The 57671-nt window shown below is 45.3% G+C and carries 48 protein-coding genes and 2 pseudogenes (2 of these 50 cut by a window edge); 31 read left to right on the plus strand and 19 right to left on the minus strand.

Annotated features, from left to right (window positions below; all coding sequences use genetic code 11):
* Together NO559_RS11940 and NO559_RS11945 are read left to right on the plus strand one after the other, a co-directional pair.
* Positions 1-1047: the 3' portion of an ABC transporter permease gene (locus NO559_RS11940; RefSeq protein ID WP_258332075.1), read on the plus strand. The gene continues 78 nt to the left of window position 1, outside the view; the window shows 1047 of its 1125 coding nt (coding positions 79-1125); its start codon lies beyond the left edge, outside the window; it ends in the stop codon at positions 1045-1047.
* 52 nt (positions 1048-1099) lie between these two features.
* Positions 1100-1636 (plus strand): YbhB/YbcL family Raf kinase inhibitor-like protein, encoded by a 537-nt coding sequence (locus NO559_RS11945; RefSeq protein ID WP_258332076.1) that lies wholly within the window; start codon positions 1100-1102, stop codon positions 1634-1636.
* Positions 1637-1752: 116 nt separating this feature from the next.
* On the opposite strand, the gene NO559_RS11950 is transcribed toward NO559_RS11945, so the two are convergent.
* The gene (locus NO559_RS11950) at positions 1753-2289 is read right to left on the minus strand and encodes a DinB family protein (RefSeq protein WP_258332077.1); all 537 of its coding nucleotides are present in this window, start codon (positions 2287-2289) and stop codon (positions 1753-1755) included.
* Positions 2290-4803: 2514 nt separating this feature from the next.
* Between NO559_RS11950 and NO559_RS11955 the strand changes: the two are divergent.
* Together NO559_RS11955 and NO559_RS11960 are read left to right on the plus strand one after the other, a co-directional pair.
* Positions 4804-5265: pseudogene (locus tag NO559_RS11955) on the plus strand (DNA recombination/repair protein RecA); the annotation flags it as partial.
* Between the two features lie 36 nt (positions 5266-5301).
* Positions 5302-5862, plus strand: a complete 561-nt coding sequence (locus NO559_RS11960; RefSeq protein WP_258332078.1) for a regulatory protein RecX — start codon at positions 5302-5304, stop codon at positions 5860-5862.
* 245 nt (positions 5863-6107) lie between these two features.
* On the opposite strand, the gene NO559_RS11965 is transcribed toward NO559_RS11960, so the two are convergent.
* Positions 6108-6890, minus strand: a complete 783-nt coding sequence (locus tag NO559_RS11965; RefSeq protein ID WP_258332079.1) for a DUF5020 family protein — start codon at positions 6888-6890, stop codon at positions 6108-6110.
* 451 nt (positions 6891-7341) lie between these two features.
* Here NO559_RS11965 and NO559_RS11970 point away from each other — a divergent pair, with 451 nt between their 5' ends.
* The 8 genes from NO559_RS11970 (at position 7342) to NO559_RS12005 (ending at position 16875) form a co-directional block, all read left to right on the plus strand.
* Positions 7342-8277, plus strand: coding sequence for a LysR family transcriptional regulator (locus NO559_RS11970; protein WP_258332080.1), 936 nt, complete (start codon positions 7342-7344; stop codon positions 8275-8277).
* Between the two features lie 277 nt (positions 8278-8554).
* A complete protein-coding gene (locus NO559_RS11975) occupies positions 8555-9709 on the plus strand; it encodes a spermidine/putrescine ABC transporter substrate-binding protein (protein WP_258332081.1) in 1155 nt (384 codons plus the stop codon).
* 93 nt (positions 9710-9802) lie between these two features.
* The gene (locus NO559_RS11980) at positions 9803-10651 is read left to right on the plus strand and encodes an ABC transporter permease (RefSeq protein WP_258332082.1); all 849 of its coding nucleotides are present in this window, start codon (positions 9803-9805) and stop codon (positions 10649-10651) included.
* Positions 10652-11452, plus strand: coding sequence for an ABC transporter permease (locus NO559_RS11985; RefSeq protein ID WP_258332083.1), 801 nt, complete (start codon positions 10652-10654; stop codon positions 11450-11452).
* 23 nt (positions 11453-11475) lie between these two features.
* The gene (locus NO559_RS11990; protein ID WP_258332084.1) at positions 11476-12564 is read left to right on the plus strand and encodes an ABC transporter ATP-binding protein; all 1089 of its coding nucleotides are present in this window, start codon (positions 11476-11478) and stop codon (positions 12562-12564) included.
* Between the two features lie 441 nt (positions 12565-13005).
* Positions 13006-14214 carry a M24 family metallopeptidase gene (locus NO559_RS11995; protein WP_258332085.1) on the plus strand — a complete coding sequence of 403 codons (1209 nt, stop codon included), beginning with the start codon at positions 13006-13008 and terminating at the stop codon, positions 14212-14214.
* A gap of 172 nt (positions 14215-14386) precedes the next feature.
* The gene (locus NO559_RS12000) at positions 14387-16024 is read left to right on the plus strand and encodes a BCCT family transporter (protein ID WP_258332086.1); all 1638 of its coding nucleotides are present in this window, start codon (positions 14387-14389) and stop codon (positions 16022-16024) included.
* A gap of 80 nt (positions 16025-16104) precedes the next feature.
* The gene (locus tag NO559_RS12005) at positions 16105-16875 is read left to right on the plus strand and encodes a creatininase (protein ID WP_258332087.1); all 771 of its coding nucleotides are present in this window, start codon (positions 16105-16107) and stop codon (positions 16873-16875) included.
* 108 nt (positions 16876-16983) lie between these two features.
* Here the strand turns inward: NO559_RS12005 and NO559_RS12010 are convergent, their stop codons facing one another.
* Complete coding sequence (locus NO559_RS12010) at positions 16984-17844, minus strand: LysR substrate-binding domain-containing protein (protein WP_258332088.1); 861 nt, start codon at positions 17842-17844, stop codon at positions 16984-16986.
* A 71-nt stretch (positions 17845-17915) separates the two neighbouring features.
* The gene (locus NO559_RS12015; protein ID WP_258332089.1) at positions 17916-18962 is read right to left on the minus strand and encodes a GlxA family transcriptional regulator; all 1047 of its coding nucleotides are present in this window, start codon (positions 18960-18962) and stop codon (positions 17916-17918) included.
* 376 nt (positions 18963-19338) lie between these two features.
* Between NO559_RS12015 and glyA the strand changes: the two genes are divergently transcribed.
* The 9 genes from glyA to NO559_RS12065 all read left to right on the plus strand — a co-directional run bounded on the left by glyA (position 19339) and on the right by NO559_RS12065 (position 28898).
* Complete coding sequence (gene glyA, locus NO559_RS12020) at positions 19339-20619, plus strand: serine hydroxymethyltransferase (protein ID WP_258332090.1); 1281 nt, start codon at positions 19339-19341, stop codon at positions 20617-20619.
* A 44-nt stretch (positions 20620-20663) separates the two neighbouring features.
* Positions 20664-22046, plus strand: a complete 1383-nt coding sequence (locus NO559_RS12025) for an L-serine ammonia-lyase (RefSeq protein WP_258332091.1) — start codon at positions 20664-20666, stop codon at positions 22044-22046.
* Positions 22047-22109: 63 nt separating this feature from the next.
* Positions 22110-23363 (plus strand): sarcosine oxidase subunit beta family protein, encoded by a 1254-nt coding sequence (locus NO559_RS12030; RefSeq protein ID WP_258332092.1) that lies wholly within the window; start codon positions 22110-22112, stop codon positions 23361-23363.
* A gap of 15 nt (positions 23364-23378) precedes the next feature.
* Positions 23379-23690 (plus strand): sarcosine oxidase subunit delta, encoded by a 312-nt coding sequence (locus NO559_RS12035; RefSeq protein ID WP_258332093.1) that lies wholly within the window; start codon positions 23379-23381, stop codon positions 23688-23690.
* Positions 23687-26710, plus strand: a complete 3024-nt coding sequence (locus NO559_RS12040; RefSeq protein WP_258332094.1) for a sarcosine oxidase subunit alpha — start codon at positions 23687-23689, stop codon at positions 26708-26710. Before NO559_RS12035 ends, NO559_RS12040 begins: the two co-directional genes overlap by 4 nt.
* A complete protein-coding gene (locus NO559_RS12045) occupies positions 26703-27392 on the plus strand; it encodes a sarcosine oxidase subunit gamma (protein WP_258332095.1) in 690 nt (229 codons plus the stop codon). The genes NO559_RS12040 and NO559_RS12045 overlap by 8 nt, the downstream gene beginning before the upstream one ends.
* Positions 27393-27571: 179 nt before the next feature.
* Positions 27572-27880: a metalloregulator ArsR/SmtB family transcription factor gene (locus NO559_RS12050; protein WP_258332096.1), complete on the plus strand. Its 309-nt coding sequence runs from the start codon at positions 27572-27574 to the stop codon at positions 27878-27880.
* Positions 27881-27900: 20 nt separating this feature from the next.
* Positions 27901-28443 (plus strand): rhodanese-like domain-containing protein, encoded by a 543-nt coding sequence (locus tag NO559_RS17000; protein WP_309149073.1) that lies wholly within the window; start codon positions 27901-27903, stop codon positions 28441-28443.
* A gap of 26 nt (positions 28444-28469) precedes the next feature.
* Entirely contained in the window at positions 28470-28898 is a 429-nt protein-coding gene (locus tag NO559_RS12065) for a hypothetical protein (RefSeq protein ID WP_258332097.1), read from the plus strand.
* Here NO559_RS12065 and NO559_RS12070 read toward each other — a convergent pair.
* Positions 28890-29516: a hypothetical protein gene (locus NO559_RS12070; protein ID WP_258332098.1), complete on the minus strand. Its 627-nt coding sequence runs from the start codon at positions 29514-29516 to the stop codon at positions 28890-28892. The genes NO559_RS12065 and NO559_RS12070 overlap by 9 nt on opposite strands.
* Positions 29517-29539: 23 nt before the next feature.
* The gene (locus NO559_RS12075; RefSeq protein ID WP_258332099.1) at positions 29540-30427 is read right to left on the minus strand and encodes a helix-turn-helix transcriptional regulator; all 888 of its coding nucleotides are present in this window, start codon (positions 30425-30427) and stop codon (positions 29540-29542) included.
* 506 nt (positions 30428-30933) lie between these two features.
* Here NO559_RS12075 and NO559_RS12080 point away from each other — a divergent pair.
* Positions 30934-32343, plus strand: coding sequence for an aspartate aminotransferase family protein (locus NO559_RS12080; RefSeq protein ID WP_258332100.1), 1410 nt, complete (start codon positions 30934-30936; stop codon positions 32341-32343).
* 116 nt (positions 32344-32459) lie between these two features.
* Here NO559_RS12080 and cydB read toward each other — a convergent pair whose 3' ends face one another.
* From cydB to NO559_RS12095, 3 genes are all read right to left on the minus strand, one after another.
* Positions 32460-33458 (minus strand): cytochrome d ubiquinol oxidase subunit II, encoded by a 999-nt coding sequence (cydB, locus tag NO559_RS12085; RefSeq protein ID WP_258332101.1) that lies wholly within the window; start codon positions 33456-33458, stop codon positions 32460-32462.
* Positions 33451-34815 carry a cytochrome ubiquinol oxidase subunit I gene (locus NO559_RS12090; protein WP_258332102.1) on the minus strand — a complete coding sequence of 455 codons (1365 nt, stop codon included), beginning with the start codon at positions 34813-34815 and terminating at the stop codon, positions 33451-33453. Before NO559_RS12090 ends, cydB begins: the two co-directional genes overlap by 8 nt.
* Before the next feature lie 72 nt (positions 34816-34887).
* Positions 34888-35442 carry a GbsR/MarR family transcriptional regulator gene (locus tag NO559_RS12095; RefSeq protein WP_258332103.1) on the minus strand — a complete coding sequence of 185 codons (555 nt, stop codon included), beginning with the start codon at positions 35440-35442 and terminating at the stop codon, positions 34888-34890.
* A gap of 240 nt (positions 35443-35682) precedes the next feature.
* Here NO559_RS12095 and NO559_RS12100 point away from each other — a divergent pair, with 240 nt between their 5' ends.
* Positions 35683-36468, plus strand: a complete 786-nt coding sequence (locus NO559_RS12100; RefSeq protein ID WP_258332104.1) for a DUF3014 domain-containing protein — start codon at positions 35683-35685, stop codon at positions 36466-36468.
* A gap of 39 nt (positions 36469-36507) precedes the next feature.
* Here NO559_RS12100 and NO559_RS12105 read toward each other — a convergent pair whose 3' ends face one another.
* Genes NO559_RS12105 through NO559_RS12115 form a run of 3 tightly spaced genes read right to left on the minus strand, consistent with a single transcriptional unit; the run spans position 36508 to position 39493 of the window.
* Positions 36508-37383 carry a CoA ester lyase gene (locus NO559_RS12105; protein WP_258332105.1) on the minus strand — a complete coding sequence of 292 codons (876 nt, stop codon included), beginning with the start codon at positions 37381-37383 and terminating at the stop codon, positions 36508-36510.
* Complete coding sequence (locus tag NO559_RS12110; RefSeq protein ID WP_258332106.1) at positions 37373-38230, minus strand: acyl-CoA dehydrogenase; 858 nt, start codon at positions 38228-38230, stop codon at positions 37373-37375. Before NO559_RS12110 ends, NO559_RS12105 begins: the two co-directional genes overlap by 11 nt.
* A gap of 51 nt (positions 38231-38281) precedes the next feature.
* Positions 38282-39493, minus strand: coding sequence for a CoA transferase (locus NO559_RS12115; RefSeq protein ID WP_258332107.1), 1212 nt, complete (start codon positions 39491-39493; stop codon positions 38282-38284).
* A 623-nt stretch (positions 39494-40116) separates the two neighbouring features.
* On the opposite strand from NO559_RS12115, the gene NO559_RS12120 reads away from it, so the two are divergent.
* The 4 genes from NO559_RS12120 to ccrA are packed head-to-tail and all read left to right on the plus strand — an operon-like array spanning position 40117 to position 46205.
* Complete coding sequence (locus NO559_RS12120; protein WP_258332108.1) at positions 40117-41811, plus strand: acyl-CoA dehydrogenase family protein; 1695 nt, start codon at positions 40117-40119, stop codon at positions 41809-41811.
* Between the two features lie 44 nt (positions 41812-41855).
* Positions 41856-43874 (plus strand): protein meaA, encoded by a 2019-nt coding sequence (locus NO559_RS12125; protein WP_258332109.1) that lies wholly within the window; start codon positions 41856-41858, stop codon positions 43872-43874.
* 6 nt (positions 43875-43880) lie between these two features.
* Complete coding sequence (locus tag NO559_RS12130; RefSeq protein ID WP_258332110.1) at positions 43881-44918, plus strand: ArgK/MeaB family GTPase; 1038 nt, start codon at positions 43881-43883, stop codon at positions 44916-44918.
* Between the two features lie 39 nt (positions 44919-44957).
* On the plus strand, positions 44958-46205 hold the full coding sequence (ccrA, locus tag NO559_RS12135; RefSeq protein ID WP_258332111.1) for a crotonyl-CoA carboxylase/reductase: 1248 nt from the start codon (positions 44958-44960) through the stop codon (positions 46203-46205).
* Between the two features lie 216 nt (positions 46206-46421).
* On the opposite strand, the gene NO559_RS12140 is transcribed toward ccrA, so the two are convergent.
* The 3 genes from NO559_RS12140 to gcvT form a co-directional block, all read right to left on the minus strand.
* On the minus strand, positions 46422-46721 hold the full coding sequence (locus NO559_RS12140; protein WP_258332112.1) for a hypothetical protein: 300 nt from the start codon (positions 46719-46721) through the stop codon (positions 46422-46424).
* A gap of 919 nt (positions 46722-47640) precedes the next feature.
* Positions 47641-50535 (minus strand): aminomethyl-transferring glycine dehydrogenase, encoded by a 2895-nt coding sequence (gene gcvP, locus NO559_RS12145; protein ID WP_258332113.1) that lies wholly within the window; start codon positions 50533-50535, stop codon positions 47641-47643.
* 85 nt (positions 50536-50620) lie between these two features.
* On the minus strand, positions 50621-51760 hold the full coding sequence (gene gcvT / locus NO559_RS12150; RefSeq protein ID WP_258332114.1) for a glycine cleavage system aminomethyltransferase GcvT: 1140 nt from the start codon (positions 51758-51760) through the stop codon (positions 50621-50623).
* Between the two features lie 159 nt (positions 51761-51919).
* Here gcvT and NO559_RS12155 point away from each other — a divergent pair, with 159 nt between their 5' ends.
* Positions 51920-52789, plus strand: a complete 870-nt coding sequence (locus NO559_RS12155; protein WP_258332115.1) for a LysR family transcriptional regulator — start codon at positions 51920-51922, stop codon at positions 52787-52789.
* A gap of 52 nt (positions 52790-52841) precedes the next feature.
* On the opposite strand, the gene NO559_RS12160 is transcribed toward NO559_RS12155, so the two are convergent.
* On the minus strand, positions 52842-53414 hold the full coding sequence (locus NO559_RS12160) for an NADPH-dependent FMN reductase (protein WP_258332116.1): 573 nt from the start codon (positions 53412-53414) through the stop codon (positions 52842-52844).
* A gap of 104 nt (positions 53415-53518) precedes the next feature.
* On the opposite strand from NO559_RS12160, the gene NO559_RS12165 reads away from it, so the two are divergent.
* The gene (locus NO559_RS12165) at positions 53519-54439 is read left to right on the plus strand and encodes a LysR family transcriptional regulator (protein WP_258332117.1); all 921 of its coding nucleotides are present in this window, start codon (positions 53519-53521) and stop codon (positions 54437-54439) included.
* A 224-nt stretch (positions 54440-54663) separates the two neighbouring features.
* On the opposite strand, the pseudogene NO559_RS17005 reads toward NO559_RS12165, so the two are convergent.
* A pseudogene (locus NO559_RS17005) lies at positions 54664-54894 on the minus strand (VF530 family DNA-binding protein); the annotation flags it as partial.
* A gap of 138 nt (positions 54895-55032) precedes the next feature.
* On the opposite strand from NO559_RS17005, the gene NO559_RS12175 reads away from it, so the two are divergent.
* Complete coding sequence (locus tag NO559_RS12175) at positions 55033-55365, plus strand: PBPRA1643 family SWIM/SEC-C metal-binding motif protein (RefSeq protein WP_258332119.1); 333 nt, start codon at positions 55033-55035, stop codon at positions 55363-55365.
* A gap of 20 nt (positions 55366-55385) precedes the next feature.
* Here the strand turns inward: NO559_RS12175 and NO559_RS12180 are convergent, their stop codons facing one another.
* Positions 55386-55862: an Lrp/AsnC family transcriptional regulator gene (locus NO559_RS12180; protein ID WP_258332120.1), complete on the minus strand. Its 477-nt coding sequence runs from the start codon at positions 55860-55862 to the stop codon at positions 55386-55388.
* Positions 55863-55907: 45 nt separating this feature from the next.
* Positions 55908-56336: an Lrp/AsnC family transcriptional regulator gene (locus tag NO559_RS12185; protein WP_258332121.1), complete on the minus strand. Its 429-nt coding sequence runs from the start codon at positions 56334-56336 to the stop codon at positions 55908-55910.
* A 506-nt stretch (positions 56337-56842) separates the two neighbouring features.
* Between NO559_RS12185 and nhaC the strand changes: the two genes are divergently transcribed.
* Positions 56843-57671, plus strand: the 5' portion of a protein-coding gene (gene nhaC, locus NO559_RS12190; protein ID WP_258332122.1) for a Na+/H+ antiporter NhaC. The gene runs 680 nt beyond the window's last position; 829 of the gene's 1509 nt are visible here — the first part of the coding sequence; the start codon lies at positions 56843-56845; its stop codon lies off the right edge, out of view.

The following is a 57671-nucleotide window of genomic DNA, read 5'->3' on the forward strand; positions in this document are numbered from 1 at the left end:
TATTGGGGTCTGGATATAACGAAAATGCAGTTCCATATTGCAAGTGTTCCTGTAAAGCAGCGTGTTGATATAGCTCTTCTGATTTTTAGTTCGGTTTTAATTATGATACAAGATTTCAGTTTGTTGCTGATTGTATTCATGATTTCCTCCCTCGCATACCATATTGCACACTACCATTATGAGAGAAGTAGTCAGATCTTATTGGAGCAATACAGTGTTAGTAGCTCAGTTTCTTTGGGGGCGATAAGCAGATTGGCGTACCCGGTTTGGTGGATACCAGTACTTAATTGGAATTATATCCGTATTATGACAGCCATACTTGTTATTCATTATCTTTATAGGATCACAGAGTTTAGTGTTGACGAAATAGCTCATGGTGCACCAATAATACTAGACTTATTTCAAGGTTTGTTACGTCCAGATTTAACTCATTTATATGATGCAGTTTACATTTATGCTAGACAAACAATCGAGGTTGCATTACTTGGTACATTTATTGGTTTTTTTATCGCGATCCCATTAAGTATGCTTTGCGCTGATAATCTTATTAAGAAAGGTATTTTGGGTGCGGCTGTATATTATACGGTGCGGATGCTAGTAACTGTCATAAGGGCATTACCAACGTTTTTACTTGGTCTAATATTTGTAGCGATGGTGGGGTTAGGCCCTTTTCCAGGAGTGCTAGCAATCAGTATTTTCTCTGCTGGGATAATGGTTAAATTATTTTCTGAAACTTTTGAATCTTTACCTACAGAGATGGCAGGTGTTGTTAAACGTTGCGGAGGTAATTGGGTAAACGTAATTTATTATCACTATATTCCAAAAGCAGCTCCATTGATTGTGGCGCAAACACTATATTGCATGGAGATTAATATTCATAGTGCAACGGTTTTGGGATTAATTGGTGCAGAGGGAATAGGTTTGCCAATACATGAGTATCTGTCTGCTATGGCATTTTCCATCGCATCAGCGTATATATTGGTTACTGTCATTATGACTGTGTTAACGGATTACCTATCGGTTTATTTAAGGTCGAAGATATCATAATAGTTTTAAGGCTAATCAAACTAGGCCGATAGGATTTTTTTGAGGGGAATAAATGAAAATTAAATTTATGGTTATATTCTTATTTTCAGGTTGCGCTTTTGCAGATGGATTAGTTTTAGAGAGTAATGACCTAAAGGGGCAGTTGAATATTAAGCAGGTGCTATCAGGCTTCGGTTGTAACGGTGGAAATATATCCCCTCATCTCAGATGGGATAAGCCGCCTGAAGGAACAAAGAGCTTTGCTATAACTGTTTATGATAAGGACGCGCCGACTGGGAGTGGCTTTTGGCATTGGATTATGTTTGATATCCCCCATACTGTACTTGAGATTCCAGCTGCTACTGGAGGTAATGCTAAGAACAAAATGCTAAACGGAGCTATTCAAAGTACTACAAGTTTTGGAACAAAAGGTTATGGTGGTGCTTGTCCGCCTGTTGGCGACAGTCCCCATCAATATTTATTCACGGTATATGCATTGTCTGTACAAAAACTTGGGCTAGATGAGAGTGCTACCCCAGAACTCGTCGGTTACAGTCTTGAAGAAAATGTATTAGAGAAGGCATCTATTGTTACTTATTTGAGACGGTGATAAACGCGTAATCCTATGCATGGGTATTGTTTTAATTGAAGGGTGCTTAGTCTTCTTAATGTGATAATCTATAATGTATGCAGCGTGTTATGTATTGGTAAGTTTTTAACGCGTGATTAATTTTCATTGGGAATTATCGCTAAAAGATCAGTTGTGCCAACGCTAATACCTTCTTGCGACAAAAGAGTTGTTACCTGACCTCTGTGATGTGTTTGGTGGTTGAAAAAATGTAAAAGAAGATAAGAAAACTGCTTAGTGATCTCTGCTCCTTTCGAGTTTGTATAGGTGAAATTTTTACTTAATAAGGGGTAATAAAGCTTACCCATTAGCTCAATGATTTCGCAGTCGATTATCTGTCGATGCAGATAGAGTTCGAAGATGTCATAATAGAGAATGTCATCGAGATTTTTAGGTTTTGGGAGTTGTTTTGTATGGAGTAGTAAGTCGTTTGGTAATTCAGTCTGAGAAAAGCGATTTAACCAAATTAAGTCCGCAACTAATATATGGTTTAATGTACCTATAATTGACCCGAAGAAAGCACCACGATCTTTAGATAGTTCTGCGTTTTCCAATTTGGAAGCAGAGTCATACACTTTTTTATTCAGCTGCTGGTTATACTCAGCAAGTAGTAGAAATTGGTGTTCTAGTATCATGGAATAATCTACCTGGTTATAAAATAAAGGCATGTCAATTTGCGGTGTGGCTTCTGTTTTATGGCCTGTAGTCTAAGGTCAGTTCGGCCAATTGACGTGCAAGTCCATGAGCTGGTATTTCTCATGTTTTAGCAACATATTAATACTATCAGTTCACAAGGCGTTAAGAAATGGCTTTTCATTATCCGTTTGACTGGATTTTTAGGGGGAAAGGTCACTCGAAAGCCTCTGTCATTCGAGAGATTAACCAAAGCACCACCGTTCCCGACAGCGGTTATATGGTGCGAGATGAAAAAACCAAAGGCTTCTTTTGTCTGGATCACCGCACTGTAGACGGTAAGTGCAACATTATCACCGATGTGCATGACAGTGTTCCCTATCTCAAGCTACCGGAATTTTGCGTAGTATATGCACTAACGTCTGAAATACAGCTAAACTACTATATACATCATTGGGCTTTTCTATGTGGTTCGACAGCCTTACAAATCTACCACCTGTCATCGATCTAGAAGCCTCTAGTCTGAATCGGCAACACAGTTACCCCATATCCTGCGGTTTGGTAGTCAGAGGGCGTAGCTGTTATTGGATAATTGAACCTGAGCCCGATTGGAATGTTTGGTCTGCGACAAGCCAAGCCGTTCATGGGCTAACTCGTCCCTATCTGGAAAAAGAGGGCTTGCCGCTTAAACAGGTTCAGGCTGAAATTGCTTCGGCCCTATCAGGCTTTGGTGTGATTTATTCCGATGCTCCAGAGTGGGGCGGGCTGTGGTGTGCGAAATTGGGCATAGACGGTATTCGCTTCGGGATATCCACCAGCTGCCGCCCCCTCTAAATAAAGCCGCCTCAAGCAACAAGTTGTCCGCTTTATGGAGAAAGAGAGCCTGTCACCACACCGCGCTGTACATGATGCGATAGCTATCGCCATGGCGGCCAATAGCCTATTAGTTTAGTGGATCATTATGGCTGAACCTCAGTAAAATAGGGCCCTATGACCAATTAATCCTAATTAATCAAAGCTTGATTAATTAGGATTAATTGGTGGTATTTTGATCGGCATCGCATGGCGTTTTCCTTCCTAGGGGCTCTACTGTTTGGTAAGCCCTTAGCTCTATCACTGATACTTTAAAATCATAATGAAAAGTCAAGGTGTTGACCAGTATTGTGCACTAGCACCATACTGCTGGTTGTAGAGGTAACTATGAAAATAAGCCTTCATTTTGACCGGCAATTCTGATGTTACAGCGATGATGAATCTAATTAGGACCGCTGGATTCAAGATCTGGTCATTACTGTATGGAGGTGTTTGCGGGGGAATAATGATTCAGCGATTAAAAATTTGGTTGAAGGGCCGAGTTGCTAACACAATGCCGAGCACAGCTCCTGCAAAGCCAACTGGGTTATCTGAAGAGAGTAAAAAGAAACTAAGTCAGCTTTCTAAACAAGTTAGAACTGGTAAGTATACTGATCTGACAGGTGGTTTGACCGCTGTGATTCATCGATAATTATTAAGTTGACCTTCTCCAAAAAACTATGCCACAGCCTATTAGATTTTCAATTGTGGCGAGATCTCTTTACTTGGCTCAACCTCTGCTCTTTTTCTTTGATTGGCTCCTCACGCCGCTGACATCTTTACAAAATTGATACGCTCATCTTAGTCGGTTTGCGGCGGCCTCATTACAAAAATACTGCGTCCTTGTGGTCAGAGCAGCTATGCAGGGTCCCCAGCGAGGTCTTCAGGTAAAATCGGCACGGCTTTCATGTGCGGCCAGTGTAGTGTGCAAATCCGTCCAGCGCTCGCACCCTTAACTTCTGATAGGCTCTTTATGTATGATTTTTCTCGGAGGAGTTGTAATGGTAGGCTCAAGAATAAAATAAGTACATTTCCTTCAGCCCATTGTTGGTTGTTGTTTTTCTATTAGCTCGCCTCGAATTTTTCAGTTTTGACTCATTCCTATATCTGCAATTGGTGAATATTTTCTTCCTTCGGCATTTGGAAATTCTCTGCCCCGTACAATAGGGATAGTGATTTGACTTCTTTTGTGGGTGTATCTTTAGTAAGGGTCAAGACAATGATGTTTTCTATTTAAATGCCAGCAACTGAATTAAGCAATTCGTAATTTCTTCTTCAGGTATTTTTAGAGCTAGGGTGGTATATAAGCCCTTGATAGGTACCTCTTAAGAGAAAGCATTTTTTTGCCATAACTAAGCCATTAAAAAAATTTAAAATCTAGGCCTGAGGTCTGTGATAGAGTCTCAAGCTGTTAATAGGGAGCTTATTTTTGTTCCCTTCCTGACGTTATCGATTCAATCAAAAAAAATGCCCTTACACTTTGTGGGATTCTATAAATCTAGGTGGATTAGGTCATGAAATAATGATTTAATGCTCAGTATAGGGCTATATTGCCCCATTAATGAAAACTTAAGTTATTGATTGAATGAATATTGCTAGTGATCGTGTTGTTTATCTGATCTCCGGTTCAGACAAAAAGGCCCTAAAAAGTGAATGCTACACCTAACCCTGAAACCACCACTGGTGGTAATGCCCTTAAGTTTTATTCTTCTGTGCGTTTAGATATACGCCGCACCGGTGCCGTTAAAGATGGCGAAGAAGTCATAGGTAACGAAACCCGCGTTAAAGTCGTTAAAAACAAAGTGTCACCACCGTTCAAACAAGCTGAGTTCCAAATCCACTACGGTAAAGGTATTTACCACATGGGTGAGGTTATAGACTTAGGCGTTAAGCTTAACTTGGTGGATAAGTCTGGCGCTTGGTATGCCTATAAAGGCGACAAAATAGGCCAAGGTAAAGCCAATGCAGCGCGCTTTTTAAGTGATAATCCAGAAATTGCCGCTGAAATTGAAAAACAAATTCGTGCTGAGTTATTAGTGGTACCTACCTCTAATGCTGAAAAAGCCGATGTGGCCAGCAAGGCCGCGGCAGCAACAGCAAAAGCAGAGGCTGTGGCGGCTGAATAAGCCTGCCGGAGTTGGCTAACTAGCGGGCGTGCTGTTATGGAAGATTATCATCAAGCTGATGACGCAGCACGCGAGCTAGAGCCTGAACAAAGCTCAAAAAAAAGCCCCAAAAAAAAGCCTCAACTAAAGCCCGAAAATCCCTCTCGTGATATACGCCTGGCAGCAATGAACTTGCTAGCTAGGCGTGAGCACGGTTATCAAGAGCTGCTCACCAAGTTGGGTAGCAAGTTCTCTAAATCTGAACACCATCCTCCAGAGCTAATTACAGAACAATTGCAAATCCTGCGAGAGCAAGGCTTGCAAAGCGATGAGCGTTTTGTGGAAGCGTTTATTAATAGCAAAAAAAACAGTGGTAAGGGGCCTATGGTGGTGCGGCAACAGCTGCAGCAAAAGGGTTTAAGCGCAGAGCTAATAGCGCTGAGCTTAGAGGCTGTAGAGGATGAATGGTTTGCCCTTGCCCAAGATCTCTATGAGCGCAAATACCAAGGCCGCCCCATAGCTGACCACAAAGAAAAAGCCAAGCGTATGCGCTTTATGCAAAGCCGTGGTTTTAGCTTTGACCATTTTATTCATTTATTGGATACCCCCAGTATTTAATGATTCGTTAATTTACTTTTCGACTCTTTATCTATTTTGTTAATCTAATGAGGTGGGTGCTGACGAGCTTGATTCTAAAGTCATTAATTAATGTTACGAGAAAAGGGGTAGAAGAGAATAAAGATTTTAAAACGTTAAAATGATGAAATAGTATAATAAGATAGCTATGAGCTATATCGAAGCAAAAAAACCTTCAAGCAACAGTTTTCTGCTTGAAGGTTTTTTATAATCTAAACTGCGGATTGTTAAAGGTTATATTGAATCATAAACTGAGGATGTCTTTCGATTGGCAGATCTAAACCATATTTATTCTTCCACCAGCTATATTCTAAACCTATGTAAAGTTTTCCGGCGTCATCGAAGAGACTGTGCCCTAGGTCAAAAAGAATATGAGGTTGGGCAAGTATAGAGCTTTTGGTAGAGCCACCACGTTCGCCAATGAAATCAACAAAGCCATCGAACATCCATTTAGTATTGCCTATTTCAAAAGGGAATCCCCATACTGGCGTAACAATATAGGATTTGTCGCCGTCAGCACGATGTACCGCACCTGCAACATCATCATAAACTGAAATTGATACAGCGGCATAGCTAAAGCCGGGAAGGTCTAGGTTAAGATTAATGCCATAAGTAAGTACTTGGAAGTCATTGCCGGCATTGATGCCACCATGCAAGGCTACATCTTTAATAATCCCAGCTGAAAACGATTTGCCAGTTATTTTTGATAGGCTTAAATTAGTGTAATACTCAGAGTAAACAGTTGTACTGTCATCTGGGGCACTAGTATTTTCTTTATAAATATCAACAAAGAAGTAGTTGTCACCGTATTCCCAGCCACTAGCATGTTCGAGCGTAATAGTGGTCATTGTTGTGTCAAAATCACCGGTTCCAAAATCATAAACATCGCTGCCGCCTTGTAGAATCTCTACATTTGTATCGCTCCATGTCGCAGCTTGTGCGGCGTTGAAGCATAGGGAAGTTGATATGGCAGCAAAAATATAGTTACTTAATGTGTTATTTTTTTTCATTTATTTCTCCTGATCTTAGTGTCATTTTTGTTATTAAAAGCTAAGAATTTGACGGTTTGTTCAATGATTATTAGATTGAAGTTGCCGCACAGATTTTGAGAACTGTCTGGACTCTAAATCTAGGTGTTGATAGTAGGTGTGAATACGAGAGTAAGTGAAATGAGTAGTTTCAATAGAGGCATTGATAAATACAATGATGATGGCATGTTCATAATAAAAAATTAGGCTATGATGAATAATATTGAAAATAACGGGCGGTCTTATATTGGTGTTATTAATATCTATTAAATACAGAGTGATTATTTATAGAGATAATGATGGCTAATCATAAATAATGAAGGCAGCATAAAGACGGGGGGCGTGAGGATTACAGATGTAAGCTAAATATTATAATAACGTTAATAATTTAGGCAGTTCCTATACGGTTCTGCATAGAAGTATAGGTAAAACAATGATCAATATTTCTTTGCGGCAAATGCGATATTTTATTGCCGTAGCTGAAGCCGGTAGGATTAACCTCGCGGCACAGCAGGTTAATATTTCTCCTTCCGCTATTACTGAATCCCTAAAGCTGTTAGAGCAAGAATTAGCAGTAATATTATTTGAGCGGCATCAACGAGGGGTGCGCTTAACTTATGATGGTCATCGCTTCTTAGATCATTGTAAAAGTGTTATGACGATGATGTTAGATGTGGATTACTCCTTTAGACAGCAAAAGCGATTGATGTTTGAGTCTTTGAAAATAGGGGCTTCAGCTGCTGTGATGGGCTATTTTTTACCTATGCCTTTGGTTAGATTAAGTCGAGTATACCCGCAATTAGAAATTGATGTGACTGAGCATGATCGTGAAAAAATAGAACACATGATTGTAAATGGTGATTTGGATTTGGCTGTGATGTTGACTTCTAATATGGAGTTATCGAGTGGGTTGGAAATTGAAAGTTTGTTTGAATCAAAGCGTACATTGTGCTGCTCTTCACATCATCGTTTTGCTGGCATGGATGGTGTTACATTAGCTGATATTTGCCAAGAACCCTATATTCAACTTTGCATGGACGAGACCGATAAAAATACAGAGGCAATCTGGACAGGATATGGAAATAAGCCGAAAAAAATATTTCGTACAGAATCTATTGAGGCGGTTAGAAGCTTTGTGGCTAGCGGTCAGTATGTAACAATTTTGTCGCAATTGCTTTTTCGGTCTTGGTCGCTAGAAGGGGGGCGGCTGATGTCTAAGGATATCTCTGATCATGTTCCATCAATGAGTTTAGGCTTGGTCTGGTCGTCAGAGCGTGAAATAACACCATCAATGCAGGCTGTAATCGATTTTTTAAAAATGGAGTGTAAGCATAATAGGTTTCGAGGGGAGACAGTAAGTTACGCTTAATGGCTGTTTTCACGAACGATTAAAATTAGATGGATTTAAATCAGGTCCGTATTTTCTTTATACTTTTAAGTAGCAAGTTTCATTTCTCTTGTTTTAAAAGGAAATAGGGTGTTGATTGATAGTCAATTTAATTGACATTATTTTTTAGGAGTCATTTTTATTGATTCTTAAAGTAAAAATAAATAAATTTACGTTGTTGTTTTTATTAATTAGATTGAAAGCGCATAAAAAGCCGGTACGGATCAAACTGATTTAATCAAAATGGTTGGAGGCGTTAATGAATAATGATAAAAAAACAAAGTCTACAATAATGAAATCAAGAAGAGATTTTATTAAGGCAGCTAGTGCAGCATCTGGTATTGCAGCGTTGGGTGGTGTCGCCCCCATGCTGATGTCAAAAAAAGCGAATGCAGCACCGAGAGAGATGACATTGCTTGCGTGGTATGGGCATGGCGAGAAGGATATTGTTGAGGCCTTCGAGCAAGCCAATAACTGTAAGGTAAAAGCAAAATATTACACAGGTGGTGACAATATGCTGGCGCTAATTGCACAGTCTCCGCCAGGAACATACGATGTAGTGCTTTCTGATGCCGAGTATGTTCTTCAGCTTAAAGAAGCAGGTTTTGTTGAAAAGCTTAACCCTAGTGATTACCCATTCGATGATTATTGGCCAGAGTTCCAGCGTTTTGGTGGCCACTGGAGTGGTAAAGAGCTTTACTCAGTAGCACTGCGATTTGGTTTCTTAGGGGTTTCCTACAACTCTGAAAACATTAGCGAAAAAGAAGCAATGAGTTACTCGTTATTGTGGGATGAAAAGCTTAAGGGAAGAGTGGGGCACTTTGACTGGCATCTGCCTAACCTGGGTTGTATGAGTATGTATATGGGCAACCCAAACCCCTATGATATTAACCAGAAAAAATTTGAGGCATTAACGAGCAAAACCATGGAGATACGCTCACAAGTCAATGGGTTTTATGACTATGGTGGTACCTTCTCATCACTCAAAAATGGTCAAATTCAAGCCATGTGTGGCATTGGGGACTGGATTACTGGCGTTTTACAAAAAGATGGAAGCCCGGTGCGTACGGTGATTCCAGAAGAGGGAGGCTTACAGTGGACAGAGTCGTTGTGTATTGGAAAAAATGCTAAAAACCATGACCTAGCCCGTAAATTTATCCAGTATATGTCTAGCCCTGAAGGTCAGGTTCGGTCAGCTAATATGGCTGCCTATCCCGCTGCAATTGTTAATAAAAAAGCTTGGGAGTTACTCGCTAAAGTGACCCCAGAGGAAGCCAAAAGGCAGCGCATGGAACTTGGGAAAGATAATGTAATTAGTGATATCAGAAATGGACGAGTGAAATACCGCACGCTACCAGTGCAGCAATCACTAGAGACGTGGAATGATTTCTGGCTTGAGTATAAAAATAGTTAGTAAATCATCAGGGTCAAGGGGAGGACTCTCCCCTTGAACTTTCACTTTATTACTTTTTACTGCCTGACCAAATATTAAGTTACGGAGGTTGCAGTGGGCTTAATTTCAAATCGTTCGATTTTCTCCGCATTTTTTAGTTTTCCACCCTTAATTTATCAACTTGCTTTTTTTGTTTTTCCGCTATTTTTCTTACTAGTTTTATCTTTTTGGAGTGTAAAATTTTACCGTGTTCAGCCAGATTTTACCTTTAGTAATTGGCTGTATATATTTGAGAAAGGGTATTTTTGGAAGTCTTATGGATGGACATTTTCCTTAGCAGCAATGACGTCCATTATTGCTAGCGTCATAGCATTCCCCGCTTCATATTATATCTCTTTTAAACTTTCTGAAAATATTAAACGAATTGTTCTTTTGTCATTAATTGTTCCATTTTTTACCAGTTATTTAGTGCGAATATATTCGTGGCAAGTGTTTCTTAATGATAATGGAATTATTAATGCGGCCCTTGATTATATAGGAGTAGGTGCTGTTGCGATGATTAATACTAAGCTAGGGTCAGTCATAGGTTATTTGACTTTGAGCTTACCGTTGGTGATTTTACTGCAAGTATTTAGTTTGTCGAATATTGACAGGAACTTAGTTGAAGCGGCGCATAATCTAAAGTGTTCTCCACTAAAAACAATTTTCTTAGTGGTTATTCCAGCTGCACGCGTTGGCCTGGTGCTGGCTGCACTATTTTGTTTTATTTTAAGTTTTGGTGATTTTGTAAGTCCAATTTACTTAGGTGGAGCAACAACGCAAACACTGAGTATTCTTATAATCGATCTCAGTAAAGCTGGGCAGCAATGGCCGCGAGCAGCTGTTGTGGCTATTACTATGATAGTCACTTTGTTGGCGACGACATTTTTAGCGCTTCGCTTTGCATATAAGGGGAAAAGTTAAATGAATGCACGGCTTAATAACAGTTTATTGTGTCTATACTTATTAATAATTTTGGGTTTCATTTTTTCACCTATTATTGCCAGCTTTATATTCTCCTTTAATGCGGATAGGTTTCCTTCGTTACCATTAGGGGAGTTTAGTGTTAAGTGGTATGAGGCTGTTAATGAGGACGCTGACGTATGGGCGGGGTTTTATCGCACCTTGACAGTGGGTGTTAGTGTAGCGATGGTGTCAACATTTTTGGGGTTTTGTGCTGCTTATACAGACTACCGTTATAGTTTTACCGGTAAGTCAGTATACCTTGCTTTAGCGCTACTACCGCCTACGGTGCCATTGATTATTATGGGCCTAGCGATGCTGTTCTTCCTATCAAGGGTTGACCTGTCAGGTGGGACGCATTCAGTTATTATCAGCCATGTTGTAATGTGTACGCCTTTTGCTATGGCGCTCATTCGATTACGTCTGTCGCAAATGGATCCCGATCTGGAGTCTGCAGCCTGGAACTTAGGTGCGAGTCAGTGGGGTGCGATGCGGTTTGTTATTTTTCCATTTTGCCTGCCGGCTATTGTTTCTTCACTTCTTATTACTATGGCTGTTTCTTTTGATGAATTTGCTGTTGCCTGGTTTGTTTCAGGGTTAAATGAGACGCTGCCTGTTAGAATTTTGAGTTTTTTGCAAGGGCAAGTTAGTCCGCGTATTAATGCCATCGGAAGTGTTGTGTTTATGCTTAGTATGATGCTGGTTATTGCCGCTAATATTATTTTAATGCGTAACTCCTCTAAAAAAACAACAGAAGAATAAGATTTTAAAAAAGGGTTGATAAGATGTCAGAAAGCTTAGTTGAATTTAGAAACGTTAGTAAACATTTTGATGATTACACAGCCGTCGATAATCTTAACCTGTCCATCGAGCAGGGCGAGTTTATTGCGCTTATGGGATCATCAGGTTGTGGTAAAACGACTAGCCTACGTATGTTGGCAGGTTTTGAAGAGCCTAGTGAGGGGGAAGTGTTGCTGCGGGGTAAATGTATTAATCACCTTAAATCCTACCAGCGAAACACGCCTTTAGTATGGCAAACCTTAGCTCTTTTTCCCTTTTTAAGCGTTGTCGAAAATGTTGAGTTTGGTCTTAGAATGCAAAAGGTTGCAAAACCAGAACGCCGTAAGCGCGCTTTAAAATGGCTTGATAACCTCGCTATAGCTGAATTCGCTGAACGCAGAGTCGACCAGTTATCCGGTGGTCAGCGCCAACGTGTGGCGCTGGCGCGCACGCTGGTAACCGAACCTGAGATTTTGTTGCTAGATGAGCCGTTAAGTGCCCTAGATAGCAATATGGTTGTGCATATGCAAGGAGTGCTAACTGAGCTACAGCGTGAGCTTGGTATTACCTTTATTTATGTGACGCACAGCCAGTCAGAGGCATTTGCCATGGCTGATCGTGTAGTGATTATGAATGAGGGAAGAGTACAGCAGATAGGAAGCCCTAAAGATTTATATCAGCGACCTAATAACCATTTTGTGGCCGGTTTTGTCGGTAAAAATAACATTCTGGGTGGCCAATACAAATCAGAGCACAATGGCATTTGGGTGTTGGCTGGTAACGATGGTGATTATAAGATTAAAGCCAGTGAAGCTGAGCCTGCTGACAGGTCTGCCGCTACTGATTTTGCGATTAGTGCCGATCGTGTTTTTGTTTCTCGTACGGTGAATTCAGATTTTGATAATCAATTTCTGTGCCGCTTAAAAGGTGAGGAATTTGTTGGCTCAGCGGTCGTTTTATATTTAGAGACTGAGTCGGGTGAACAGATCATATCGCTGGTTACCCAGGCGCAAATGGAGGTGCTTGGTGATCTGAAAAAGGGTGATTATTACGCTCATTGGCAATCGGATCATTGTCATATTATCAAGCCTTAATGTTTAGCCTATTCTGCTCATATATGTATTAACTTGCCTATTTGCTCTTGGGAATGGGTTAGGGGTGGCGGCACTATTGCTCATGGCAGAGTTGGTTGTATGGGAAATGCGCGCTCTGCACTTGTTAATAATGTCGTTATTTAAACTTTGACTGATACGCTATTATTTTCTGCGGTTTTTGGTGGTGTAAATAAGTGTTATTTACCTGCCAATAACGACCATATATGGGCTGTTAGCCCTTTTGCTCAAACGGCATTTGTGTCGCCAATGCTGCCATTTGAACTACTCATTTTACCTGTTTTTTATACTGTGTTTTTATGTTTCTAAGCCGTTATTTCTCAAACAGTTTAAGGGATATCAGCTTAGGCTCTTGGTGTGATAGAGCATGCTCGTACAAGCCAAGATTTATAATTATTTGGTAGAGAATAATAGGAATTAATAATGAAAGTAGAAATGCCAAAGATTTTAGTTATACCTAATGGTGAAAAAGTAAAAGGTACATTTTCAAAAGAGGAAATGTCTTCGCGATTAAGTATATTGCGCAAGCACATGGCTGAGAATGATATTGAAGCGGTGCTTTTTACCTCCTATCACAATATTAATTATTTTGGTGACTTCGTTTATTGCTCATTTGGTCGCAACTACGGTCTAGTTGTTACCCAGGACGAAACAACCACAATCACTGCTAATATTGATGGTGGTCAACCCCATAGAAGAAGCCAGGATAGCAATATTGTTTATACTGACTGGCAAAAAGACAACTTTTTCCACGCTGTAAAATCATTGATAAAAAATGGCGGTCGAGTAGGTGTCGAATACGATCATATGCACCTGCAAAATCTTAAAAAGATGGAATCTATATTGCCGAATGCTGAGTTCGTTGATGTAGGTGTTGCAACCATGCAACAGCGTATGAGAAAGTCAGCCGAAGAAATCGAACTTATCAAGCATGGCGCTCGTGTTGCTGATATCGGTGGTGCGGCTTGCCGTGATGCCATTAAAGCTGGTGTGCCTGAATACGAGGTGGCGTTAGCGTCCACACAAGCCATGGTAAGAGAGATTGCAAGAACCTTCCCAGAAGCTGAATTGATGGATACGTGGACATGGTTCCAGTCGGGTATTAACACCGACGGCGCACATAACCCCGTTACTTCTAGAAAAATAGAGTCTGGTGATATACTAAGCCTGAACTGCTTCCCTATGATTGCTGGTTACTACACTGCGCTTGAGCGTACTCTGTTTTGTGAATCAGTATCAGATCGTCACCTAGAGCTGTGGAATGTTAATGTTGAAGTTCACCGCCGTGGTCTTGAGTTAATTAAGCCTGGCGCACGCTGTTGTGATATAGCTGCAGAATTAAACGAGATTTATCTTGAGCGTGACCTACTTCAGTACCGTACATTTGGCTATGGTCATTCATTTGGTACTTTGAGCCATTACTATGGGCGTGAGGCCGGTTTAGAGTTGCGCGAAGATGTTGATACTGTCATCGAGCCAGGAATGGTGGTTTCAATGGAGCCTATGATCATGATCCCTGAGGGAATGCCGGGCGCCGGTGGCTACCGCGAGCATGATATTTTGGTGATAGATGACAATGGTGTTGAAAATATAACCAAGTTTCCCTTTGGGCCTGAACATAATATCGTGTGATTTTAGCTATTGCGAAGAACGCTAATAGTAATATGGCTATAGATGCCTTTATTCAAATAATGACTATCATTATTTGAATAGCATGTGAGGGCTTGATGAAGTTTAGCTAGGCTAATTTCTGATAGCGCTCACATACTAATAACCGAACACTATAATGATAATAGAGGTTAAGATGAATACGAGTAGTGATACTTATGGCTCGCCCCGTTTGTTGGTGGGCCGCCATGATGAATATGACTATGTTGCAAAAGAGGGGTTTTTAAAAGGACTAAACCCATGTGTAACATTATCATCGTTGTTAATTGTTATTGTCTTCGTGACATACACCGTTTTATACCAAGAGTCGGCGGGGGCGCTATTTGATAGCTTACGTAGCACCATAACTTACTACTTTTCCTGGTATTATATTTTAATTGCCGCGGGTTTTCTGATTTTCAATGGCTGGTTAGCCCTAGGCCCTTACGGCAAGGTTAAACTGGGTAGTGAAAATGATAAGCCGGAATACAGTTATTTTTCATGGTTTGTCATGCTGTTTGCTGCGGGTCAGGGTATAGGCTTGATATTTTGGAGCATTGCCGAGCCCATGTTCCATTTTCAAGGTAACCCATTTAGTGAGGGCGGTACTGCCGAAGCTGCTGGCGTAGCTATGCGCATTAGCTTTTTTCACTGGGGACTGCATGCGTGGTCTATTTACTGCATTGTTGCAATTTGTTTGGCCTATGCAGTTCATCGAAGAGGAATGCCCTTAACAATTCGTTCTACTCTAGAGCCTTTGCTCGGTGATAAAATTCACGGCCCTTTAGGTAATGCTGCTGATATCCTAGCCGTGTTTGCCACGATCTTTGGTATTGCAACATCCCTAGGTTTAGGTGTTCAGCAAATTAATGCGGGCTTAAACTTTGTATTTGGTACAGAAATATCAGTCACAACACAGCTGGGCTTAATCGCTATTATCACGGTGGTTGCTATTATTTCGGTGTGTACAGGTGTGGGTAAAGGTATAAAGCTTTTCAGCCAGTTGAACTTTTGGCTTAGCTTAATGCTTATGGCTTTCTTTTTCTTTTGGGGGCCAACACGTTACTTAATACTACTATTAATCCAATCGACTGGTGACTACGTCGCTAATTTTATCCCTTTTAGTTTTTGGGGTGGTGCTAATACCCAAGACCCTTCTGCTTGGGAGAGCTGGAAGTCAAGCTGGCAGGGTTGGTGGACAGTATTTTATTGGGGCTGGTGGATCTCGTGGGCACCCTTTGTAGGTGTGTTTATCGCACGTATCTCTAAAGGCCGTACAATTCGAGAGTTTATCTTCGGTGTTATTATGGTACCAACAATTATGACTTTTGTTTGGTTGGCACTATTTGGCGGCACTGCCTTGAGTATTGATCTGTTTGGGGCTGGAGGTGTGGGTGCGGCTGTATCTGAGAACCTTACCACTGCGCTCTATATGACATTTAATCTAATGGATGTGGGTAGCTTGGCTGTAGTTGCTGGTTTTGTAGGCACTATCCTAGTAGGGACCTATTTCATAACCTCATCAGACTCGGGTACATTGGTATTAACGACTATTATGTCTAACGGTAATCCTCACCCTAAGATACATCACCGCATTAGCTGGGGTTTAATTGAAGGAATCGTGGCGGCTACTTTATTGGTAGCAGGTGGTGCGGCAGCGTTGTCTATCTTACAGACTGCTTCCATTATGGCGTCATTACCGTTTTCTTTTATTATGCTGTTTATGTGTTACAGCTTGTATAAAGCCTTGCAGAAAGAGCCGGCAATGGCAACTGCTCAGCCTGCGGTAAGTTAATCTGGTTTAAGCAATCGTAAGCAACACCTAGCGCTGCTGTGTTAGGTGTTTTTTGTATTTTTAACAAAGGAATTACCCATATGAAAGATAGTGTTCATATCTCAGAACTGGCTTTTACTCGGTATAACGAGCTGGTCAAAGATGGTGAAACTGTTGTAATGCTCCCTGTTGGAGCGTTAGAACAGCATGGGCCTCACATGTCGATGAATCCTGATGTACTGATCCCCACCGCTATTTCTGAGCGTGTTGCTAAAAAAGCGGGTGCGCTAGTGGCGCCAGCCATTACCTATGGCTATAAGTCGCAGCAACAATCTGGCGGCGGTAACCACTTACCTGGTACAACCAGCCTTGATGGTATGACAGTGACAGCAACTATCCGTGATGTGATAAAAGAATTTGCTCGCCATGGTGCTAGAAAAATTGTTTTAATGAATGGCCACTTCGAAAACTCGATGTTTATCGTCGAGGGTATTGATTTAGCCTTGCGTGAGTTGCGCTGGGATGGGATTAAGAATATTCGAGTAAGCATTATTTCTTACTGGGATTTCGTATTGGAAGATACCATCGAAAAAATATATCCAGATGGTTTTACTGGCTGGGATATAGAGCATGGCGGCGTATTAGAAACTTCCATTATGTTAGCTTTATACCCTCAGTTTGTTGATATGAGTAAGGTTGTTGACCACGACCCAGCAGAGTTCCCGCCTTATGATAGTTTTCCTGTTAACCCAGAGTTGACCCCGCCCTCTGGTACATTATCCTCGGCTAAAAAAGCGACAGCAGAAAAAGGTAATCTTTTAATCGAGGTTTGTGTTAATGGTATTACTAAAGCCCTTGATGATATGTTTTAACGTCAAGAAATGGTTTTATATACCTTCTCAAAAAAGGGGTTCGCTTGATTATTTTGGGCGGGCTCTTTTTTTATAGGTCAACAATGTCAGTATGTGACTGAATATAAGTTATCTTGAGCTGTGTAAGCTATCGCGTAAATATTCTAATAGTCTGGCGGCGGCAGGCGACAATTCACTCATATTATAATAAAAGCCTATAGCAACATTTCCCAGCTCAGGAAGTATATCGCTACTTCTAAAAGATTTTAAACCCGGTAGCATGGTGCTTTTTGCCAGTGCACTTATGCCCATGCCTGCTTCAACAGCGAAATGAATGCCATGTAATGTTGCAGTGCTGTAAACAATTCTCCAGCTTATATTGGCATCATTAAGTGTTTTTATAATGTGATTTCTATAAAGGCAGCCCTCGGGGTACATTATAAGTGGCAAGGGTTTGCTGTTATCTGGGGTATAATCGGCCCCAGTGACCCACATAATAGGGTTAGTGATTCCGTCTTTGTTGATAGAATTAACATGTTCTAGCTCTTCAATGACCATGATTAAGTCGTAAGCACCTTTTTTAAAGTCACGTTGTAAGTTGGTGCACAAATCACTTGTTACTTCTAAAGTGGCTTCGGGGTTTGCTGTGGTGTATCGGCTTAATATTGAGGTCAAAAAGCGGTTTTCAAAATCGTTGGGTATGCCAAGCTTTACTTTTCCGTGAGTGCTAGGCTTATTGTACCGTAATACCATTTCATCATTTAAATCTAATATTTTCCGGGAATAAGCTACAACTAAGTGACCATCTTCGGTGAGTTGAAGGCCGCGATCACGGTTAAATAGTGGGAATCCAATTAATTCTTCCAAACGTTTTATTTGTAAGCTGACAGTCGACTGGGTACGGCCGAGAATATTTCCTGCGCGTGTAAACCCGCCCTGGTCAACTGCAGTTACTAGTGTTCGTAGCAGGTCTATTGGCAGGTTTTTCATTAATATGCTCCCTTCGTACAAATTTTCTGATAAATTTTTATGTTATCGATTATCAAGTTTTGTTAAATGGTTTAGCTGGCATAGGATTGCCGGGCCTGGCTTGGAGAGATGCCAAAGTATTCTTTGAAGCAGTGGCTGAAATGTGTCGAGCTAAGAAATCCGCAGGCTGAAGCAATGTTGGCGATTGAATCTTCCCCCTGTAGCAATAAGCGGCGTGCGTTGGTAATACGTAACTCTAAATAATAGCGCGATGGTGTGGTTTCTAGATGTGATTGAAATAATCGCTCAACACGGCGGCGCGATACGCCGGCGTATGTAGCTAAGTCGTTAATGCCCAGCGGCTCCTCAATGTTGGAGTTCATCAGCTGTAGTAAGGTGCGTAGTGTTTCTGGGTAGTTTTGATTGTCGGTGTTTATGGTGAGGGTTGAACTACTGTTTTCGGTTACCTGGTCGCAGCTCAAAATTTCTCGAATCGCGCGCACTATATCACGCCCCTGTTTTTTCTCTATTAACGACAGCATCATTTCTAAAGCGCTAATCGGCCCGGCACTGGTAGCGTGTTTATCATCAATGATATGTGTTTGTTTTGAAATTTTTACCCGGTTAAAGCGTTCTTGCATAAAAGCATGGTTATCGGGGTGTAGGGCGCATTCTTGATTATCAAGTAGCCCAGCATTGGCTAGTGCAATTGCGCCGTTCCACAATCCGCCAAGTGTGATGTCTCGCTTAGCGGCAGCTTTGAGTTTTGCACTTAAGACGCTGTGTTGATTAAGTGAGCAGCGGTAGCCGCCGCAAACGATAATTATGTCAGCAGCGTTTTCTCCTTCTATAGCTAGCTTGTCAAGCCCCCCATTTGTGTTGATGTCAATTGATAGATCGCTTTTCACTGCCTGGCCGTTTAGGCTAAAAGTAGAGAAGCTAAATTGAGCAAAGCTTCGTACCAGGTTTGCTGTTACCAGTGCGTCAACGGCGGCAGTAAAGGCCATCATTGAGAAGTGTTCAAGCAGTACGAAGGCGACTCGAGTTGGCTGATCATTTTCGCCCTGTAATGACAGAAACGCGCTGTTGGAGTCCCGCATTAAATGGTTAAAGCTGCGTTTATTTTTATATTTATTCATTAGTTCTGTAGCTCAAATAGGTTGTGGTGTTAAGGGCACTATTATGCTAGCTATTTTTGCTGCTTAGTTGTTTCTAATGTTTCTAAATTTGATGGCTATATACTCGGCTTTATTGGCCAGAAGTCAATAACCATTATACCAATATTTATTCGTTATCTCTTACCTAAGTAATGCCGGTAATAGCCTGTGGTTGTATCGATTATTAATTTTATTGTTGATTGTCGCAAATACGCAGATTTGGTCGTATTGGCGCAACTATCCCTTTTTGTTATTGGTTAGCATGGTTTCAACAGCGCTAGTACAAGTTTTTATTGTTCTGGTTTTGGGACATGTTTGTTTAAGCGGGCTGCAAAGCCCAGTATAGAGGTAAGTTATTGTGTTTAATGAAAATAATAAATTAGAAGAATTCGATGGCGAGCTCTGGAATGCCATTCAGGCTGAGAAAGTTCGACAAGAAAAACATATTGAATTAATAGCATCCGAAAATTATACCAGTCCTTTGGTTATGCAGGCCCAGGGTTCAGCATTAACCAATAAGTATGCCGAGGGCTATCCTGGTAAGCGTTATTACGGTGGTTGCGAGCATGTTGACGTGGTGGAGACGCTAGCCATTAGTAGAGCTAAGCAGCTTTTTGGCGCAGATTATGCCAATGTACAGCCGCACTCTGGTTCACAGGCTAATGCCGCTGTTTACATGGCTTTGGTGCAGCCCGGTGATACGATATTAGGTATGAGCTTGGCTCACGGTGGCCACTTAACCCATGGTTCTCATGTCAGCTTTTCTGGCAAGATATATAACGCTGTACAGTATGGCTTGACTGAAACCGGTGAGATCAATTACGCCGAGGTTGAAGCGCTAGCGAAAGAGCATAAGCCCAAGATGATAGTTGCCGGCTTCTCAGCCTACTCTCGCATCGCTGATTGGGCACGGTTCCGCGAAATCGCCGATGCGGTTGGTGCTTATCTTTTTGTTGATATGGCCCATGTGGCGGGGCTAGTGGCTGCTGGCCTGTATCCTAATCCGCTTCCGTTTGCCGATGTAGTAACCACCACGACTCATAAAACATTGCGCGGCCCACGCGGTGGTTTAATTGTGTGTCGCTCTAACCCCGACTTAGAGAAAAAGTTAGATTCGGCTATTTTCCCTGGAGGCCAGGGCGGGCCGTTAATGCATGTCATTGCGGCTAAAGCTGTCGCTTTTAAAGAGGCATTAGAGCCTTCATTTAAAGAGTACCAGGCTCAGGTAGTGGCAAATGCAAAAGCTATGGCGCAAGTATTTATGCATCGTGGTTACGACGTTGTTTCAGGCGGAACAGACAACCATCTATTTCTTCTTAGCCTTATCAAACAGGGGTTAACAGGTAAAGCTGCTGATGCCGCTTTGGGTCAGGCTTTTATTACGGTTAATAAAAATGCCGTCCCTAACGATCCACAATCGCCATTTGTAACTTCTGGTTTGCGTATTGGTTCTCCAGTTATTACTACGCGTGGATTAAAAGAGGCGCAGTGTGCGGAGTTGGCAGAGTGGATCGCAGATATTCTTGATGCTATGCAAGCTGGTGACGCCAGTGAGGCTATTGCTGAAGTGAAAGAAAGAGTCCATTCACTTTGCATGGATTATCCCGCGTACGGATATTCAGTGTCGGCTAATAAGTAGTGTTAGATAAATTTAATCGTTGTATAAAACAGTGAGTGATAGAAATGGCTGTTAGTTTATTCGATATGCTAAAAGTGGGTATTGGACCATCTAGCTCTCATACAGTAGGGCCTATGAAAGCGGCTTATTTATTTGCCGCAGCCTTGCAAGATGCCGGTTTATTAGATGCCGTTGCACGCGTGCAATGTCAGTTGTACGGCTCATTGGGGGCTACAGGTAAAGGGCATGGTTCTGGTCCTGCAGTGTTACTTGGGCTGGAGGGGTTTTTGCCCGAAGAGATAAATCCTGCCATTGTGGTGCCTAGATCAACTGAGATTTGTAAACAATCACAGTTAATGTTGTTGGGCGAGCATTCGGTGGCTTTTGATGAAGCCAGTGATCTTATTTTTCATCGCCAAGAGTCATTGCCGTTTCATGCTAATGGTATGAGTTTTTCAGCCTGGAGTAGTAATGGCGATTTGTTAAATCACCGCGTTTACTATTCAGTGGGTGGTGGATTTGTAGTTGATGAAGATGCCGCAGGTGCGGATCGTATCGTTGAAGACACTACCGAGCTACCTTACCCGTTTCGTACTGGTGCAGAGCTATTGGCGATATGTGAAAGTGAAGATTTGGCTATTGCTGATGTGATGTTTGCCAACGAGCAAGTCTGGCGCACTGAGGATGAAATTACAGATGGCATACTAAAAATCTGGGAGGTCATGAAAGAGTGTGTACAAAACGGTATTCAAAACGAAGGTATTCTGCCTGGAGGTTTAAAAGTTAAACGTCGTGCTGCGGCCTTATATCGCGATCTAAAAAATCGCAGTCGCATGGACATGATTACGCCATCGCTAGGGGCCCTAGATTGGGTCAACCTTTATGCCTTAGCGGTTAATGAAGAGAATGCTGCCGGTGGCCGTATGGTTACCGCACCCACCAACGGCGCGGCGGGCATTATCCCAGCCGTGCTGCATTACTACTGCAATTTTTGCCCTAATGCCAACGACGAAGGTGTGATCCGCTTTCTATTGACGGCAGCAGCAATAGGTATTCTGTTTAAAGAGAACGCCTCCATTTCAGGTGCTGAAGTGGGCTGTCAGGGTGAGGTGGGCTCGGCCTGTGCAATGGCCGCGGCTGGGTTGGCAGAAGCCACCGGTGGCACCCCTCAACAAGTAGAAAACGCTGCAGAGATTGGCATGGAGCACAATCTAGGTCTGACCTGTGACCCTATAGGTGGTTTGGTACAAGTGCCCTGCATAGAGCGCAATGCTATGGCGTCATTAAAAGCGATTAACGCCGCAGCATTAGCGTTACGTGGTGATGGCAAGCACTTTGTCTCCTTGGATAAAGTGATTCTCACCATGCGTGAGACCGGCAAGGACATGCTGGATAAATACAAAGAAACATCTAGGGGAGGTTTGGCTGTCAATATTATCGAATGTTGATAGGTCGATTCGACAAAGCCATTGTTGGGCGTTTGCGCCCGGCATTTAAAGAGGAAACTTATAATGAACAAATACTCGGGTTTTGGCCTATTAAAACACGGCCTAAGTTATCACGAGAACTGGCAGCGGGCATGGCGCAACCCCAAGCCGAAAGCTAAATACGATGTTGTTATCGTCGGTGGCGGTGGCCATGGTTTGGCGACGGCTTACTATCTCGCTAAAGTGCACGGTGTTACAAATATTGCAGTCGTTGAAAAAGGCTACTTAGGGGGCGGTAACACCGCCAGAAACACTACGATTGTGCGCTCAAATTATTTGTGGGATGAATCAGCGCATTTGTATGAGCATGCTATGAAATTGTGGGAGGGCTTGTCTCAAGACCTTAACTACAACGTCATGTTTTCGCAGCGCGGCGTATTGAACCTTGGCCACACGTTACAAGATATGCGTGATATTCAGCGCCGCGTAAATGCCAACCGCCTTAACGGTATCGATGGAGAGGTACTCGACACCCAACAGGTACAAGAAATTGTACCCATCATGGATTGCTCAGCCAATACCCGCTACCCCGTATTGGGTGCTTCTTGGCAGCCCCGTGCCGGTGTCGCCCGCCACGATGCGGTGGCTTGGGGCTATGCCCGAGCAGCGGACGCCTTGGGAGTTGATTTGATTCAGCAATGTGAAGTCGACGATATTATTACCGAAGACGGTGCTGCGGTAGCGGTACACACCAAGCAACACGGTCTCATTAAAGCTGACCGCATCGGTTGCGTGGTAGCGGGTAACTCAAGTGTATTGGCAAAAATGGCTGGTTTTAGCTTGCCGTTAGAGTCGCACCCTTTACAAGCGTTGGTATCCGAACCAATAAAGCCCATCTTAGATACCGTTGTTATGTCAAACCATGTACACGGCTACGTATCACAATCTGATAAAGGCGATTTAGTTATCGGTGCGGGTATTGATGGTTATAACGGTTACGGTCAGCGGGGCTCTTACTCCACTATCGAGCACACTGTACAAGCCATTATAGAGTTATTCCCAATCTTTAGCCGCGTACGTATGAACCGACAGTGGGGCGGTATTGTTGATACCTGTCCAGACGCTTGCCCCATTATTTCAGACACGCCGGTAGAGAACCTGTTTTTCAACTGCGGTTGGGGTACGGGTGGCTTTAAGGCAACACCAGGTTCAGGCCATGTGTTTGCTGCCACTTTGGCGAAAGGTGAAGCACATGAGTTAGCTAAGCCCTTCTCGATGTTCCGTTTTAACGACGGATCCCTAATTGACGAACACGGTGCCGCCGGTGTGGCGCACTAACTGAGGAGCAAGAACATGTTTTATATCTATTGTCCTTATTGCCAAGAGCACCGGGAAGAGGAAGAGTTTCACGCTGCTGGCCAAGCACATATCGCACGCCCAGCAGACCCTGATAACTGCACCGATGAGGAGTGGGGCGACTACCTTTACTTTCGCAAAAACCCCAGAGGTTTACACCACGAAATGTGGGTGCATGCTGCTGGCTGCCGCAAGTTTTTTAATATGACACGCGACACCCAGAGCTATGAAATAAAAGAAGTGTACAAGATGGGCGAGCAGCCACAGATTGTTTCAGAGCAAGATTCGATAGCGAGGGGTACAGCATGACACAGAACAACCGCCTTTCTAGCGGTGGCCGCATCGATCGCAGCCAACCGCTGACTTTTACCTTTAATGGCAAACAGTACCAAGGCTTTAAAGGGGATACCGTGGCGTCGGCTTTACTTGCTAACGGCGTTGATATCGTCGGCCGTAGTTTTAAATACAGTCGCCCACGGGGTGTGATTGCTGCCGGTGCAGAAGAGCCAAATGCGATACTGCAAATGGGGGCGACCGAAGCAACGCAAGTGCCCAATGTGCGAGCCACGCAGCAAGAATTGTTTGATGGCTTAGTGTGCCAAGTGACTAATGGCTGGCCCAGTGCCGAGTTTGATGTTATGGGTTTAGTAGGTAAAGCAGGGGGCAGCTTTATGCCACCGGGTTTTTACTACAAAACCTTTATGTACCCGCAGTCTATGTGGGACACCTACGAAAAATGTATTCGTAAAGCCGCGGGTCTTGGGCGTTCGCCACGGGAGAACGACCCCGATATTTACGATCACATTAACCAGCATGTTGACGTTATGATTGTTGGCGGTGGTGCTGCTGGACTTGCCGCAGCATTAAGTGCATCGCGCAGTGGGGCGCGTGTGATTTTGGCCGATGAGCAAGCCGAGCTAGGCGGTAGCTTGCTGCACGCCAGTGAGAGCATCGACGGCCGTCCCGCCTCAGAGTGGGCCGCAGAAGTGATTGCTCAGCTAGAAGCTTGTGACAATGTGCAATTATTGCCGCGTTCAACGGTTAATGGCTATCACGATCATAACTTCTTGACGATACACCAGCGCTGCACCGATCATCTTTTAGATTGTGCGCCTATAGGCCAGGCTAGGCAGCGTATGCATCGCGTGCGTGCCAAGTGGGTGGTATTGGCAACTGGCGCACATGAGAGGCCATTGGTGTTTGCTAATAACGATGTGCCAGGTTGCATGTTGGCCTCGGCGGTTACCACCTATATTAAACGTTATTCGGTAGTTCCGGGTGAGCGATTAGTGTTGATGACCACTAATGATAGTGCTTATCAAGCAGCCTTTGATTGGGCCGAAAGTGGTAGATTTGTGGTGGCCATAGTTGATACCCGAGCCCATCCAGGTGGCGATGTTATCGACGAGGCAAATAGGCGTGGCTTGAAGGTTATTGCCGGCAGTGCAGTGATTGAAGTAAAGGGCAGTAAACGTGTAACGGGCGTATCTGTATCGGCTATTAATCAGCTAGGTGATAAAGCGCTGGGGCCGGTAAAACATTTAACCTGCGATACCGTTGCTAGCTCAGGTGGCTGGAGCCCCGCAGTGCATCTTTCTTGTCATACAGGCAGTCGCCCGGTGTGGCGCGACGATGTTATCGGCTTTGTGCCTGGTAATAGCCAGCAAAAGCAGCTCACAGCAGGTGCCATTAACGGTACCGCAGCTCTTAGCACATGTTTGCAAGAAGGTTTTCAGGCGGGCCGTGAAGCCGCGATTAATGCCGGCTTTGATACTGTACCTAGCATTAGCTTACCCAAGGTTGATGAGCGGCATATTGGGGCGGCGATGGCCTTATTTCACATTCCGCATAGCAAGCCTACAAGCAGGGCGCCAAAACAGTTTGTCGATTTTCAGACTGATGTGACGGCAGCGGGTATCGAAATCGCCACCCGTGAAGGCTATGAATCTATCGAGCACGTTAAGCGTTACACCGCCATGGGCTTTGGTACCGACCAAGGCAAGCTGGGTAATATTAACGGCATGGCGATTGCCGCTAAATCGATGAACAAAACAATTCCTGAAACAGGCACTACAATTTTCCGCCCCAACTACACACCGGTTACCTTTGGCGCTGTTGCCGGCCGCCACTGTGGTGAGTTATTTGATCCTAAACGCTACAGCGCCATGCATAGCTGGCACTTAAAAAACGGTGCCTTATTTGAGGATGTTGGCTTGTGGAAACGCCCTTGGTACTTCCCGCAGGCGGGTGAGTCTATGCAAGAATCACTTAACCGTGAGTGTAAGGCGGCTCGTGAGGGAGTGGCCATCTTAGATGCCTCGACCTTAGGTAAAATCGATATACAGGGTAAAGATGCGCGTGAATTTTTAGGCCGTATCTACACCAACGCTTGGGCAAAGCTTGCCATCGGCAAATGCCGCTACGGCCTAATGTGTGGTGAAGATGGCATGGTGTTTGATGATGGTGTAACTGCTTGCTTAGCTGATGATCACTTTGTGATGACCACCACCACCGGCGGTGCCGCCCGCGTGTTGGAATGGTTGGAGCTGTATCACCAAACCGAATGGCCCGAGATGGAGGTTTACTTTAATACCGTGACCGACCAGTGGTCGACTATGACTATCTCTGGCCCTAACAGCCGCAAGCTGTTGTCGGAGTTGACGGGTGATATTGATTTAAGCCGCGATGCTTTTAAATTTATGGATTGGCATGAAGGCACGGTAGCGGGTGTGCCAGCACGTGTATTCCGTATCTCTTTTACCGGCGAGCTGTCGTTCGAGGTTAATGTGCCGGCTAACTATGGCCTTTATGTTTGGGAGAAGGTTTTTGAACACGGCGCTAAATATAACCTGACCCCTTACGGTACAGAAACTATGCACATATTGCGTGCCGAAAAAGGTTTTATTATTGCCGGCCAAGATACTGACGGCTCAGTCACTCCTATCGACTTAGGGATGGACTGGTGTGTGAGTAATCAAAAACCATACAGTTACATTGGTAAACGAGGTATGAACCGCGAAGATTGTTTACGTAAAAATCGTAAACAATTAGTGGGCCTTAAAACCAAGCGTAGTGATGTGGTTATACCCGAAGGTTCACAGGCGGTTGCTGACCCTAATGAGCCAGTGCCGATGACGATGTTGGGGCATATCACCTCTAGCTACTACAGCGCTTGTTTGGGCAGAAGTATTGCCATGGGCATGATACGCGATGGGTTCGAACGCATGGGGCAGACGGTTTATTACCCGCAGCCCGATGGTTCCGTTATCGAAGCGGAGATTTGCAGCCCAATATTCTTAGATCCGAAGGGAGAGCGTCAAAATGTCTGATGTTACAAATGTAGAAGCTAGTAGCCCGGTACAGGCTGGTGAACAGGCCGCTAAACCACAGGTGGCTGTGATGAACTTATTAGCTGGAGAAGGCCCGCGGGCAGACAGCCCCTTAGCTCACGCTGAGTTGGGGGCGATTGCCAAACAAAGTGATGCTAAGGGTGGGGTCTGCCTGCAAGAGCTGAAGTTATTGGGGCATCTTGTGTTACGGGGTGACCCTAACAATCAAAGCTTTGTTGCTGGAGTTACTAAGGTTTTAGGCGTTGCCTTACCGGCTGCTCTTAAAACTGAAGTGATTGGTGAGTTATCAGTGCACTGGGTTTCGCCTGACGAATGGTTACTTATTATGCCGGCAAAGCAGGCGTTTCAACTAGAGCGCGAGTTGCGCGCAGAATTAACAGGTCACTATGCCATTGTTAATGTCTCAGGAGGCCAGACGGTTCTTCGCCTAACGGGGCCAGATGTCGATAAAGTACTGTGCAAATCCACGCCTTATGATGTGCATGAACGTAACTTTCCGGTGGGCAAAGTGGTGACGTCGGTATTTGCCAAGAGTCAGGCAGTGATCAGTCGCTCGGGGGAGGAGGCCTGGGATTTAGTTGTTCGGCGCAGCTTTGCCGACTATCTGTGGCTATGGCTGCAGGATGCATCAGCCGAATATGGCTTACAGATTAAGGGGTAAGCCTTGAGCCCAGTTCTGATCTGGGCTGTCATTAGCATAGATCCCTAGCTGTTTATCAATAGGTCTCGCTGTTTGCCTGCTTTTGCAGGCTTTTTTTTGTTAGTTATATAAGATGATTCTAATTTAGGTTAATCTAATGTAGTATGGTAACTCAATAGGATTAGTGGTGAGGGCGATTTGTGTCAGAACAGGCTATTGATATTAGTAAGCTGGAACAGCACGCCCAAGAGGCAGCTGATCTATTAAAACAATTGGCCAATAAGCACCGCTTAATGTTGTTGTGCTTATTGATTGATCAAGAGTTATCAGTGAGTGAGCTTAATGCGCATACGGCGCTTAGCCAGTCGGCGCTGTCTCAGCACTTGGCTAGTTTGCGAGCTGCGGGTTTGGTGGCTACCAGGCGTGAGTCGCAAACTATTTATTACCGATTAAGTGGCGATGAGGCGATAAAAATCATCGCCGTTTTAAAATCTATTTATTGTCCGTAACAGGGCCTTAGGAGTCAGTGATGAATTATAAGCGTATAGATGCCAAGCAGTTTAAAGCGCTGCAAGAGACTAAGCCGCAGCTGTGTGTAGTAGATGTGCGCAGTGCCGCCGAGGTGAATAATGAATGTTTAGCAGGCAGCCTGCATTTGCCCCTGCATGATTTTAACGATAGCAGTTTAGCGCAGTTGTTAAGCAGTACAGAGCGCAGCGAGGGTGAGGATATTTACTTGCTCTGTGGCAGCGGCCAGCGCGCGCAGATGGCGGTTAGCCAGTTAGCTGATAAAGCGGAGTGTTGTGTCGTCGTTGAGGGTGGTATTGCCGCGTTAAAACAGGCCGGTGCAGCACTAGAGCAGGGTACTAGCAAGGTGATATCGCTGGAGCGGCAAGTGCGCATAGCGGCGGGCAGTTTGGTATTAGTGGGGGTAGTGTTGGGTAGCCAATTGACGCCGTATTTTTATGCTTTGTCGGCTTTTGTGGGGGCGGGCTTAGTATTTGCGGGTATCACCAACACCTGTGGTATGGGTATACTGTTGTCACGTATGCCTTGGAACCAGGCGAAGTAAATTTTACAACCACAAGTGTTAACGCAATGCCTATAGAGTTTGAACGTTACAGCAAAGTTTTTGACCGAGTTATGGTGGGCTTAAGCAAAGAGCGCCAAGAAACCAAAGAAATGGTGCGCACCTTTTTTGAAGCCCTAACCCAAAAACTGCCCAATGGTCGCAAGCCGGAAGCACATGAAATACGCGCAGCCATAGAGCAGCTAAAAGACGTGCATAAAATCGCGGCATTGTTGTTGCTGGCTATCACTCCAGGCAGTGTCGTAACTGTGCCTATGCTTTGTGCCTTTGGCCGTCGTTTTGGTATAGAGGTTTTGCCCAGCTCTTTTCAAAGTAATGAGCCGGCTTTGGCGCCCACCCCCGAGGCGCTGGAGGAGGCAGGCCAGCAGCTAGAGCAGGGTGTTATTGCAGAGGCTAAGCCCGAGCCCGAGCCCGAAGACACGCCGCCCTCAGTCTGAGCGGCTGCTGCCTATGCGCAGCTCCCCATCCTTAATATGAAACAGCGGCGTGTAGAGGTTGGCCAAATAAGGGCTAAGGCTCTCACCCTGCAGGTTATACAGCAGTTTATCGGCCCAGGCCTCTGAGGCCGAGTAATCACACTTAAACCCACCGCGCACCAGCTGGCCATGATGATAAAAATTATGGGGTATATAGCGTATGTGTATACAGGGTACGTGATAATGCCACCAGCGATTAGAAGGCAGCAGGTAATAGCCGTGGCGATATTGTAGTGCCAGCACCCTATAATTGGGGTGGGGTTGTGTTTTGTGGGGTGGATCAGATACCAGTGGGTTTTTGCTTAGCGCCTTGGCGTTTTGCTGCCTTATTGCTTGCCCAAGTAGTGCCCGTGGCATTTTTATAATCAGGTAGGCGCTATCGTTGCCCTTGTGTATATACAGTTGCTGGCTGCTAATGTCGGCTAGTGGGATGGCTAGGTACTTAGCTTGTCGGTTGAGTAGCAGCACGGCAATAAAGCCTATGATAAAAGCTACTATCAGCATTTCGCGGGGCCTGTTGACCAGCCAGCGTATGAGGCGCTGGCTGCCGCGGAGCAGGGGGCTAATGGCGGCTTTCATGTTAGTGCCGGGGTAGGGCTAAGCTAGCTGTTTTTATCGTCGGTACCCATATAAATCGCTAAGGGGTCTTGGGTGGGGGCGCTTTCAAAGCAGCTTAACGAGTTAAAAAACAGTGAGAACAACTCGGCCTGCGAGTTTACATCCAGTTTTTTATAAATATGTTTGCGGTGGCGGCGTAGGGTTTCTATAGAAATATTCAGTTTTTCAGCCGCTACATCGGTGCTACAGCCTTGTAGGGTAAGGCCTAGTACGTCTTTTTCACGGCCGGTTAGCAGTGAGCGGCCAAACAGGTCAAAGGCCTGGTTGATATTTTTTTCAAAGCCGGGGGCGACATAGCTTTCATCCACGGCCCTTTCAGCCAAATTGGTTAGCTTGGCATGTTGCAGTGCCAGCTCTCTAATTGTGGGCTCTATAGCGCGGAAAAAATCTAGCTCTTGTTCGCTAAAACGCGGCGAACCTTGGTTGCGCATCAGGGAAATTTGCAGGGAAGTGCCTTCGTCCAAATCTATCATAAAGGCGATTTCATCGGCGGTATCGCACTGGGCGTAATAGCTGCGGTAGTAATCGCTTTGTTGAAAGCCTCTAACACTCAATTCGGTCATGCGGTACAGCCCTTCGGGCTGTTGGTTATTAACAGCAGCTAAGTAAAAAGGGTCTAGCTGGTAGGAGCCGTCTATATAGTTATCTATTTGTGCGCGGCGTTCTTTTTCGTTGATCTGAAAATACAGTGCCTTGGGGGTAAGGTCGCGTCTATAAAGCCAGACCTGCGGATAATCTATAGCGACAGACTGAGCCAGCTGTTTTAGCAGTTCTGGGAAAAAATTATCAGTGGTTAGCTCGGCTATGGCTTCAGCCAGCTGTTTGTTCCATGCCTCTAATGCCGGGTTAGCGAGGGGGGGCTGGGTGCTCATAGTATAGGGCTCCTAGTAAAAAACAGGGCGCTATAAAGAGTGTTATTTATGAATAAGAGTGTAATACATCGCATGATTGGTCTCATTTAGAAGCAAGCAATTTACGCTGCCAGCTTTTTAAAGTCAAACTTACATTGCGCTGGCATATACCCAGTTTGGGTCATATTGCGCGTCATTTAATGACAGCTTGATAAAAATAATTGAGATCAGTAAGGCTTAAGAAAGGTCTTTAATTTCAGGGGCTTAACGGGGGGTTTTAACTGCTTTTTCGGCCTTTTTATAGGCTGGGCGGCCGGTAGTATGCCCTAGCTTGGGTATATAAAAAGGCTTTGGGCTGAGTATACTGAGCGCTCTTAGATTAAGATCCATGCGATTTTTTTAATAGATCGCTAGTAAAGCTTTTTAGCCATGAGTTAATAACCAGCTATGCTAAGTTTATTAACTCATTGCGCAGGTAAGCGAGTATGAGTTCATGGATTTCTTCGTAATATTATTAAGGTGAAGATATGGATACGAAACAAATGCAACAAGATGCTAAAGACCATTTGTGGATGCATTTTACCCGTATGGGGACGTATAAAAAACAAGATGTTCCTGTTATTACTCATGGTGAAGGTTGCTATGTGTATGACACTAACGGCAAAAAATACATAGACGGCTTAGCTGGCTTATTTACCTCGCAATTGGGCCACGGCCGTAAGGATATAGCCAAGGCTATAGCCGAGCAAACTGAAAAGTTAGGCTTCTTTCCTATTTGGAGTTATGCCCACCCCGGCGCTATAGAGTTAGCCAAGCGTATAGCTGACTACGCCCCCGGTGATTTAAACCGTGTATTTTTCACTAGTGGTGGCGGCGAAGCAGTAGAAGCCGCGTGGAAATTAGCGCGTCAATATTTTGCAGAAATCGGTGAGCCTGGTCGTTATAAAGTTATTGCCCGTAACCTGGCATATCACGGTACTAGCTTTGGTGCATTGTCTATAAATGGTGGTGCAACTATTAAGGGTGTATTTGAGCCTTTAGTGCCTGGTGCTCGCCACGTAGAAAACACCGGCTTATACCGCAGCCGTCACGCGGTAAACTGCGACAACATGGAAGAGTTTGCGGAAGAGTGTGCGTTGGATATAGAACGCGCCATAGAGTTTGAAGGCCCCGATACAGTAGCGGCAGTATTTCTTGAGCCCATACAAAACGTGGGTGGTTGCTTGTTACCGCCTGAGGGTTACTTTAAGCGTATACGTGAAATCTGTGACAAGTACGGCGTACTATTGGTTTCTGACGAGGTTATCTGTGCCTTTGGTCGTCTAGGTTATATGTTTGGCTGTGAGCGTTTTGAATACATGCCTGACATCATCACCTGTGCTAAAGGTATCACCAGTGGTTTTGTACCTATGGGTGCCATGATCACCAGAGACTTCTTAATGGAGCCTTTCTTGGATGACGACAAGATTTTCTTACACGGCTCTACCTTTGGTGGCCACCCTGTTGCCTGTGCGGCAGCCTTGGCTACGTTAGATGCTTTTGAAAAAGAGAATATTCTAGAAAACGTACGCAATAACGAAGCGCTATTTAAATCTGAGCTCAATAAACTAACCGAGCTACCTATAGTGGGTGAAGTGCGCGGTGCCGGTTACTTCTACGGTATAGAGCTGGTTAAAGATAAAGCCACTAAGCAGATGTTTACTGAAGCAGAGTCAGAAGCCATCTTGTTTAAGTTTTTATCACCACGCCTGTATGAAGAAGGCCTGATGTGTAGAACCGATGACCGTGGTGAGCCGGTAGTGCAATTGTCACCACCATTAACAGCTGGCCCTGATGAAATACGCGAGATGGTAGATATTCTATACCGTGTTATTTCTGAAGCCGTTGAAAAAGTAGAGGCCCTAAAGGCAAAAAAGCCTGAGGCACTCAGCGCCTAATAAACGTTTGATCAAAACAGTGCTGCAATAAAATAGCACTAACAAAAAAGGCAAGCCGTGTTTACAGGGCTTGCCTTTTTTTATTGCTGCTGCAAATAGCTGTGGGCCATGGCAGCTTAGTAGTAGCGTAAATCTTCTACCTTGCCCCAAAACACGCGGTAAGAATACAGGGTGTAGGCAAAGATAGTGGGCACCACCACAATCGCGCCCCAAAAAATAAAGTTTAGCGACTCCGCCGCCGCCACTGCCTGCCATATGGTTAACTGGCCCGGTACTATATAGGGGAAGAAGCTAAAACCTAAGCCAAAAAAACTCAAACTAAAAATCAATATGCACATAATAAAGGGCAGGCTTTGGCGCTTGCCGCGGTGCAGTGTCATACGCTTTAGCATTAAGTAGCAGGCTATAAATAGCGTGATACAAATCACCGGTATAGGCAGTAACAGCAGCGCGTGGGGCATTTCAAACCATTTGTCGTATACCGAGGGGTAGAGTAATAAGTTAAAAAATGATGCCAAGATAATCCCTATAAAGGCTATGCCTAGGGTGTGCTTGCACTGCTGTATGGCTTTGCGCTGTAGCTCACCTTCGGTTTTCATAATTAGCCAGGCCGAGCCTATAAAACAATAGGCCGCACTGACCCCCAGGGCGCTGAGCATAGCAAAGAGATAGCCGTGCAGTGATTGGTCAAAGCCATTCACATACATACCCAGCATATAGCCCTGTGCCAGTGAGGCCAGCAGCGAGCCGCCCTTAAAGGCTTTATCCCAACTGGGTTTGTGGCTAAAGCTGGCCTTGGCTCTAAAATCAAAGGCTACCCCGCGCAAAATTAAACCGATTAGCATAACTGCGGCGGGTAAATACAAGGCCTTTAAAATCATGCTGTGGGCGCTGGGAAAAGCGATAAGCAATAAGCCTATGGCCAATACCAGCCAGGTTTCGTTGGCATCCCAAAAGGGGCCTATAGAGGCGATCATGGTATCGCTATGCTCTTGGTGATTGAGCGGCAGCAAAATGCCTACCCCCAAATCATAGCCATCGAGTATGGCGTACATTAATGTGGCTAGCCCCATAAGGCTAACAAAAATAATTGCCAGCGTGTGTTGATCAAGCATGTGAAGGCTCCTTATTGTTTGGGCTAAGCTTGCCGTGTTCTTCGTCGCTAATTTCTTCTATCTCTATGGCGCGGCGTGCCATTACAAAAATAGTGTGCAAGTAGGCAACCAATAAAAAGGCATACACAATAAGATACATAGCTAGTGAAATGCCCACATTAGCTGGGGCTATATCGGTGGCGGCTTCGGCAGTGGTTAGTACCCCCGATACCAGATAAGGTTGGCGACCAATTTCGGTTACATACCAGCCTGCCAGAGTGGCCAGCCAGCCGGAAAAGCTCATGGCGACTAAGGTTTTTAGCAACCAGCGCGGCAGCATAGGTTTGCGTGCCAGCTGTATTCTTGCGCACCAGGCTACGGCTATCATTAATACCCCTAAGCCCACCATCACCCTAAAGGCAAAAAATACGGGTTTAACTGGCGGGTGCTGGCCTTCAAATTCATTCAGCCCTTTTATTTCGCCCTCTAAATCGTGGGTTAAAATAAAGCTGGCCATTTTGGGTATGGCAATTTCAAAATGGTTGCGCTTTTCTTGTTCGTCGGGGATGGCGAATAATAATAGCGGCGCACCTTTTTCGGTGTGCCATACCCCTTCCATGGCAGCGATTTTTTGTGGTTGATGCTCTAGGGTGTTAAGGCCGTGAAAGTCACCGACCAAAGCCTGCATGGGCGCTAAAATCATTGCCGCGGTTAAGCTAACTTTTAAGGTTAGCCGTGGCGCCCGTTTAACATCTCCGCGCAATATGCGGTAAGCACTGAGGCCAGCCACTAAAAACGAAGCTGTTAATGCCGAAGCTAACAACATATGGCTAAAGCGGTAGGGAAAAGATGGGTTAAAAATGATGGCTAGCCAATCGGTGGGGTACACCACGCCATCACGCAGCTCAAAGCCAGTGGGGGTTTGCATCCAGGAATTAAGCGATAAAATCCAAAACGCAGATAGGGTGGTGCCCAAGGCAACTATGGCCGTAGCTAGGGTATGAATTTTAGGCGGTACGCGTTTAATACCAAACAGCATAATGCCTAAAAAGGTTGCTTCTAAAAAGAATGCGGTGAGCACCTCGTAACCCAATAAAGGGCCGGCTATATTGCCCACTCGTTCCATAAAACCTGGCCAGTTAGTGCCAAATTGAAACGACATGGTAATACCGCTAACCACGCCCAGGGCAAAGGTAAGGGCAAATATTTTTACCCAAAACCTATAGGCGCGCATCCACACTGGGTCGCCGGTTTGGTCGTAACGTATTTTAAAAAATAGCAAAAACCAGCACAGGGCAATGGTGATAGTGGGAAATAAAATATGAAAACTAATATTGGTCGCAAACTGTATGCGCGACAATACTATCGTATCTAACATGGCTAGCTCCGCTCATTAACACAAGACACTTGCCACCGAGGTGGCGGAAAAGAAAAAACGTAGGTGGTAGGCTTACTTGCGACTGGAGTCGCTAAGCAGCTTGGCTTTCATATCCAGCACTTTACCCACGCCTGCACCCAGCTTCATTAGGGTGTTGAGCTTTTCTGGGCTCATAGTTTGCAACTCGGCAGCCCAGTGGGTGATGGTTTCCAGCAGGTCGTGTATTTCACGCATTTTTTCTTGGGCGTAGGCCTCTTGCTCATTAGCGGGCTCATCTAAAATGGTGGCGCGCAGCAGCGATAGGGTGGGGTCCATCTCGCGTTTGCGACGCTCTTCAAATACGCGCTGGGCCATCTCCCAAATACTCCCGGCCGGGCCGTAGTAGTCTTTGCGGTCGCCGGGTATATGATGCACCTGTACTAAGCGCCAAGACTGCAGCTCTTTAATACCCATGCTGACATTGCCGCGGGAAATATTAAGGGTTTCCGATAAGGTCGTGGCACTTAGCGGCTCGGGCATAATAATCATCAGCCCATACATTTGCCCTATGGTGCGGTTAAAGCCCCAGCGGCTGCCCATCTCGCCACAGTGCATCACAAAGCTTTCGATTTTGGAGGTCATTTGCATGGTGCTTAGCGCTCAACTTATAAAGTTTCAGAAATTTCTGAAACTTTATAAGTAAGGCTGATTTAAGTCAATGCTTTTCTGTGTTGGCTGGCCATTAAATTTCGCTATGTGCGGCTATGCAGGCAGGGGAGTAACAGATTAAGCTGACCTTAAAAGCACAACACAGCCTAGGCTGGGTGAACTTTTAGTGCGGTTAATTTGTCTTATGGTTTTAGTTTTAGCAAAGGTGTTTAGCTTGTTATGAAGAAGTCTTCTGTGCTGGGTTTGATTGTTGTTGTAGTGGCGCTAGTGGCAGCGCTGTCGTATTGGCAATTGCAGCAAGGTGTGGAACCAAGCAAGCCGCCAGCCCCGCAACTGGCCCCCGAGCCTGAGCCCGCGCCTGTAATGCGCAAAGAGCCCGAGGCCCTTGAGCCCGTCGCTGAGCCTGAGCCAGACCCCAATGCAGACCTATTGCCGCCACCGGTCAGCTTGGATAGCAGTGACGAAGACGTTAAGGCCTTGGCCGAGTCCCTTGCTCCCTCATTAAAAGCCTGGCTACAACCCCAGCAACAGCTGCGCAAATGGGTGGCCACGGTAGATATGATGGCCGACGGCAGCTTCCCCCGTAAATACCCAGCATTGGTCTATCCCTTGGGCAAGTTTGAAGTTGAAAAAAACAATGGCGTATTGCGTGCCAGCGAGTCTAACAATAAGCGCGTCGACGCTTTAGTGAAGGCGGTAACGGCCATAGACCCGCAATTACTGGCCCGGTATTACCGTTACTGGCAGCCGCTATTAGATAAGGCTTACAGCGAACAGGGCCGCTCAGAGTTGTTTTCAGATCGCTTGATGAAAAGCATAGAGCGTATTATCACCCTAGAGCCCGCGCCACTGCGCGCCGAGCTGGTACAGCCCCATGTGTTTTACCGCTACAAAGACGAAGCCTTAGAAAAACGCAGCGACCTGGATAAAATGATTTGGCGCTTAGGTCGCGACAATCAAAAGGCTTTGCAGGCGTTTTTAACGGAGTTTAAGCAGCAATTATAACGGCTAGGGCTATAGTAGCCTGGACTTTGCCGCGGTTATTTAGAGCTGGAGATTTAGCAGCTCTTTAGCTCTCAGCACTACCGGCATATCCACCATCTTGCCTTGAAATTCTATAGCCCCTAAGCCTAATTCTTCGGCAGCTGCAAAAGCTTCAATGAGTTTGTGCGCATTTTCAATTTCATCGGCAGTGGCTGCCAGCCCGGTATTGATTATGCCTACTTGCTTAGGGTGTATGCAAAAGGCACCCACCATGCCCAGTTGCTTGGCTATGCTGATAGCAGCGCTAAAAGCTTCACTGTTGTTGTAATCTGCAATAGATCCCGGAAAACCCAGTGGGCTAATGCCCGCACGGCGACAGGCAAAGGCGATCATTTGGCTAGGTAGCATTAGTGTGGTGGTATTGGGGCGCATATAGGCTGTAGCACAAAAGTCTTCCGAGCCTAAAGTCATGGCGACTAACCTTGGGTGGGCTGTGGCGATCTCGTCTAGTCTAGGTAAAGCGTCTACCGATTCAATTAAGGCTAGCAAGCGTGTGTGGCCAGCAGTCATATTATTAAGCGTCTCCAATTCATCAACTTGCTTAGCGATTGTTTGTATGTCTGTTGCTGATTCCACTTTAGGTATGACTAGCGCATCAACATGAGGGCTGATGGCTGCTATTAGATCTTTTGTTACATGATCTACGTCTTGATTAATACGTACCAAGGTGGCGGTGCCAGCTTTTTGTAGTTTTTTTGCGGCGTTAATAAGTTGTTCGCGTGCTATTTTTTTTTGACTGCTAGGTACGCTATCTTCCAAATCTAAAATAATCGCATCGGCACCGCGTGTGTGGGCTTTGTCTATAAGTTGCTGCTGATGGCCGGGTACGAATAGCAGCGAACGCCAGCCGGGATATACCGGATTATTAGCACTCATGATCAAGCTCCGCCGTTATTTGCATGCACAGAGCATTGTCTTTATCTATAGTCCACAAATGTAACACTCGGTTTTGCAAGCAGCCCTGTAATTTAAAGGGGTGAATATCAAAGGTGGGGCGTAGCGCTTTAAAATTAAAGCGTTTGATTTTTACCTTAGGGTAGTACTGAGCTGCAGCATTTAAAAGTAGCGTCACTAGCAAGGGGCCGTGTACTACTAGGGCGGGATAACCTTCCTCTTCCATAGCGTAATTTCTATCGTAATGTATACGGTGTGCATTATAGGTAAGCGCCGAATAGCGAAACAGCAGCACTTGATTGGCGCTAAAGTCTAGCGAAAATTCTGCGTTATGGTTGGGTGATTTGGCAGCTGGTAGCGGCGATCCAGGTGGTGGTTGCTGCCGGTAAACAATAGACTGAGTTTGTCTGATACAAAGCTCTTGTTGTTGAAAGGTTTCGTGCCCCACAGTCACAAAAGCTAACAGGCCAGTACTGCCCTCTTTGATATTAATTTCTTCAATAGTAGATTTACGTTTTGCTTCTACACCTAGGGTAAGCGGTTTAATGGTTTCAACTTCGCCTGCTGCCCACATGCGTCTAGGTAAGGGGACAGGGGGTAAGAAACCGCCTTTATTAGGGTGGCCATCAAGGTCTGTTAAAGATGATTTCGGTGTATCTAGAAAATACAACCAGTCCCAAAAAGCGGGCAGTGCTGCGCCTTGAGAGGGGGAGTAAGAGTGATCTAGCGCTGCAGCTAGAGCTTGGGCAGAAAATGGGTTCAGGTTATCTTTTTTAACTTGGGTTTTGCCTACCCAGCAATTTAAATGCTCGATATTGATAGCCGTCATAGCAATCCTCGCTTGTTATTATTGTTTTAGCTGGTTAGTTATTATGCGCTGTTAGCTTGCCGCAATTATGCCTTTGTCATGTAATTTCCCAATCTGGCTACTGTCTATGCGCAGTATTTCCGATAATATTTCATCGGTATGCTGGCCTAGGGTGGGGGCGGGTTGTGCGGGTAGCCGATCAAACAATGAAAAATCCCAAGGTGCACCAGCGGCAAGGTAGCTGCCTACATTTGCTTGTTCTATGTTATTAAACATGGGATTGTTGGTAGAGCATTCGGGGTCGTTAGCAACTAATTCATTAATAGATTGGTAGCGGCTCCAGCAAACCCCGTGTTGATTAAAGCGGGATTGAATAGTATTAAATGTTTGTGCGGATATATAAGCCTCTAGGCATTCAGCTATTTGTTCACGGGCGATAAACCTGTCACCTTCTTGAGAGAAATCTAAGTTTAGCTGTGTAGCTAAATCAAGCATTTGTTGCTGGCTATCCGTGGCTAAGCATAATGACTGCCACTGTTTAGGGGTTAAACCTATCACCATAATGCGGTGGTGATCACTGGTAACAAAATCACGCCCAAAAGCGCCAAATAAATAATTACCATAGCGAGGGCGCTGCTCGCCCAATTGAGCTTCGGCAATAAACCCTAAGTGGCTCATGGTAGCCATGGCAGCATCGGCTAAAGCCAGTTTTATATGCTGGCCTTCTTTATTAATGCGTCTATGGCGTTCGGCGGCTAATAAGCCTAGGGCTGCCATTTGCCCGGTAATACAATCCCATGCGGGTAGTACATGATTAGTTGGGTCTTGGCTTTGCTCGCTACCCGTAAGAAACGGAAGGCCCATGCTAGGGTTAACCGTATAGTCCACTGCTGAGTTACCGTGGCGGTCCCCCTGAATAGTCAGCTGAATTAGGTCCGGCCTATGCTGTTTAAGCTCTTCGTAGTCTAACCACCCCCGCGCTGGGAAGTTGGTTAACAGCATGCCAGCGTTATCACCTTCAGCGCTTATAAGTTGTTTTGCCAACTCTGCTCCTTCAGGTGTACGAAAGTTAATGGCGATAGAGCGTTTTGATTTATTTAGCCCGTTCCAAAATAAACTGACATTGTGCTTGGTAACTGGCCAGCGGTGATAATCTAAACCGCCATTAATTGCATCTATACGAATGACGTCGGCTCCTAGTTGCGCCAGCGTCATGCCCCCCAGAGGTGCTGCCACAAAGGCAGAAGCCTCAATGACGCGCATACCAGTAAGAATATTTTTCATTCTTTATCCCTGTATTTTTATAAAATTATTAGCTCGGGCGTAGTATTTATTAATGCTGCTAATTGTTTTTGAGCAAGAATAGAGTAGTTAAAAAGGGCAGTCTATATAAGCTGTTCTTATTTCGAGTATTGATAAGGGGAATAGTGGGGTGGTTTTAAATGGCTGTTTAAAAATCAAAATCACCAGTTTTCCGTAACTTTGAATGTATTTCGTAACTTTTATAGGCTTGTTTGGCGTTTTAAAAGCTGTTAGGTGATTAAGATATTTGATTGTAGTTTTTTTTCACAACTACATTATTTCAGTATTTGCTACTAGTTAAAACAATTGATCAGGTATGTGGTTTAGGTGGTTTTTTAAGAAGTTAGTCGTTTTTTTGTGGGTTTTTTAGTTGTGTTTTATTTTTACATTAAAAAAAATCGGTTTTTGTGAAATATTACCAAAAGTAAATTTGTTGCTAGTCGGAGTTTGCAGTTTAAAAAATACCTGGGCTATAGTCTATCGGTCTGGTGGAAACAGGGTGTTGATGTAATTTTATTTTGTCTAAAAATTATAAAACATCCTTGGTTACCAGCAGTGTTTGAATAACTACTTAAAACAATAATTAATAAATAAGGGTTATTACATTGTCCGATAATTCAGCCGTTTCGTTTTTATACGCAAAAGAAATTCTCTCTAAGGGGCAGCAGTGCCTCTCTAAAGCTTATGCCTATATTAAGTCGCAGTGTATGGATGGCGAGGGTAAGTTGTCATCTGAGTTGCTGGATAATTATCAATACAGCGCTTATGAGTTGGCTTATTGCTCGGCAGAGTTTTCAGCTGCCAGCTTTTTGATTGATTATGCTGAAAAGCTACATAAACAGAAAAGCGGCGGCCAAGACATTATTTACGAACAGCGTATAGCTATGATGTTTTGTGCTGAGGTAGTGCAAAATGCGCGCTCTAAGCTCTCCCTGCGGTTACTTGATTACGGCATATCAGCTGCATTATATGAGCAAACATTAAATCACCCAGAGCTAAACTTATTTTGCCAAGAGCAATTACAAACTTGCCATTACGTCGCACTTGGTGAGCAGCTGATACAGCAAGAAGGTTATATTGCTGATCCCCAGTTAGGGGAAGATATCAATATTATGCGCGAGGCTTTTCAAAAATTCAGCACTGATGTGGTGATGCCTTTAGCAGAGCATATTCATCGTGAAGACTTACTGGTCCCCAATGAAATATTACAGCCTTTGGTGGATATGGGCTGTTTCGGTCTTTCCATACCAGAGCAATATGGTGGCCTACAGGCCGATGGCGAAGAAGATACTATGGGGATGATAGTGGTCACAGAGGAACTGTCACGCGGATCCCTGGCTGCAGCAGGCAGTTTAATTACTAGGCCAGAAATTTTATCCAGGGCTTTACTGGCTGGAGGTACAGAAGCACAAAAACATTATTGGTTACCCAAGTTAGCCAGTGCCGATCCGTTTTGTGCAGTAGCGATTACCGAGCCAGACTATGGGTCGGATGTAGCTAGCATGAAATTAAAGGCCGAGCGAGTAGCAGGTGGCTGGTTGCTCAATGGTGCAAAAACCTGGTGCACTTTTGCTGGTAAAGCTGGTGTGCTATTGACCTTGGCGCGCACCGACGCCGATAGCAGTTTAGGCCATCGTGGTTTAAGTATGTTTTTAGTCGAAAAACCCGCTAGCGATGGCCATGAATTTCGTTATCAACAGCCCAGCGGTGGCGTACTTAGTGGCAAGGCTATAGCCACCATAGGTTATCGCGGCATGCATTCGTTTGATGTTTTTTATGATCAGGTATTTGTGCCCGATGACCATTTGCTAGGTGGTGATGCAGGGCTGGGCAAGGGGTTTTATTACACCATGGCCGGTTTTTCCGGAGGCCGTATTCAAACAGCGGCGCGTGCAAATGGTTTAATGCAGGCCGCCTTCGAGCAGGGCATGAACTACGCCAAAGAGCGCAAGGTGTTTGGTCACGCTATTGCCGATTATCAATTAACGCAAGTGAAGCTGGCCAGAATGGCCATATTGCTCACTGCATCCAAACAATTTACCTATGCCGTTGCCAGACTTATGGATGCAGGAAAAGGGCAGGTAGAAGCCAGTTTAGTAAAACTGTTTGCCTGTAAAACTTCAGAATGGTTATGCCGGGAGGCTATGCAAATTCATGGTGGTATGGGTTATGCCGAAGAGTCAGCGGTTAGCCGCTATTGGATAGACTCTCGCGTGCTTTCCATTTTTGAAGGTGCAGAGGAAACTCTAGCATTAAAAGTAATAGCGCGCTCAATGATTGAAGCCGCCGACGTTGAATGACGCAGCAATGTCGCTAGTTGGTGGATATCACAGTGGATAAGTCTATGAAGAATAAAAAACCGCATCTCATTTACGATGACCAGGGCAAGGCCGTGAGCGACCGCCCCTGGATTTTTAGAACCTATGCTGGGCATACCAATGTTTGGGAAAGCAACCAGCTATATCGTAGCAACCTGGCCAAAGGACAAACAGGTTTAAGTATAGCCTTTGATTTGCCCACACAGTGCGGTTATAGCTCCGATCATGAGATTGCCAAACCCGAAGTAGGTAAGGTGGGTGTGCCAGTCAATTCACTGGATGATTTTCATGTGCTGTTCGACCAAATTCCTATCGATAAAATGAACGTGTCTATGACGATTAACGGCACGGCAATGTGGTTACTGGCATTGTATATTGCTTTGGCAGAAGAGCGCGGTATTGATATTTCGACATTAAAGGGAACCACACAAAACGATTTAATTAAAGAATACCTGGCCAGGGGAACTTATATTTTTCCACCCGAAGATTCAATTCGCCTAATTGTAGATATGTATGAATACAGCTTACAGCACATACCTGACTGGAATGCCTCAAATATTTGTTCCTACCACCTGCAAGAAGCTGGGGCAACGCCAGTACAGGAACTAGCATTTGCTTTAACTACCGCTATTACCGTGCTAGATGCCATTAAAGAGCGAGGCTGTTTTAGTGCGCAGGAATTTGAGCGCTGTGTTGGCCGTATATCATTTTTTGTAAACGCCGGTATGCGTTTTGTTGAAGAGCTATCAAAAATGCGTGCCTTTGTGGAAATGTGGGATGAAATAACCCGCGATCGCTATGGTATTAAAGACCCTAAATACCGACGTTTTCGCTACGGTGTGCAAGTAAATTCACTGGGGCTCACCGAAGAACAGCCGGAAAATAACAGTTGGCGCATATTAATTGAAACCTTAGGTGTGACTCTAAGCCGTAAAGCACGCTGCCGGGCATTGCAGCTGCCTGCTTGGAATGAGGCCTTGTCATTGCCGCGTCCTTGGGATCAACAATGGTCGTTGCGCTTGCAGCAAGTACTGGCTTATGAAACCGACCTATTGGAATATCCCGATTTATTTGATGGCTCCCATGTTATCGAATCAAAAGTTAAAGACTTAAAAGAAAAAGCCTACGCCGAAATTTCTAACATAATTGACATGGGCGGCGGTATGGCGGCGGTAAAAAACGGCTATATGAAGTCGGCTTTAGTGAAGTCACAAAGTGAGCGTATTGATAGGCTGGCCAAGGGTCAACAGATTGTAGTGGGGAAAAACAAATGGCTTGAGGGTTTGCCTTCGCCATTAGTGAGTGGTGATGATGGCGGCATTTTTAAAATTGATGTTAATTCAGCACAAAAAACTATAGAGAGTTTAAAAAACAGCCGTCGCAGCCGTGATGCTCAGCGCGTTGCTGAATCCTTGGCAGTATTAACTGCCGATGCTGAGCAGGGCAATAATCTGATGCCTGCTTCTATAGAGTGCGCAAAAGCACGGGTAACCACAGGGGAGTGGTCAGCAACTTTACGTAAAGTATTTGGTGAGTATAGGCCGCCCACGGGCGTTGATGGTCAGGCTATGGAAATAACAACAAACAGAGGTGGCGTACAGAATAAAATCAATCGTTTTGTCGAACAGTACGGCTACCGACCTCGCATGGTAGTGGGGAAGCCAGGCTTAGATGGTCACTCTAATGGTGCTGAAATGATAGCTGTAGCTGCACGTAATGCTGGTTTTGATGTGATCTATTTTGGAATACGCATTAGTGCTGCAGAAATTGTACATTCCGCAATTGAGGAAAATGTTGATGTAATAGGCATATCACTCTTGTCGGGCTCGCATAATGAGATTGTTGACCAGCTAAGCGCTGAATTAAATAAAGCCCATGCAGATATTCCTGTGGTGTTAGGCGGGATTATTCCCCAGGCAGACATCGCAAACTTAACTGCAAAAGGCATTAAACGTATTTACACACCTAAAGATTACGATTTGATGATGATTATGGATGACATTATGGATGTCATTAATGAGCATAAATTATCGCCATGTGGGTGAGCTTATATGCCTGTTAGCGCTTGCCAAACAGATTTACAGCAACCTATTAGTGAACATTTACTCAGCCTGCTTGAGGCTGCTGTTAGTTTAGAAAAGTGGCCTATAGCAAAACTAATATCGCTATTTGAGGCAAATACAGAGCAAGGGTTTATACAGCGGCATCAACTGATGGCGTATATACAGCAACAGCCCAAGTTAGCCTCACGCAGAGCTTATATAGTTGGGGTAACGGGTGCCCCCGGTGTGGGTAAATCTAGCCTTATAGGCGAGCTGTGTTTGCAGTTATTAAAGCAACAACCCGGCGCTGCAATTGCTGTCTTGGCTATAGATCCTTCCAGCCATAATAGCGGCGGGGCATTGCTGGGCGACAGAACACGAAGTTTGTTTCCAGTAGGTGAAAAACGGCTTTTTTTTCGCTCACAATCCTCTGCCTTAGATTTAGGCGGGCTGAGTAGAAAAACCTTTCAAGTCACGCGAATATTACAGTATTTGTTTGATTATATTGTTATTGAAACAGTGGGGGTTGGCCAAAGTGAAGTTGAAGTAGCCAAGTTATGTGATCACAGCTTTTTTGTGATGCAGCCCTTAGCTGGCGATCAGCTGCAATTTATAAAGTCAGGGATTATGGAAATGCCTGATAGCTTTATCATCAATAAATGTGATGAGCAGCAGTACGCTGAACAGAGCCTACAGCAACTCGAAGCCAGCTTGCGTACTACGCGGTCATTGCTTAAAGAGGGTGAAGAGTCTGTGATCCCCCCCGTTTTTTTAAGCAGCAGTGTAACTAAGCAGGGATTTAAAGACTTGGCTGATTATATCACCGGCTTATCAGTAAATGAGGGCAATAGAAATAACACCAGCAATAAAGAGAACTATTTTATAGCTAAGTGGGTGCGTTATTTGTATGGCGAATACGGCTATAACATTTATATAAATAACGTGGCAAACAAAGTAGATGGCTCTATGAGTTATGAGCAAAAGCAGTTGTTATTTAAGCAAAGTATAGATAACAAAAATTCGCTAATAAGCGTACCAAATCAATAAAACAGTCATTATGGCTTAACTAGGAATGAGGGTATAACAATGAAAAAAGAACTCTACGACATTGGTGTAGCGCCACCACTAGGGGAAGTTCCAGCTAAAATGCACGGTTGGCTAATTCGGGCTGATAGATTTGGTGAGCCTATTAAGGCTTTTAAAAAAGAAGTTATAGACACCCCAAACATAAGTGAAAATGAGGTGCTGGTTTATGTGATGGCAGCCGGGGTTAATTACAATAATGTTTGGGCGGGTTTAGGGATGCCTATCGATGTAATTGCAACCAGAAACAAGCAGGGTGAGAGCGAAGATTTTCATATAGGCGGCTCCGATGCTTCAGGTATTGTTTATAAAGTGGGCAGTGCCGTTAGCAATGTAAAAGTTGGTGACGAGGTAGTAATACATTGTGGCACTTGGACTAAAGAGTGCGAGATGGAAAAAGCAGGTAAGGATCCCATGTACGACTCCTCTTTTCATATATGGGGGTACGAAACTAATTACGGCAGTTTTGCCCAGTTTACTAGGGTTCAATCCCATCAGCTATTGCCTAAGCCTAAACACCTTAGTTGGGATGCCGCAGCTGCCTATATGTTGGTAGGGGCTACGGCTTATAGGATGTTGATGTCATGGGCACCCAATAACGTAAAAAAAGACGACGTGGTTTTGGTGTGGGGTGGTGCAGGTGGTTTGGGTTGTATGGCTATACAAATTGCCAAAGCCATGGGGGCAAAGCCCATTGCGGTAGTTTCATGCGAATCAAAAATTGAATATTGCATGCAGTTGGGAGCTGTGGGCTGTATAAACCGTAATGATTTTGACCACTGGGGTATGTTGCCCCACTGGGATGATGAGCAGGCCTATAACGACTGGGCTAAAGGTGCGCGTAAATTTGGCAAGGCTATTTGGGAAATTATTGGCGAAAAGCGCGGTGTAGATATTGTTTTTGAACACCCGGGTGAGGCCACCATACCAACATCTATATTTGTCTGTGAAACGGGGGGTATGGTGGTGATTTGTGCTGGCACCAGTGGTTACAATGCAACTATGGATTTGCGCTATCAGTGGATGCGTCAAAAACGTTTTCAAGGTTCACATTTTGCTAATGATGAGCAGGCCATTGGCATCAATAATTTAGTGATGGAAAAAAAGGTCGATCCCTGTTTGTACAAAACATTTAACTACGACCAGCTGCCGGACGCTCACCAAATGATGTACGAAAATAAACATGCTCACGGTAATATGTCAGTTTTGGTGGGGGCAACTGATTTTAATCAGGGGGTGAAAAGCCATTAGGCAACTTTAACTTGATTGGGTATGCAGAGCAGGGCAGCTAAGCGCTAGGTCTGTAAAACAAAAATAGCCGGCTGTAATATGAATCAGCAGCCGGCTTATTTAGCTGTTGCGGCTATAGTTAAAGGGTGTCTATGAATCGCACACATGACAAGCGAAAAGAATAAAAAGGCAGTTTTAAACACAGTAATCTCCTTGTTTTGTTATTTTTAATAATAGTTACTCTTTGGGTATAATTTTTGATATCTCCTTTATAAGTGATAAATGTTTCAAAGTGATTTCTTTTTCAATAGAAGGGATAAACACAAATACTTCTTCATGTTCTGGGTATTTAAAATAAGTAGCAAAGGCTGTAAACGGGGAGTGTGTTGTTTCATCGGTTTTATACGTAACGCTTATGTGTGACATTTCTAGCGTTAAATGCATTACAGAATCACGAATTTGAGTACATTTAACTTTCTCTACTTCACAATAATCCATGCCTTCATCACCATCAGCAGCACATAGTGTTTCTGCCATTCTTGAAGCTATAGCAGGTATATAATTGGTTGAAGCTTTCCCTACATTTCTCCAGTAGGGATCAATGTCAAATTGACGTATGTTTGCAATATGCTCATCATTCTTATAAATATATATGTAGTTGGTGCCTGATCTGTAGGTAATGCCAGATGTTTCCGGGATTTGGAATCTATTCAGCAGGAAATGTTCACTAGTAGAGGATAATACTGCAAGTGAGGAAAAAAAAAGAGCGCAATAAGGAATTTCATAAAAGAATATTACCTTGTGTTATGGGGGGGGCTCCGGTCCGCATGGACGAAAAGATTCACATGGAGACTAAATCTTGTCAAGCTCCGCTGTGTCAGGATAGTTATGGTCTCAATCAATTTATAACTAAAAGGGATGTGTTAAGTCATTATAATGCAGTATCAACACCATTCAAGCCAGTTTAAGGAGGCAGTAGCAAAGCGACATAACCAAAGCAACATGTCTGTCAGAAATTTTCCCAGCAAGAAAGCTTTAATCTTTCAGTAATGTATGACCTTCGTTCGATACGGGTTTTTCGTATATTTCGGCTTGTCAGGTTGTTTTAAGCTTGTTCGTTATAGTAGGGCGATAATACTGTTACATAGAGCGTTCGTTTTTATTAAGGAAAAGTTACTTGTATTCTTGTTTTTAAAGCTGGCGCTAATATTTCTAGCTGGTGTTGGTATCTACTATTTCGAAGATCCAGTCCAGCCAGCAGTGTTTAGCTCTGGCTTCCATAGTTTGTGGTGTGGTTTCAATACCAGCTGGGTTAGTGGCTTCGTCTTTTCAAATACTCGTGACTTAGAAGGATAGTGTTGTTGATTTTTACAAGTTGCAATAAAAAACGGGCCCTAAGGCCCGTTTGCTTACAATCTACATTCAGCTTTCAACCTAAAGATCGTTAGCCGATCTATTACCCCTCACGCCAACTATCAATACTAGGACAAGAACAAACCAAGTTCTTATCGCCATAAGCATTGTCTATACGCGCAACCGGTGGCCAGTATTTGCTGAACTCCATGCCGTCTATGGGGTAGGCGGCGAGTTTGCGGCTGTAGCTGTGGGGCCATTCGTCGTTGCTTAGTTCGGCGGCGGTGTGTGGCGCGTTGACTACGGGGTTGCTTTCTAGGGTGAGTTCACCGTTTTCTACCATGGCGATTTCTTTGCGTATGCTAATCATGGCGTCGATAAATCTATCCAGCTCTTCCTTGGGCTCTGATTCGGTGGGCTCTATCATAAGTGTGCCCGGTACCGGGAACGACATAGTAGGTGCGTGAAAGCCGTAATCGTTTAAGCGTTTGGCGATATCTTCGCCGCCTATGCCGGTGCTTTCTTTTAACGGGCGTATATCAATAATGCATTCGTGAGCAACGCGGTTATTGCGGCCAGTAAAGAGTATGGGGTAGTGGCTTTCTAAACGCTTGGCGATGTAGTTGGCGCTTAATATGGCTACTTGGGTGGCGTTTTTAAGGCCTTGCTCACCCATCATGGAGATGTACATCCAAGTAATAGGTAGTATGGATGCGCTGCCCCAAGTGGCAGATGACACTACATCGTTGTTTATGTCCAAGCCTTCTATCGGTTGCACTGGGTTGTTAGCCAAGAAAGGTGCCAGGTGTTTTTTAACACCTATAGGCCCCATGCCTGGGCCACCACCGCCGTGGGGTATGCAAAAGGTTTTGTGTAAGTTTAAGTGCGATACGTCGGCACCAAATTTACCGGGGGCAGCTATGCCCACCATGGCGTTTAAGTTAGCGCCGTCTAGGTAAACCTGGCCGCCGTATTGGTGGATTACATCGCATACTTCGGTGATGTGCTCTTCAAATACACCGTGGGTAGAGGGGTAGGTCACCATGAGTGCGGCTAGGTCATCTTTGTGTTTTTCAGCTTTTTGTTTTAAGTCTTCAAAGTTGATGTTGCCATTTTTGTCGCACTCGACGATTTCAATTTTCATGCCTGCTAGTGCGGCGCTGGCAGGGTTGGTGCCGTGGGCCGAGCTGGGGATTAGGCATAGGTTGCGCTGGTGATCGCCGCGGCTTTGGTGGTATTTCATAATCGCCAATAAGCCTGCGTATTCACCTTGCGCGCCAGAGTTAGGTTGCAGCGACATGGCATCGTAACCAGTGCATTGTTCTAACATGCGCTCTAACTGTTTAAATAAGGTGAGGTAACCCTGCGCTTGATCTTGTGGTGCGAAGGGGTGCATGTTGGCAAATTCTGGCCAGCTTACCGGTAGCATTTCGGCAGTGGCGTTGAGCTTCATGGTGCAAGAGCCCAGCGCAATCATGGAGTGGGTTAGGGTGATGTCTTTGTTTTCCAGGCGCTTCATATAACGCAGCATTTCGGTTTCGGAGTGATGCTGGTTAAACACGGGGTGGGTTAATAAATCGCTGCTGCGTTGGTAGGCGGCGGGTATGCCGCTGTTGCCAGCAATTTCGTCGTCTATTGCTTCTACGCTAAAGTCTATGCAGGCACCGCTGATAATGGCCCATAACATTTCTATATCGTCAGTGCTGGTGAGTTCATCCAGGCTGATAGAAATTTTATCGCCGTCGATTAAACGTAAGTTAACCTCGGCGGCTAAGGCGCGCTCGTTGATGGCTTGCTGTTGATCACCTACGTTTAGGGTAAGGGTATCAAACCAGCTATTGTTAGCGCTGTTAATCCCCAGTTTTTCTAAACCTGCGGCCAAAATATTAGTGTAGCGGTGTATGCGGTTGGCAATATTTTTTAAACCCTGTGGGCCATGATACACCGCGTAAAACGAGGCCATAATGGCTAGCAAGGCCTGCGCGGTGCAGATGTTGCTGGTGGCTTTTTCGCGGCGTATATGTTGCTCGCGGGTTTGCATGGCCATGCGTAGCGCTTGGTTGCCGTGGCGATCTATAGATACGCCAATAATGCGGCCCGGGGTAGAGCGTTTAAAGCTATCGCGGGTGGCAAAGTAGGCGGCGTGTGGGCCACCAAAGCCCATGGGCACACCAAAGCGTTGGCTGTTGCCCAGCACTACGTCGGCACCGAGTTCACCGGGAGGGGTTAAAACTACTAGACTCATAATGTCGGCGGCCACGGCTACTAAGGTACCTTGCGCGTGGGCGGCATCGGTGAGGGTTTTTAAATCGGTGATATGGCCGTAGGTGTTGGGGTATTGTACTAATGCGCCATAAACCTCTTGCCCGATTAACTCTTCGGCGGCACCCATCACAATCTCAAAGCCACAGGTTTCGGCGCGAGTTTTTACCACGGCGATGGTTTGTGGGTGTACGTCGTTGGCGATAAAAAATTTGTCGGATTTATTTTTTTTGTTGCAGCGTTTTAGCAGCGTCATGGCTTCAGCGGCGGCGGTGCCTTCATCCAGCAGTGAGGCGTTGGCCAAGTCCATGCCGGTTAAATCCATGATCATTTGCTGGTAGTTTAATAGCGCCTCTAAACGCCCTTGCGAAATTTCGGGTTGGTAAGGGGTGTAGGCGGTGTACCAGCCGGGGTTTTCTAATACGTTGCGCAAAATAACATTGGGCGTAAGGGTGGGGTGGTAGCCCATGCCTATAAAATTGCGCATTAATTTGTTTTGTTTGGCGATGGCTTTAAGCTGCGCCAGGGTGTCGGCTTCGGTTTGCGGTGTGGCTAAGTCCATGGGCTGTTTAAGCCGTATATTGCTGGGCACGGTGCTGTCGATTAATTCATCCAGGCTGTTAAGGCCTAGTAGCTTTAACATGTCGGCCTGCTGTTGGGCGTCGGGGCCTATGTGGCGATGGATAAACTCATCGCGGGCTTGTAATTCAGATAGGCTGGCATCGAGCTTAAGCATGGATAATATCTCCAAAAAGTATTAGCTGTGATGGCTGTGTACAGCCATCGGTAAAGTTGCAATAAATTGAATTTTTTAACGGTAATTAGCGTACGTAGTTTTGTGGGGTAAAGGGCATTTTTACCACTTCTACCGCTATGGTTTTGCCACGTAATAACACCGCAATTTGGCTGCCTATGGCGGCGTGCTCGGCACTGACATAGCCCATGGCTACCGGTGCGCCCACGGTGGGGCCAAAGCCGCCACTGGTAACGCGGCCTATGCTGTTGCCAGGGCTATCCATCAGCTCGGCGCCTTCGCGCACGGGCGCGCGGCCATTAATTTTTAAGCCCACCCGTTTGCGGCTGGCACCGTTTTCTATTTGCGCCGCGATGATGTCGGCGCCGGGGTAGCCGCCAGCTTTTTCGCCGCCGGGGCGACGGGATTTGCTAATCGACCATAATAGGCCCGCTTCTACTGGAGTAGTGCTGGTATCTAAATCGTGGCCGTACAGGCACAAGCCCACTTCCAGGCGCAGCGAGTCGCGCGCGCCCAGGCCTATGGCCTCAACTTCGTCTAAGGCTAGCAGCTGTTGCGCAAAGGCGGTGGCGTGCTGGGCGGGTATGGAAATTTCGTAGCCGTCTTCGCCGGTGTAACCTGCACAGCTAACAAAGCATTCAACCTCTGCGCCATCTATTGTAACGGTGGCGGGGCTGGCGCTCATAAAGCGCAACTCGGCAGCGCTGGGGATAAGTTGGTCCAGGGCGGCGCGAGCTTGTGGGCCTTGCAGGGCCAGTAGGGCGTGGTCTTCTATTACTTCTATGTCAAAGCCGTTGAGGTGGGCGCGCAGGTGGGCGATGTCTTGCTCTTTACAGGCGGCGTTTACCACTAAAAAGAACTCATCGTCGGCTAGGCGGGTGATCATTAAGTCATCTAAAATGCCGCCTTGCTCATTGGTGAACACCGCATAGCTTTGTTTGAATTTGGGCAGTACCGCTAGGTCTACGGGGACTAAGGCTTCTAGGGCCTCGGTAATGCCTGCGCCTTTAATGCGCACTTGGCCCATGTGTGATACATCAAACAAGCCGGCTTGCTCGCGGCAGTGGTTATGCTCTTTAAGTACACCCAGTGGGTATTGTACGGGCATGGCATAGCCAGCAAAGGGCACCATTTTGGCACCTAGTGCCAGGTGCAAATCGTACAGTGGGGTGTGAAGTAGCGGGCTGTTTGACGGGCTATCTGACATGCTTGTGCTCCCAGCCTTGTGGCTGCTGACAGGTGGATACAGAGGCGGCATATTACCGCTGGATCATATATAACAGAAGTTAATTATTATTATTGTTGGATAAGAAAATCTAATGGGATAAGCTGGCATGCACTGCATAGTTAACTATGAGGAAAAGCTATGGTAATGAAAAACCTGCCCATGGATATGCTGCGCTCTTTGGTGGTGATTAATGATGAGGGTGGTTTCACCGCCGCTGCCGATAAGCTGGGCCGCACCCAACCCGCGATTAGCCAGCAAATTAAAAAACTGGAGAGCCTGGTAGAGCGCCCACTGCTCAATAGGAATAGCCCTAAGCTGGAGCTAACCCCCGCCGGTGAGATGTTTTTGCGTTATGCCCGGCAAATATTAGCGCTAAATGATGAGCTGGTAGGCCAGTTTGCCAACCCGCTAATGAGTGGTCGCATCAAAGTGGGTATACCCAGTGAGTTTGCCACTACACTGCTGCCCAAGATTATTGGCCGCTTTGCCAAAACCTACCCCGATGTGAGTTTGGATATTAGCTGTGATCTCAGCCGTAATTTGCTTTCTGACGAGCAGCGCAAGCAGTACGATTTGATTTTGGCCCTACATGATAGGGTCACCCCCCAGCAGCGCCGTTCGCAAAAAGATTTAATAAAAACTGATGATTTGGTGTGGGTAGGTAGCGAAGGCTCGCGCGCCCATTTACAAGATACCTTGCCCTTGGTGGCAGCCCCCAGTGGTTGTATTTACCGGCAGCGGGCTTTGCAAAAACTGGGGCAGGCCAAGCGCAGCTGCCGCATTGTTTACAATATTTCTGATTTAACCGGCATAGAGGCAGCCCTGCATGAGGGCTTGGGGGTCACAGTGCTGGCTCGCAGCACGGTGCCTAGCTCGCTGACGATTATAGAGTCCTGCGAGCAACTGCCCGCGTTGGGCTCTATAGGTATAGGTTTAAAGCAACTGCACCCCGGTGATAACCCGGTGGTGCAGGTGTTGGCTGATTTTATTAAAGCCGGCCTGGCTTAGCAGCCGGCTCCTAGTCTCTAGCTTCTAGTCGCTAGAATCTTAACCCTAGCGTTTAACCTGCATTAATTGCTAAAGCTAAGCGGCTTACTTCTTGGGCCAGTTGTTGTACCCGCTGGGCAGCTGTTTCATCTATCAGCTGGCCTTGCTCATCAAAAGCGGCATAGGCATTGGGTAGGGCAACTTGGCTGGGGCTGATGATGGCGCCCAGGTTAAACAGTATGTCGCGGGTGTGGCTAAGGCCGCGTATGCCACCTAAACCACCGGGTGACGCTGCCATTAAGCCCACGACTTTACTGTGAAAGGCCGAGCCTATATCGCTGGTGTTGCTGGGGCGCGATAACCAATCGATGGCGTTCTTAAGCACGCCTGAAATCGAACCATTGTATTCAGGGCTGGCCAATAAAATGCCTTGGCTGTTGGCGAATAGGGCTTTTAAGTCGTTGACGCTGGCGGGCGTGCCTTCGGCTTCTAGATCCTCAGAAAATAGCGGTATATTAAAATCCGCCAAGTCTAAATACTGCACAGTAACGCCATGCTGCTCGGCGGCTAGACCCGCAGCCTGGACTAGGCGTTTGTTGAGTGATTGCTCTTTTAGGCTACCGGCTAGGGCGATGAGTGTTGTCATTGTTGTTGCTCCAGTTTATTGCTTTATAGGGTTGTGGTGATTGATGGGGCTAGTTTACCTAAGCAAAATTGAAGAGAAATAATATCTGTGCAACACTTCTGTGCATGAGTACACATAACGAAAAACCACAAGCTGATTGGAACGACATACATATTGCCTACCAGGTTGCGATATGTGGCACCTTAACTGCTGCCGCCGAAGCCTTAGGCGTGCACCACAGCACGGTGTTACGGCGGGTCAATGCCCTAGAGCAGCGCTTGGGCACTAAGTTGTTCCACCGCCATGCGCGTGGCTATGTGCCTACTGAGGCGGGGCTGCTGCTAACCCAAACCGCTGAAAATACCCAAAATCATTTCGATCGCCTGCTAGGCCAGCTGCAAAGCACCGATAGCCAGCTCACCGGCAGCTTGGTGATTACCAGTGTGAACAGCCTGTCTGATTATTTAATCCCTTTGCTGGCGGAGTTTTGCCAGCGCTATCCGCAAATAAAGTTGGAGTTTGCGGCTGAAAGCCGAGTGCTAAAGCTGGAGCATGGCGAGGCTCATGTGGGGATTAGGCCGGGTAAAAAACCCAGCAACCCCGATTATGTGGTGCAGCACTTGGCTAAGGTGGCGAGCAGCCTTTATGGCAGTGCCCAATACGTGGCCAAGCACGGTTTGATGCAGGGCTTGGAGTATCATCAGCAGCATAGATTTGTGAGTACGATTGCGCCTTTTTCTATGGTGGCGGCTATGCGTTGGATGAATGATACCTTGGCGGCTGAGCAAATCACCATGCGGGTCAGTGACTTTACCGGTTTTGTACCGGCGATACGCTCAGGCTTTGGTATAGCGCCGCTTAATTGCTGGCAGGCCTATGGCGATAACAGCCTGCGGCCCATGCTTAGCCCGCCACCTGAGTGGCAGTTTGACTTGTGGTTAACTACCCATGGCGACATGCATCGCTCTGCTAAGGTGCAGGCCTTTACCCAGTTTTTAAAGCAACGCTTTGCTGAAGATAAGGCCAGGTTATTGGGGGCGTTTTAAAAACTGCGCTTGGGGTTTTTGCTGCCAGCAAAACGACGCGGTTTGTTGTTTTGCTCGACAGGGCTTTTTTTATCACTACTCTCTTGTGTAGCAGGGGCAGGGGCAGGGGCAGGGGCAGGTTCGGGGCTGTTATCAGTGGTGATGTGTTTGGCTTTGGCTTTGGGTTTAACAGCGGGGGCTGTTACAGCTGGTTCGCTGCGCGTAACTTGCTGGTAGAGTTTAGCTTTGAGGTATAGCTGTTCGACTTTTTCCCGCGCCCAAGGGGTGCGGCGTAAAAAAGTAAGGCTGGATTTAACCGAGGGGTTGTTGTGAAAGCAGCGTATGTCTATGCGCTGGGCCAGCTCTTGCCAGCCAAAATGATCCACTAATTGAGTAACAATATCAGCTAGCTTAATGCCGTGTAGTGGGTTATTAGGCTGGCTGGGAGGCTGCTGTGGCTTAGTGGTATCGCTCATTATCTTGTTTTACTTAATGGTCTATGTGATTTACAGGGATATTCCTGGGGCAATAGCTGGTAATATTACGCACTATTGTTAGCAAAGTCATTTTAGCGCCAGCGCCTAAGCTTGGCCGCCCCCCTTGTAGAGGTTTTCATGTCTAAGTTTTTCTTTAAAGGCCGTATTGATGCACGCGAAAAATACCAAAATTACGGCCATCAAACCAAGGCCGCCCACAAGGCGGGCAGTCAAAAATACCCATTACAGCTGCGGGTTAATAGTGATGAGCGTAAGCAGGAAATCGAAAAAGTGGTGGCCGAGCAGGGCTGGTTTGCCACTATTACGGTGGATGCCGAGCAAGAAGAAAACACCCATGATTTAGATTTGCTATTGGCTAAGGCGCAAACGCAGCGCTTTGAAAAAACGCCAGGCCGAAATGACCCCTGCCTTTGTGGTAGTGGTAAAAAATATAAAAAATGCTGTGCTTAGCGGCTAATATTGCTGGGGGCTTATTCGGCGCCCAGCAATAAGTCTAAGGGATAACCTGAAAAAGGTTTGATGTCACCAATAATTAATTGTGAATTCATTTTTTCTATACCTATTTCTTGCTGCACCAGATCTTCGCTGAGTTCATTAAACTCGGCGGCGTCGCGGCAAATAAAATGTACGATATAGTCAAACTGCCCCGACACCATATAGCAGGCGGTAATTTGTGGAATGGCGTCGATGACGCTGCGGAAATGCCTAGCTAATTTAGGCTCTTGGCTTTTTAAAGCAATACTCACAATAAAATGGGCGTGGGGGATTTTCTTTAAATTGATATTGGCAGCGTGGGGTTGCAGGTAGTTTTCTTGTTTTAATTTACGCACGCGGCTAAGGCAGGCGCTTTCTGATAAGCCTATTTCATCCGCCAAACGCTGATTGCTAATAGTGGCATCTTTTTGCAAGGTGTTAAGTATGCGTAGGTTTATTTTGTCTAGTTTCACAGTTATGGCCTAGCTGTTTATCAAGGTGAAGTTGCAAATAAGCGATTATGAACGATCAAATTTGCGGCTTAAATAAATAGAGGTTTGGGTGCGCTCTATGCCTTCTATAGAAATAATTTTATCTATCTGCTGATCTAAGCTTTCGGTCGTTTCTTCTTGTACCTGCGCACATAAATCGTATTGGCCAGAAATAGAGTGCAGGGTTTGTACGGCTTTAATTTGCTCAATTTTTTTGGATACTTGCGCTAATTTTTTTTGATCGGCGGCGATCAATACATTGGCGCAAACCTGCCTTTGTAAATATTCCGGGTGTAGACGTACAGTATAGCCCTGAATAATTTGGCTGCGCTCCAGCCGCCTTATATGTTCTTGCACCGTGGCGCGGGTGACTTGTAAACGTTTGGCCAGCTCGGTAATACTCAGGCGGCTGTTTTCTAGTAATAGCGCTAACAGGTTCTTATCGAGTGTGTCCACAGTGCACCTTGTTTTGTCGTTTTGTCGTTTTGGCGTGACTGGCCAAATTGATCTTTAAAGTGCGCAAAATATACGCATAAGCAATAATTGTGTAAATAGGTGTTTTTCGCAATTATCGGTCGCCAAGGGCATACAATTCAGCATTTTATTGCAAAAAAAGTGAAATATAGCTGCCGCTAGCAGCGCTGCTAGAGCTGCTTAGCTATACGAATTTAAGCGTTTTGATAAGTCAATTGAGCTTATTGTGTAAAATTAACAGGCATATTGATCGCTTAGCTTATTCAATATAGCGGGTTAGCCTCGTACACTTTTTTCCGTTTTAGCTTGTGCGTCCTAGCCAAGCTGTTGCTAGAAAAATAATATCCTCAAGGATTAGATCAAAAAATATAAGCATTAACCGTAACTGCTGGACGCTGGTGCGCTTATTTCAAGGCTAATTTGCTGGCTTAGGCTGGCGTAGCTATCACTATGCGTGTTTTGCGCTATGCAGTTAGTACGGAATCATTATGGCTAAAGATGTACGCCCCCCCAGTCTTGTTGACGCTTTAATACCTGCCTTGGTATTAGTTTTATTATTGGCCTGCTCGGTGTTTTTATTTGGCGACGCCTCATCCAGTGGTGCCAACCAAATCGCTTTGTTAGTGGCTTCGGCGGTTGCGATTATAGTGGGTATCAAAAACGGTCTCAGTTGGGAGACTATAGAAAAGGGCATTATTGAAGGCGTGTCGGTTTCTCTGCGGGCGATTATGATTTTGTTTGCCGTGGGTACGTTAATAGGCAGTTGGATTTTATCGGGTACTGTGCCCACCATGATTTATTATGGCCTGCGTTTACTAGATCCCAGTATTTTTTACGCAGCCTGCTGCGTGATTTCGGCCTTTGTGGCATTGAGCATAGGCAGCTCGTGGACAGTGGCAGGTACTATAGGTATAGGTTTAATAGGTACCGCTGCGGCCTTAGGTTTGCCCTTGGAAATTACCGCAGGTGCGATAATTTCCGGTGCTTATTTTGGCGATAAAATGTCGCCCTTATCTGATACAACTAACTTAGCACCGGCAGTGGCGGGCACTGATTTATTTACTCATATTAAACATATGGCCTGGACCACTGGCCCCAGTATTATTATTTCGCTGATTATTTTTACCATTATTGGTTTGTTTTATACCCCTAGCGGTACGGCCAATACCATGGCAGAAACATTGGATCTATTGGATCAGCAGTTTTATATAAATGTCATTTTATTATTGCCTTTGGTATTAGTGTTGGCGCTGGCGATGAAACAGTTTCCTGCGTTGCCCACTATTTTAGGGGGGACTTTAATAGGCTGTATTTTTG

Origin of the sequence: Dasania sp. GY-MA-18, assembly GCF_024734385.1 — a bacterium.
In the GTDB taxonomy this organism is placed as follows: Bacteria; Pseudomonadota; Gammaproteobacteria; order Pseudomonadales; family Dasaniaceae; genus Dasania; species Dasania phycosphaerae.

Coding starts and splice junctions, on each gene's coding strand:
- NO559_RS11945 (WP_258332076.1), top strand. CDS start 1,100: ATGAAAATTAAATTTATGGTTATATTCTTATTTTCAGGTTGCGCTTTT.
- NO559_RS11950 (WP_258332077.1), bottom strand. CDS start 2,289: ATGATACTAGAACACCAATTTCTACTACTTGCTGAGTATAACCAGCAG.
- NO559_RS11960 (WP_258332078.1), top strand. CDS start 5,302: ATGGAAGATTATCATCAAGCTGATGACGCAGCACGCGAGCTAGAGCCT.
- NO559_RS11965 (WP_258332079.1), bottom strand. CDS start 6,890: ATGAAAAAAAATAACACATTAAGTAACTATATTTTTGCTGCCATATCA.
- NO559_RS11970 (WP_258332080.1), top strand. CDS start 7,342: ATGATCAATATTTCTTTGCGGCAAATGCGATATTTTATTGCCGTAGCT.
- NO559_RS11975 (WP_258332081.1), top strand. CDS start 8,555: ATGAATAATGATAAAAAAACAAAGTCTACAATAATGAAATCAAGAAGA.
- NO559_RS11985 (WP_258332083.1), top strand. CDS start 10,652: ATGAATGCACGGCTTAATAACAGTTTATTGTGTCTATACTTATTAATA.
- NO559_RS11990 (WP_258332084.1), top strand. CDS start 11,476: ATGTCAGAAAGCTTAGTTGAATTTAGAAACGTTAGTAAACATTTTGAT.
- NO559_RS11995 (WP_258332085.1), top strand. CDS start 13,006: ATGAAAGTAGAAATGCCAAAGATTTTAGTTATACCTAATGGTGAAAAA.
- NO559_RS12000 (WP_258332086.1), top strand. CDS start 14,387: ATGAATACGAGTAGTGATACTTATGGCTCGCCCCGTTTGTTGGTGGGC.
- NO559_RS12005 (WP_258332087.1), top strand. CDS start 16,105: ATGAAAGATAGTGTTCATATCTCAGAACTGGCTTTTACTCGGTATAAC.
- NO559_RS12010 (WP_258332088.1), bottom strand. CDS start 17,844: ATGAAAAACCTGCCAATAGACCTGCTACGAACACTAGTAACTGCAGTT.
- NO559_RS12015 (WP_258332089.1), bottom strand. CDS start 18,962: ATGAATAAATATAAAAATAAACGCAGCTTTAACCATTTAATGCGGGAC.
- NO559_RS12025 (WP_258332091.1), top strand. CDS start 20,664: ATGGCTGTTAGTTTATTCGATATGCTAAAAGTGGGTATTGGACCATCT.
- NO559_RS12030 (WP_258332092.1), top strand. CDS start 22,110: ATGAACAAATACTCGGGTTTTGGCCTATTAAAACACGGCCTAAGTTAT.
- NO559_RS12035 (WP_258332093.1), top strand. CDS start 23,379: ATGTTTTATATCTATTGTCCTTATTGCCAAGAGCACCGGGAAGAGGAA.
- NO559_RS12040 (WP_258332094.1), top strand. CDS start 23,687: ATGACACAGAACAACCGCCTTTCTAGCGGTGGCCGCATCGATCGCAGC.
- NO559_RS12045 (WP_258332095.1), top strand. CDS start 26,703: ATGTCTGATGTTACAAATGTAGAAGCTAGTAGCCCGGTACAGGCTGGT.
- NO559_RS17000 (WP_309149073.1), top strand. CDS start 27,901: ATGAATTATAAGCGTATAGATGCCAAGCAGTTTAAAGCGCTGCAAGAG.
- NO559_RS12065 (WP_258332097.1), top strand. CDS start 28,470: ATGCCTATAGAGTTTGAACGTTACAGCAAAGTTTTTGACCGAGTTATG.
- NO559_RS12070 (WP_258332098.1), bottom strand. CDS start 29,516: ATGAAAGCCGCCATTAGCCCCCTGCTCCGCGGCAGCCAGCGCCTCATA.
- NO559_RS12075 (WP_258332099.1), bottom strand. CDS start 30,427: ATGAGCACCCAGCCCCCCCTCGCTAACCCGGCATTAGAGGCATGGAAC.
- NO559_RS12080 (WP_258332100.1), top strand. CDS start 30,934: ATGGATACGAAACAAATGCAACAAGATGCTAAAGACCATTTGTGGATG.
- cydB (WP_258332101.1), bottom strand. CDS start 33,458: ATGCTTGATCAACACACGCTGGCAATTATTTTTGTTAGCCTTATGGGG.
- NO559_RS12090 (WP_258332102.1), bottom strand. CDS start 34,815: ATGTTAGATACGATAGTATTGTCGCGCATACAGTTTGCGACCAATATT.
- NO559_RS12095 (WP_258332103.1), bottom strand. CDS start 35,442: ATGCAAATGACCTCCAAAATCGAAAGCTTTGTGATGCACTGTGGCGAG.
- NO559_RS12100 (WP_258332104.1), top strand. CDS start 35,683: ATGAAGAAGTCTTCTGTGCTGGGTTTGATTGTTGTTGTAGTGGCGCTA.
- NO559_RS12105 (WP_258332105.1), bottom strand. CDS start 37,383: ATGAGTGCTAATAATCCGGTATATCCCGGCTGGCGTTCGCTGCTATTC.
- NO559_RS12110 (WP_258332106.1), bottom strand. CDS start 38,230: ATGACGGCTATCAATATCGAGCATTTAAATTGCTGGGTAGGCAAAACC.
- NO559_RS12115 (WP_258332107.1), bottom strand. CDS start 39,493: ATGAAAAATATTCTTACTGGTATGCGCGTCATTGAGGCTTCTGCCTTT.
- NO559_RS12125 (WP_258332109.1), top strand. CDS start 41,856: ATGAAGAATAAAAAACCGCATCTCATTTACGATGACCAGGGCAAGGCC.
- NO559_RS12130 (WP_258332110.1), top strand. CDS start 43,881: ATGCCTGTTAGCGCTTGCCAAACAGATTTACAGCAACCTATTAGTGAA.
- ccrA (WP_258332111.1), top strand. CDS start 44,958: ATGAAAAAAGAACTCTACGACATTGGTGTAGCGCCACCACTAGGGGAA.
- NO559_RS12140 (WP_258332112.1), bottom strand. CDS start 46,721: ATGGCAGAAACACTATGTGCTGCTGATGGTGATGAAGGCATGGATTAT.
- gcvP (WP_258332113.1), bottom strand. CDS start 50,535: ATGCTTAAGCTCGATGCCAGCCTATCTGAATTACAAGCCCGCGATGAG.
- gcvT (WP_258332114.1), bottom strand. CDS start 51,760: ATGTCAGATAGCCCGTCAAACAGCCCGCTACTTCACACCCCACTGTAC.
- NO559_RS12155 (WP_258332115.1), top strand. CDS start 51,920: ATGGTAATGAAAAACCTGCCCATGGATATGCTGCGCTCTTTGGTGGTG.
- NO559_RS12160 (WP_258332116.1), bottom strand. CDS start 53,414: ATGACAACACTCATCGCCCTAGCCGGTAGCCTAAAAGAGCAATCACTC.
- NO559_RS12165 (WP_258332117.1), top strand. CDS start 53,519: ATGAGTACACATAACGAAAAACCACAAGCTGATTGGAACGACATACAT.
- NO559_RS12175 (WP_258332119.1), top strand. CDS start 55,033: ATGTCTAAGTTTTTCTTTAAAGGCCGTATTGATGCACGCGAAAAATAC.